The 55,033-nt window shown below is 67.4% G+C and carries 54 protein-coding genes and 14 pseudogenes (1 of these 68 only partly in view); 33 read left to right on the top strand and 35 right to left on the bottom strand.

What is annotated here, in order from left to right:
* Window positions 1–567: 567 nt before the first annotated feature.
* Complete coding sequence (locus ACHMWU_RS27025; protein ID WP_396048608.1) at window positions 568–1,548, bottom strand: NAD-dependent epimerase/dehydratase family protein; 981 nt, start codon at window positions 1,546–1,548, stop codon at window positions 568–570.
* Window positions 1,549–1,628: 80 nt separating this feature from the next.
* Between ACHMWU_RS27025 and ACHMWU_RS27020 the strand changes: the two genes are divergently transcribed.
* The 3 genes from ACHMWU_RS27020 to ACHMWU_RS27010 are packed head-to-tail and all read left to right on the top strand — an operon-like array spanning window position 1,629 to window position 4,825.
* Window positions 1,629–2,483 carry an SDR family oxidoreductase gene (locus tag ACHMWU_RS27020; RefSeq protein WP_396048607.1) on the top strand — a complete coding sequence of 285 codons (855 nt, stop codon included), beginning with the start codon at window positions 1,629–1,631 and terminating at the stop codon, window positions 2,481–2,483.
* On the top strand, window positions 2,473–2,829 hold the full coding sequence (locus ACHMWU_RS27015; RefSeq protein ID WP_396048606.1) for a YbaY family lipoprotein: 357 nt from the start codon (window positions 2,473–2,475) through the stop codon (window positions 2,827–2,829). Before ACHMWU_RS27020 ends, ACHMWU_RS27015 begins: the two co-directional genes overlap by 11 nt.
* Window positions 2,780–4,825, top strand: a complete 2,046-nt coding sequence (locus ACHMWU_RS27010) for an ABC transporter ATP-binding protein (RefSeq protein ID WP_396048605.1) — start codon at window positions 2,780–2,782, stop codon at window positions 4,823–4,825. The genes ACHMWU_RS27015 and ACHMWU_RS27010 overlap by 50 nt, the downstream gene beginning before the upstream one ends.
* On the opposite strand, the gene ACHMWU_RS27005 is transcribed toward ACHMWU_RS27010, so the two are convergent.
* Genes ACHMWU_RS27005 through ACHMWU_RS26995 form a run of 3 tightly spaced genes read right to left on the bottom strand, consistent with a single transcriptional unit; the run spans window position 4,786 to window position 6,724 of the window.
* A complete protein-coding gene (locus tag ACHMWU_RS27005; RefSeq protein WP_396048604.1) occupies window positions 4,786–5,340 on the bottom strand; it encodes a hypothetical protein in 555 nt (184 codons plus the stop codon). The two genes, ACHMWU_RS27010 and ACHMWU_RS27005, sit on opposite strands and share 40 nt — an antisense overlap.
* A 38-nt stretch (window positions 5,341–5,378) precedes the next feature.
* Window positions 5,379–6,164 (bottom strand): hypothetical protein, encoded by a 786-nt coding sequence (locus tag ACHMWU_RS27000; RefSeq protein ID WP_396048603.1) that lies wholly within the window; start codon window positions 6,162–6,164, stop codon window positions 5,379–5,381.
* Window positions 6,161–6,724 (bottom strand): DedA family protein, encoded by a 564-nt coding sequence (locus ACHMWU_RS26995; protein WP_396048602.1) that lies wholly within the window; start codon window positions 6,722–6,724, stop codon window positions 6,161–6,163. The genes ACHMWU_RS27000 and ACHMWU_RS26995 overlap by 4 nt, the downstream gene beginning before the upstream one ends.
* Before the next feature lie 104 nt (window positions 6,725–6,828).
* Between ACHMWU_RS26995 and ACHMWU_RS26990 the strand changes: the two genes are divergently transcribed.
* The 6 genes from ACHMWU_RS26990 (at window position 6,829) to ACHMWU_RS26965 (ending at window position 10,392) form a co-directional block, all read left to right on the top strand.
* On the top strand, window positions 6,829–7,815 hold the full coding sequence (locus tag ACHMWU_RS26990; protein WP_396048601.1) for a hypothetical protein: 987 nt from the start codon (window positions 6,829–6,831) through the stop codon (window positions 7,813–7,815).
* On the top strand, window positions 7,790–8,326 hold the full coding sequence (locus tag ACHMWU_RS26985; protein ID WP_396048600.1) for a hypothetical protein: 537 nt from the start codon (window positions 7,790–7,792) through the stop codon (window positions 8,324–8,326). Before ACHMWU_RS26990 ends, ACHMWU_RS26985 begins: the two co-directional genes overlap by 26 nt.
* A gap of 48 nt (window positions 8,327–8,374) precedes the next feature.
* Window positions 8,375–8,995 carry an MFS transporter gene (locus ACHMWU_RS26980; protein WP_396048599.1) on the top strand — a complete coding sequence of 207 codons (621 nt, stop codon included), beginning with the start codon at window positions 8,375–8,377 and terminating at the stop codon, window positions 8,993–8,995.
* 26 nt (window positions 8,996–9,021) lie between these two features.
* Window positions 9,022–9,594, top strand: a complete 573-nt coding sequence (locus ACHMWU_RS26975) for an MFS transporter (protein ID WP_396048597.1) — start codon at window positions 9,022–9,024, stop codon at window positions 9,592–9,594.
* A gap of 18 nt (window positions 9,595–9,612) precedes the next feature.
* Complete coding sequence (locus ACHMWU_RS26970; RefSeq protein ID WP_396048596.1) at window positions 9,613–10,029, top strand: MerR family transcriptional regulator; 417 nt, start codon at window positions 9,613–9,615, stop codon at window positions 10,027–10,029.
* Between the two features lie 63 nt (window positions 10,030–10,092).
* On the top strand, window positions 10,093–10,392 hold the full coding sequence (locus ACHMWU_RS26965; protein ID WP_396048595.1) for a hypothetical protein: 300 nt from the start codon (window positions 10,093–10,095) through the stop codon (window positions 10,390–10,392).
* Between the two features lie 14 nt (window positions 10,393–10,406).
* Here the strand turns inward: ACHMWU_RS26965 and dnaB are convergent.
* A pseudogene (gene dnaB, locus ACHMWU_RS26960) lies at window positions 10,407–11,747 on the bottom strand (replicative DNA helicase).
* A 441-nt stretch (window positions 11,748–12,188) separates the two neighbouring features.
* Between dnaB and ACHMWU_RS26955 the strand changes: the two are divergent.
* Window positions 12,189–13,547, top strand: coding sequence for an MATE family efflux transporter (locus ACHMWU_RS26955; protein WP_396048594.1), 1,359 nt, complete (start codon window positions 12,189–12,191; stop codon window positions 13,545–13,547).
* 4 nt (window positions 13,548–13,551) lie between these two features.
* Window positions 13,552–14,250, top strand: coding sequence for an alpha/beta hydrolase (locus tag ACHMWU_RS26950; RefSeq protein ID WP_396048593.1), 699 nt, complete (start codon window positions 13,552–13,554; stop codon window positions 14,248–14,250).
* On the opposite strand, the gene ACHMWU_RS26945 is transcribed toward ACHMWU_RS26950, so the two are convergent.
* From ACHMWU_RS26945 to ACHMWU_RS26870, 16 genes and pseudogenes are all read right to left on the bottom strand, one after another.
* Window positions 14,231–15,940 carry an ABC transporter family substrate-binding protein gene (locus ACHMWU_RS26945; RefSeq protein WP_396048592.1) on the bottom strand — a complete coding sequence of 570 codons (1,710 nt, stop codon included), beginning with the start codon at window positions 15,938–15,940 and terminating at the stop codon, window positions 14,231–14,233. The two genes, ACHMWU_RS26950 and ACHMWU_RS26945, sit on opposite strands and share 20 nt — an antisense overlap.
* Before the next feature lie 51 nt (window positions 15,941–15,991).
* The gene (rplI, locus tag ACHMWU_RS26940; RefSeq protein ID WP_396048591.1) at window positions 15,992–16,462 is read right to left on the bottom strand and encodes a 50S ribosomal protein L9; all 471 of its coding nucleotides are present in this window, start codon (window positions 16,460–16,462) and stop codon (window positions 15,992–15,994) included.
* 11 nt (window positions 16,463–16,473) lie between these two features.
* On the bottom strand, window positions 16,474–16,710 hold the full coding sequence (gene rpsR / locus ACHMWU_RS26935; protein WP_108580638.1) for a 30S ribosomal protein S18: 237 nt from the start codon (window positions 16,708–16,710) through the stop codon (window positions 16,474–16,476).
* A gap of 34 nt (window positions 16,711–16,744) precedes the next feature.
* A pseudogene (locus ACHMWU_RS26930) lies at window positions 16,745–17,309 on the bottom strand (single-stranded DNA-binding protein).
* A gap of 93 nt (window positions 17,310–17,402) precedes the next feature.
* Window positions 17,403–17,693 carry a 30S ribosomal protein S6 gene (gene rpsF / locus ACHMWU_RS26925; protein ID WP_396049243.1) on the bottom strand — a complete coding sequence of 97 codons (291 nt, stop codon included), beginning with the start codon at window positions 17,691–17,693 and terminating at the stop codon, window positions 17,403–17,405.
* An 82-nt stretch (window positions 17,694–17,775) separates the two neighbouring features.
* Window positions 17,776–18,897, bottom strand: a complete 1,122-nt coding sequence (locus tag ACHMWU_RS26920) for a hypothetical protein (protein WP_396048590.1) — start codon at window positions 18,895–18,897, stop codon at window positions 17,776–17,778.
* 167 nt (window positions 18,898–19,064) lie between these two features.
* Complete coding sequence (locus ACHMWU_RS26915) at window positions 19,065–20,282, bottom strand: IS30 family transposase (RefSeq protein WP_396048589.1); 1,218 nt, start codon at window positions 20,280–20,282, stop codon at window positions 19,065–19,067.
* 104 nt (window positions 20,283–20,386) lie between these two features.
* Window positions 20,387–21,487 (bottom strand): ATP-dependent helicase C-terminal domain-containing protein, encoded by a 1,101-nt coding sequence (locus ACHMWU_RS26910; protein ID WP_396048588.1) that lies wholly within the window; start codon window positions 21,485–21,487, stop codon window positions 20,387–20,389.
* Window positions 21,480–22,949 carry a helicase-related protein gene (locus ACHMWU_RS26905; protein ID WP_396048587.1) on the bottom strand — a complete coding sequence of 490 codons (1,470 nt, stop codon included), beginning with the start codon at window positions 22,947–22,949 and terminating at the stop codon, window positions 21,480–21,482. The genes ACHMWU_RS26910 and ACHMWU_RS26905 overlap by 8 nt, the downstream gene beginning before the upstream one ends.
* Window positions 22,870–23,940: pseudogene (locus tag ACHMWU_RS26900) on the bottom strand (aldo/keto reductase). The gene ACHMWU_RS26905 and the pseudogene ACHMWU_RS26900 overlap by 80 nt, the downstream one beginning before the upstream one ends.
* Before the next feature lie 355 nt (window positions 23,941–24,295).
* Window positions 24,296–24,532 (bottom strand): annotated as a pseudogene (locus ACHMWU_RS26895) (hypothetical protein); the annotation flags it as partial.
* Window positions 24,533–24,627: 95 nt separating this feature from the next.
* On the bottom strand, window positions 24,628–25,119 hold the full coding sequence (gene tpx / locus ACHMWU_RS26890) for a thiol peroxidase (protein ID WP_396048586.1): 492 nt from the start codon (window positions 25,117–25,119) through the stop codon (window positions 24,628–24,630).
* A 111-nt stretch (window positions 25,120–25,230) separates the two neighbouring features.
* Entirely contained in the window at window positions 25,231–26,067 is an 837-nt protein-coding gene (locus ACHMWU_RS26885) for a transglutaminase N-terminal domain-containing protein (protein ID WP_396049242.1), read from the bottom strand.
* A gap of 35 nt (window positions 26,068–26,102) precedes the next feature.
* Window positions 26,103–26,915 carry an alpha-E domain-containing protein gene (locus ACHMWU_RS26880; RefSeq protein WP_396048585.1) on the bottom strand — a complete coding sequence of 271 codons (813 nt, stop codon included), beginning with the start codon at window positions 26,913–26,915 and terminating at the stop codon, window positions 26,103–26,105.
* Entirely contained in the window at window positions 26,834–27,028 is a 195-nt protein-coding gene (locus tag ACHMWU_RS26875) for an alpha-E domain-containing protein (protein ID WP_396048583.1), read from the bottom strand. The genes ACHMWU_RS26880 and ACHMWU_RS26875 overlap by 82 nt, the downstream gene beginning before the upstream one ends.
* Window positions 27,022–28,586: pseudogene (locus ACHMWU_RS26870) on the bottom strand (circularly permuted type 2 ATP-grasp protein). The gene ACHMWU_RS26875 and the pseudogene ACHMWU_RS26870 overlap by 7 nt, the downstream one beginning before the upstream one ends.
* A gap of 206 nt (window positions 28,587–28,792) precedes the next feature.
* On the opposite strand from ACHMWU_RS26870, the gene ACHMWU_RS26865 reads away from it, so the two are divergent.
* A complete protein-coding gene (locus ACHMWU_RS26865) occupies window positions 28,793–29,230 on the top strand; it encodes an HNH endonuclease (RefSeq protein WP_396048581.1) in 438 nt (145 codons plus the stop codon).
* Window positions 29,231–29,308: 78 nt separating this feature from the next.
* Here the strand turns inward: ACHMWU_RS26865 and ACHMWU_RS26860 are convergent, their stop codons facing one another.
* Window positions 29,309–29,761 (bottom strand): siderophore-interacting protein, encoded by a 453-nt coding sequence (locus tag ACHMWU_RS26860; RefSeq protein ID WP_396048580.1) that lies wholly within the window; start codon window positions 29,759–29,761, stop codon window positions 29,309–29,311.
* A complete protein-coding gene (locus tag ACHMWU_RS26855) occupies window positions 29,701–30,189 on the bottom strand; it encodes a siderophore-interacting protein (protein ID WP_396048579.1) in 489 nt (162 codons plus the stop codon). Before ACHMWU_RS26855 ends, ACHMWU_RS26860 begins: the two co-directional genes overlap by 61 nt.
* An 87-nt stretch (window positions 30,190–30,276) precedes the next feature.
* Here ACHMWU_RS26855 and ACHMWU_RS26850 point away from each other — a divergent pair.
* Together ACHMWU_RS26850 and ACHMWU_RS26845 are read left to right on the top strand one after the other, a co-directional pair.
* Window positions 30,277–31,424: pseudogene (locus ACHMWU_RS26850) on the top strand (lipid II:glycine glycyltransferase FemX).
* 2 nt (window positions 31,425–31,426) lie between these two features.
* Window positions 31,427–32,458 carry an alanine racemase gene (locus ACHMWU_RS26845; protein WP_396048578.1) on the top strand — a complete coding sequence of 344 codons (1,032 nt, stop codon included), beginning with the start codon at window positions 31,427–31,429 and terminating at the stop codon, window positions 32,456–32,458.
* Here the strand turns inward: ACHMWU_RS26845 and ACHMWU_RS26840 are convergent.
* Complete coding sequence (locus tag ACHMWU_RS26840; RefSeq protein ID WP_396048577.1) at window positions 32,455–33,882, bottom strand: transglycosylase domain-containing protein; 1,428 nt, start codon at window positions 33,880–33,882, stop codon at window positions 32,455–32,457. The two genes, ACHMWU_RS26845 and ACHMWU_RS26840, sit on opposite strands and share 4 nt — an antisense overlap.
* Window positions 33,883–33,949: 67 nt before the next feature.
* Window positions 33,950–34,564 carry a transglycosylase domain-containing protein gene (locus tag ACHMWU_RS26835; RefSeq protein WP_396048575.1) on the bottom strand — a complete coding sequence of 205 codons (615 nt, stop codon included), beginning with the start codon at window positions 34,562–34,564 and terminating at the stop codon, window positions 33,950–33,952.
* A gap of 304 nt (window positions 34,565–34,868) precedes the next feature.
* Between ACHMWU_RS26835 and ACHMWU_RS26830 the strand changes: the two genes are divergently transcribed.
* Window positions 34,869–35,453: a PadR family transcriptional regulator gene (locus tag ACHMWU_RS26830; protein WP_396048573.1), complete on the top strand. Its 585-nt coding sequence runs from the start codon at window positions 34,869–34,871 to the stop codon at window positions 35,451–35,453.
* A gap of 19 nt (window positions 35,454–35,472) precedes the next feature.
* Window positions 35,473–36,566, top strand: a pseudogene (locus ACHMWU_RS26825) (inositol-3-phosphate synthase).
* An 86-nt stretch (window positions 36,567–36,652) separates the two neighbouring features.
* Here ACHMWU_RS26825 and ACHMWU_RS26820 read toward each other — a convergent pair.
* Window positions 36,653–37,524: pseudogene (locus ACHMWU_RS26820) on the bottom strand (DUF808 domain-containing protein).
* Window positions 37,525–37,608: 84 nt separating this feature from the next.
* Window positions 37,609–38,232, bottom strand: coding sequence for a TetR/AcrR family transcriptional regulator (locus ACHMWU_RS26815; protein ID WP_396048572.1), 624 nt, complete (start codon window positions 38,230–38,232; stop codon window positions 37,609–37,611).
* Between the two features lie 112 nt (window positions 38,233–38,344).
* Here ACHMWU_RS26815 and ACHMWU_RS26810 point away from each other — a divergent pair, with 112 nt between their 5' ends.
* The 10 genes and pseudogenes from ACHMWU_RS26810 (at window position 38,345) to ACHMWU_RS26765 (ending at window position 43,151) form a co-directional block, all read left to right on the top strand.
* Window positions 38,345–38,941, top strand: coding sequence for an ATP-binding cassette domain-containing protein (locus tag ACHMWU_RS26810; RefSeq protein ID WP_396048571.1), 597 nt, complete (start codon window positions 38,345–38,347; stop codon window positions 38,939–38,941).
* Window positions 38,938–39,159: a hypothetical protein gene (locus ACHMWU_RS26805; RefSeq protein WP_396048570.1), complete on the top strand. Its 222-nt coding sequence runs from the start codon at window positions 38,938–38,940 to the stop codon at window positions 39,157–39,159. The genes ACHMWU_RS26810 and ACHMWU_RS26805 overlap by 4 nt, the downstream gene beginning before the upstream one ends.
* Window positions 39,159–39,458 (top strand): annotated as a pseudogene (locus tag ACHMWU_RS26800) (ATP-binding cassette domain-containing protein); the annotation flags it as partial. The gene ACHMWU_RS26805 and the pseudogene ACHMWU_RS26800, both read left to right, overlap by 1 nt.
* Before the next feature lie 77 nt (window positions 39,459–39,535).
* Window positions 39,536–39,607, top strand: a pseudogene (locus tag ACHMWU_RS26795) (hypothetical protein); the annotation flags it as partial.
* A 90-nt stretch (window positions 39,608–39,697) separates the two neighbouring features.
* Entirely contained in the window at window positions 39,698–39,886 is a 189-nt protein-coding gene (locus ACHMWU_RS26790; protein ID WP_396048569.1) for a hypothetical protein, read from the top strand.
* A 3-nt stretch (window positions 39,887–39,889) separates the two neighbouring features.
* Entirely contained in the window at window positions 39,890–40,768 is an 879-nt protein-coding gene (locus tag ACHMWU_RS26785; RefSeq protein ID WP_396048568.1) for a branched-chain amino acid ABC transporter permease, read from the top strand.
* 2 nt (window positions 40,769–40,770) lie between these two features.
* Entirely contained in the window at window positions 40,771–40,926 is a 156-nt protein-coding gene (locus ACHMWU_RS26780) for a hypothetical protein (protein WP_396048567.1), read from the top strand.
* 2 nt (window positions 40,927–40,928) lie between these two features.
* The gene (locus ACHMWU_RS26775) at window positions 40,929–41,348 is read left to right on the top strand and encodes a hypothetical protein (RefSeq protein WP_396048566.1); all 420 of its coding nucleotides are present in this window, start codon (window positions 40,929–40,931) and stop codon (window positions 41,346–41,348) included.
* The gene (locus ACHMWU_RS26770) at window positions 41,324–41,878 is read left to right on the top strand and encodes a branched-chain amino acid ABC transporter permease (protein WP_396048565.1); all 555 of its coding nucleotides are present in this window, start codon (window positions 41,324–41,326) and stop codon (window positions 41,876–41,878) included. The genes ACHMWU_RS26775 and ACHMWU_RS26770 overlap by 25 nt, the downstream gene beginning before the upstream one ends.
* Window positions 41,871–43,151, top strand: coding sequence for an ABC transporter substrate-binding protein (locus ACHMWU_RS26765; protein ID WP_396048564.1), 1,281 nt, complete (start codon window positions 41,871–41,873; stop codon window positions 43,149–43,151). The genes ACHMWU_RS26770 and ACHMWU_RS26765 overlap by 8 nt, the downstream gene beginning before the upstream one ends.
* 61 nt (window positions 43,152–43,212) lie before the next feature.
* Here the strand turns inward: ACHMWU_RS26765 and ACHMWU_RS26760 are convergent.
* From ACHMWU_RS26760 to ACHMWU_RS26750, 3 genes and pseudogenes are all read right to left on the bottom strand, one after another.
* Window positions 43,213–44,640 (bottom strand): annotated as a pseudogene (locus ACHMWU_RS26760) (CCA tRNA nucleotidyltransferase).
* A gap of 60 nt (window positions 44,641–44,700) precedes the next feature.
* The gene (locus ACHMWU_RS26755) at window positions 44,701–44,919 is read right to left on the bottom strand and encodes a hypothetical protein (protein ID WP_396048563.1); all 219 of its coding nucleotides are present in this window, start codon (window positions 44,917–44,919) and stop codon (window positions 44,701–44,703) included.
* 922 nt (window positions 44,920–45,841) lie between these two features.
* The gene (locus tag ACHMWU_RS26750) at window positions 45,842–46,060 is read right to left on the bottom strand and encodes a hypothetical protein (RefSeq protein WP_396048562.1); all 219 of its coding nucleotides are present in this window, start codon (window positions 46,058–46,060) and stop codon (window positions 45,842–45,844) included.
* 7 nt (window positions 46,061–46,067) lie between these two features.
* Between ACHMWU_RS26750 and ACHMWU_RS26745 the strand changes: the two genes are divergently transcribed.
* From ACHMWU_RS26745 to ACHMWU_RS26715, 7 genes and pseudogenes are all read left to right on the top strand, one after another.
* Window positions 46,068–46,775 (top strand): DUF6049 family protein, encoded by a 708-nt coding sequence (locus ACHMWU_RS26745; RefSeq protein WP_396048561.1) that lies wholly within the window; start codon window positions 46,068–46,070, stop codon window positions 46,773–46,775.
* On the top strand, window positions 46,768–48,405 hold the full coding sequence (gene murJ, locus ACHMWU_RS26740) for a murein biosynthesis integral membrane protein MurJ (RefSeq protein ID WP_396048559.1): 1,638 nt from the start codon (window positions 46,768–46,770) through the stop codon (window positions 48,403–48,405). The genes ACHMWU_RS26745 and murJ overlap by 8 nt, the downstream gene beginning before the upstream one ends.
* Before the next feature lie 70 nt (window positions 48,406–48,475).
* Complete coding sequence (locus tag ACHMWU_RS26735; protein ID WP_396048558.1) at window positions 48,476–48,712, top strand: hypothetical protein; 237 nt, start codon at window positions 48,476–48,478, stop codon at window positions 48,710–48,712.
* A complete protein-coding gene (locus ACHMWU_RS26730) occupies window positions 48,700–49,296 on the top strand; it encodes a protein kinase (RefSeq protein WP_396048557.1) in 597 nt (198 codons plus the stop codon). The genes ACHMWU_RS26735 and ACHMWU_RS26730 overlap by 13 nt, the downstream gene beginning before the upstream one ends.
* Window positions 49,215–50,045 carry a discoidin domain-containing protein gene (locus ACHMWU_RS26725; protein WP_396048556.1) on the top strand — a complete coding sequence of 277 codons (831 nt, stop codon included), beginning with the start codon at window positions 49,215–49,217 and terminating at the stop codon, window positions 50,043–50,045. Before ACHMWU_RS26730 ends, ACHMWU_RS26725 begins: the two co-directional genes overlap by 82 nt.
* Before the next feature lie 73 nt (window positions 50,046–50,118).
* Window positions 50,119–51,092 (top strand): annotated as a pseudogene (gene trxB, locus ACHMWU_RS26720) (thioredoxin-disulfide reductase).
* A gap of 116 nt (window positions 51,093–51,208) precedes the next feature.
* Window positions 51,209–51,565, top strand: a complete 357-nt coding sequence (locus ACHMWU_RS26715; RefSeq protein ID WP_396048555.1) for a thioredoxin family protein — start codon at window positions 51,209–51,211, stop codon at window positions 51,563–51,565.
* Window positions 51,566–51,622: 57 nt separating this feature from the next.
* Here ACHMWU_RS26715 and ACHMWU_RS26710 read toward each other — a convergent pair.
* The 5 genes and pseudogenes from ACHMWU_RS26710 to yidC all read right to left on the bottom strand — a co-directional run.
* A pseudogene (locus tag ACHMWU_RS26710) lies at window positions 51,623–52,516 on the bottom strand (ParB/RepB/Spo0J family partition protein).
* A complete protein-coding gene (locus ACHMWU_RS26705; protein ID WP_396048554.1) occupies window positions 52,513–53,295 on the bottom strand; it encodes a ParA family protein in 783 nt (260 codons plus the stop codon). The pseudogene ACHMWU_RS26710 and the gene ACHMWU_RS26705 overlap by 4 nt, the downstream one beginning before the upstream one ends.
* A 189-nt stretch (window positions 53,296–53,484) precedes the next feature.
* The gene (gene rsmG, locus ACHMWU_RS26700; protein ID WP_396048553.1) at window positions 53,485–54,099 is read right to left on the bottom strand and encodes a 16S rRNA (guanine(527)-N(7))-methyltransferase RsmG; all 615 of its coding nucleotides are present in this window, start codon (window positions 54,097–54,099) and stop codon (window positions 53,485–53,487) included.
* A 63-nt stretch (window positions 54,100–54,162) separates the two neighbouring features.
* Window positions 54,163–54,633 (bottom strand): annotated as a pseudogene (locus tag ACHMWU_RS26695) (protein jag).
* Window positions 54,634–55,033 carry the final stretch of a membrane protein insertase YidC gene (yidC, locus tag ACHMWU_RS26690; RefSeq protein ID WP_396048552.1) on the bottom strand. Its footprint extends 560 nt past the window's final position, so 400 of the gene's 960 nt are visible here — the last part of the coding sequence; the start codon falls outside the window, past its right edge; the stop codon is at window positions 54,634–54,636. It abuts the pseudogene before it with no gap.

Genomic DNA, 55,033 nt, shown 5'->3' with positions numbered 1-55,033 from the left:
GTCGCCGACCGCGGCACCCGTGCCCGATCCTGTGCCCGAGCTGCCGGTTCGACCCGAACCCGTCCCGGTGGTCCCGCCAGCCGCGCCCGCTCCGCAAGCCGAGCCGCCGTCTGAACCAGAGTCGAAGCCGCCGCCGCGGCCCAGCCCGGAGCCGACACCAGAACCATCGCCGGAACCAGAGCCCGAACCGGAACCCGAGCCCACGGGCACGACGTACGACCTCGCCGTCGGCCTGGCCAATCTCGCCGAAGGCGTTGACTGGACGACGTTCGACCTCGTGGTGTCCTCCCCCGACGGGCCGTCGACGCTCGTCATCGACGTCACCTCGGCCGGCGGCTGGAACTTCGGCTCAGCCCCGCCCGTCGGCGCCGACTGCACCGCACCATCGGGCGACACACCAGTCCAGATCACCTGCACGTTCGCCGATGCCTTCGACGGAACGCTCAGCTTCATGCTGCTCGACCAGGTGGCAGGCTCTGCCTTCACCGCCTCGATCAGCGCGGCGGACAACACCGATCCCACGCCGGGCGACGCGACGGTCTCGTACACTCGTGACACGCGGCTCGCTCACGTCCGAAGATCGGCCAGCAGCTTCAGCTCGTCCGCCCTGGTCAGACCTGCGCGACGTGGACGGTCGAGTCCTCGAGTGCGCTCGTCGACGAGGACATCGCGCAGGGTCGAGTCGACGGGCCGGCGCGCCAGGCCGAGGTCGAGCGCCCGGCGGTCGTCCATCATCCCCATCCCGCGGTGGCTGAACGGCAGCCACAGTGGCAGCGACCGTGGACCCATCCACTCCTCGACGCGGTGCGACCGCAACCAGCCCGGATCGGCCTCGACGCAGCGTCCGGTGAATCCCGCGGCCTCGGCCGACCTCCGCACGAGCTCGCCGACCGTGGTCTGCTCGCCCACACCGTGCACGACTCCGGTCGCGCCGGACTCAGCGGCGTGCAGGACGAAGGCGGCGAGATCACGCACGTCGACGACCTGCATGGGCTGGGCGACGTCGCCAGGCACGAGCACCGGATCGGCACCGGCCGACGCGAACCTCGACACGTAGTAGCCCAACCGGTCGGACGGATCGCCCGGACCGCCGATCAAGCCGGCACGGACGATCAGGTGATGCCGCAGCGCACTGACTGCCTGCTCGCACGCGACCTTGGCCTCGCCGTAGTGCTCGGGGTCGGCGTCGTCGTGCGGGTGCGGCGCCAGCACGGGTGACTCCTCGGTCAACGCAACACTCTGATCGGCGTACACCGATCCGGTCGACACGAACGTCCAGTGCGACGACACACCGCCGAGCGCCTCGACGGCCGACCGCACGTGCCCCGGCTGCCGGGACACGTCGATGACCAGGTCCCAACGCCGGTCGAGGACATCGTCATAGGCACCGCGCCTGGACCGGTCAGCCTCCACGAACGTCACGTTCGCTGGCGCGTGACCAGACTCGCCTCTCGCCAGGCACGTGACGTCATGTCCGCGGACGACAGCGTCATGCGCGATCAAGCCTCCCAACCAGGAGGTCCCACCCAGCACCAGAACCGAAGCCATAGGCCCAATCAACCACGATGTCGTCGATCGCGCGTCCCGACGACCGACATAAAACCGTCGGCGCGGTTGTTGACCACGTCATGACGATTGCATTGACCGGTTCCACCGGCACCGTCGGAGGCATTGCCGCCCATCTGCTCGACGACGCGCAGGTGCCCGTGCGACTCCTCGTGCGCGATCCGTCCCGGGCTCCTCGCCTGGCTCACGCAGACGTGCGGTCCGCCTCGTACGGCGACCCCGCCTGTGTCGAGGCGCTGTCCGGTGTCGACACGGTGTTCATGGTGTCGGCGCACGAGAGCGCCGACCGCCTCGACCAGCACCGCTCATTCATCGACGCCGCCGTCGCTGCCGGGGTGCGCCACGTCGTGTACCTGTCGTTCGTGGGAGCCTCTGCGACCTCCGGCTTCACCCTGGCCCGCGACCACGGGGCCACCGAGGACTACCTGCGCGCATCCGGTCTCGACTGGACCTTCTTGCGCGACAACTTCTACGCCGAGGTCCTCGTGCAGTTCGCCGACGAGCAGGGCGTCATCCGCGGACCGGCCGGCACCGGCCGCGTCGCCGCAGTGTCACAGCGAGACGTCGGCGCGGTCATCGCCCACGTGCTGGCTGAATCGCGCGAGCACATCTTCCAGACCTACGACCTGACCGGACCCGAGGCTCTGACCCTGTCGGACGTCGCCGCCATCGCGCACCGGATCACCGGACGCCCGTTCTTCTTCGTCGACGAGACGATCGACGAGGCCCGGGCCAGCCGCGCCCACTACGGTGCACCCGACTGGCAGGTGGACGCGTGGATCAGCACCTACACAGCCATCCGCGACGGCGAGCTCCAGCACGTCGACGGTGACATCAGTCGCCTGCTCGGGCGGCCCGCCACCTCGTTTCGACGAAGCTGTCGCCGAACAGGCATAGGGTTGGTCCATGTCTTCTGAGCTGCTCACCCTCACCGGCGCCGTCACGATCCGCGAGCGGATCGCCCTGCCGCCGGGCGCCATCGCCACGATCAAGCTCGTCGACGCCGAGGGCGAGGTGCTTGCCGGCACGGCCGTCGACGTCACGGGCATCCCCACCGAGTTCACGGTGAGCGCCGACCCCGAGTTCATCGCCGATCCCGACGGCTGTTCATCTGGGCCGCGCTGCGCTCCGAGGTCGGGGTCTGGGGCACCACCGATCTCGTGCCCGTCGATGGCGACTCGGTCGAGGTGCTCCTCACCAAGATCGAGGACTGATGCCCCGGGGCGATCGCGGACCCAGCGTCACGCATCTCACCGACGCTGAGATCAGCGCCGGAGGTGCCCCGATCCTGGGCCGCATCGCTCACATGCTGAGGCCCTACCGCACCAAGATGATCTTCGTGGCGGTCGCCGTCGTGGCGTCCGCGATCCTCACCTCGGTCGTCCCGTTCCTGACCAAGGCCGCCTTCGACAAGGCCCTGTTCCCGCCCGGCGGCGGGGTCGACCTGCCCCTGCTGGCCTGGCTCGTCGCCGGCATGTGCGTCATCCCGATCGTGACAGCCCTGATCGGCATCGGCCAGAACTGGTTGACGTCCACGATCGGCAACTCGGCGATGGCCGATCTTCGCAGCGACCTGTTCGCCCACCTGCAGAAGATGGAGCTCGCCTTCTTCACGGCGACCAAGACCGGAGCGATCCAGTCCCGTCTGGCCAATGACGTCGCAGGGGTCCGCACGGTGCTCACCGACACCGCGACCTCGATCCTGCAGAACAGCGTCACGGTCGCTGCGGCCTTCGTGTCGATGCTGATCCTGTCGTGGCAGCTGACCCTGCTGACGCTCGTCGTGATGCCGCTGTTCGTGTACATCCAGCTGCAGGTCGGCAAGCGCCGCCAGCGGCTCGCCCGCAAGACCCAGGAGTCGCTGTCAGAGATGACCGCGATCACCGAGGAGGCGCTCAGCGTCTCGGGCATCCTGCTGTCCAAGGTGTTCAACCGCGCCGACTCCGAAGTCGCCCGCTACCGCGAGGCCAACCGCAACCAGACCCGTCTGCAGGTCGAGCAGGCCATGACCGGTCGGGCCTTCTTCGCCACGGTGCAGACCTTCTTCGCCATCACGCCAGCGATCATCTACCTGGTCGCCGGGTACATGATCGACGGCGGCACGGGGCTGACCGCCGGAACCCTCGTCGCCTTCACGACGCTGCAAGCCCGGTTGCAGATGCCGCTGCTGCAGCTCATGCGGGTCACGCTCGACGTCCAGACCTCCCTGGCGCTGTTCCGTCGGCTGTTCGAGTACCTCGACCTCAAGCCGGCGATCACCGAACGGCCGGGGGCGGTCGCCCTCGACACCGAGAACGTGCGCGGCGAGATCGAGTTCCGCAACGTGTTCTTCCGGTATCCCGAGCCCCGTGCCCTCAGCGGCACCGTCAACCACGACCGGTTCGGCGACTCAGGCGTACGGATCGACCGAGTCAGTCCGGCCCCCGAGCCGAGCTGGGCGCTCGAGAACATCTCGCTGACCGTCAAGCCCGGCCAGCTCGCGGCAATCGTCGGGCCATCGGGTTCTGGCAAGACCACCATGACGTACCTCGTGCCCCGCTTCTACGACGTCAACGAGGGCAGCGTGCTGATCGACGGCACCGACGTCCGTGACCTCACGATGGGCTCGCTCGCCGAGGCCGTCGGCATGGTGACGCAGGAGCCGTACCTCTTCCACGGCTCGATCCGCGACAACATCGCCTACGCCAAGCCCGATGCCACCGCCGACGAGATCGAGCAGGCGGCGCGCGATGCCAACATCCACGACCGCATCCTGTCGTTCGCCGAAGGCTACGAGACCATCACGGGCGAGCGGGGCTACCGGCTCAGCGGCGGTGAGAAGCAGCGTCTGGCAATCGCACGGGTGCTGCTGATGGACCCGCGGATCCTGATCCTCGACGAGGCCACCTCGGCTCTCGACACCGAGACCGAGCGGCTCGTGCAGGATGCGTTGGAGCGCGCCACCCACAACCGCACGACCATCGCGATCGCGCACCGCCTGTCGACGATCCACAACGCCGACGTCATCTTCGGCCTCGAGGACGGTCACCTGGTCGAGCAGGGCACGCACGACGAGCTGCTCGAGCCTCGGTGGGCTCTACTCGCGGCTGTACGTCGAGCAGTTCGGCGCCGGCCAGATCGAGGCCAGGTTCACCGACGGGGTGCGGTTCGTCAACGGGTCCACGTTCTGCGACCGGCCCCGCGACGACGAGCGACGCGCCGACGTCTCGCTCTAGCGGGTCAGTCGACGTCGCTGGTGCCCTGGACGGCCGCCTCGTGAGCGAGGTCGAGCGCTGTCAGGGCGGCATCCTGCTCAGCGGGCGACCCGGCGACGTCGGGCCCGCTCAGCACCACCGACGTCACGCGTTGGTCCGTGCAGGTCTGAGCGCTGACGGCCGAGACGCCCGGCGACACCTCGACCACGCTGACCACCCGCGACGCGTCGTCGGTCGCTCCATTGGCGGCCGCGACGTTGACGAAGATGTCGCAGGCGATCGCCGGATCGACGTCGGTGCCGTCGCCCACCAGACGCAGCGCGGCGTCGAGCTTGTCCTTCTGGGTCGTGGCCAACGGGTTGCCACTGCTGCGCAGCTGGTCGATCAACTTCGGCACCTCGCTCGCCCAGCGTTCGGCGGGCAGTGACTGCACCTGCACGAGCGGCCCCCGTGCCAGGTTGGGCTCGGTGCCGAACCGGCACGAGTAGTCTGCCGTGGCACCCTCGACGTCCACCCGGGTGTTGACCGTGGTGCCGGCAAGATCGCGCCGCGCCGGCTCTGTCGAGCAGCTTGCAGACATCGACGCCTGCCGCGGCAGTGCTGGAGCTGCCCGTGTTGTCAGAGTCCGATCCTCCGCACGCAGCGGTCGTCACCGCGACGAGCACGGCGATACTGGCAAGGCGACGACGCATGTGGGCCTCCCGAGTCCGTCCTGCAACGACGGGGCCAGCCTACTGCCGAGCGACTGCTCGCGCGTGTGCGGCTTTGAGTGCTGCGGCCACTTTTCGCTCGTACGCCTTCGACTCCTTGCAGCTTCGGCGTCGAGAACACCAACGAGGTCAACCGACCGCTCGAACAGGTCTGGGCCGAGATGCCGACGGCCTCCTCGCTGATCGGCAGGTACGACAGGGTCGTGGTGGTCCCGGGCTTGTCGCCACCGATCTCGGCCAGCGTCGTGAACGCCTCGCAAGCCTGCTTGCCCGTGAACGAGTCAGCCCCTGAGAGGAGCTTCTTGGCCTTCGCCAGCTGGGCCTTGCCATCAGCGTCCTGCACCTCGGCCGACTGCTCCATCTGGGCGACGATCTCGGGCAAGGTCTTGGCCCAGGCCTCAGCGGCCAGGTCGGTGACCTGGATCAGGCCCTTGTCGCTGGCCCAACGGCACTGGACGGCACCTTCGCGGGCGTCCGCCGCCGCCACGGCATTCAAGTTGCTGCCCAGCAGCGCAGCGCGATCGTCAGCATCTAGCAGCTCGCAGCCGGCGTTCTCGTCCAACGACTCGTCGACGACCTCGTCGGTGGCGGTCGGCGTCGGGTCGGCCTTCGGCTCGTCGTCCGACGACGTGCACCCCACCACGGTCAGCAGCGCAGTCACCGCGAGGGCCGTGGCCTTCCAGCGGACGCTCATACGGCACCAGGGCGGCGCAGCTCGCGCACGCGCACGACGACGAAGACCGCGATGACCAGCAGCACGGCCACGATCACGAGCTTTTGGAACACGTCGGCGTACGGCTCGACCTTGTCCCAGTTCTCGCCGAGCCGGTAGCCAGCGATGACGAAGATCGAGTTCCATATCAGGCTGCCGAGCGTCGTCAGCGCGAAGAACAGCGCGAAGTTCATCTTCTCCACCCCGGCCGGCAACGAGATCAGGCTCCGGAAGATCGGCACCATGCGGCCGAAGAACACCGCCTTGCCGCCGTGCTTGGCGAACCACGCCTCGGTCTTCTCCAAGTCGCTGACCTTGAGCAGCGGCACCTTCTCGAAGACCAGGACCGCCCGATCGCGACCGAAGATCGCACCGAGCCAGTACAGGAGCACGGCGCCTGCGACTGAGCCGACCGTCGTCGCGATCAGCGCGCCGGTCAGGCTGAACGTTCCTTGACTCGCAGCGAAACCGGCCAACGGCAGGATGATCTCGCTGGGGATCGGCGGGAAAGATGTTGTCCATGCCGACCGCCAGCGCGGCACCGACCAGACCGAGCTTGTCCATCAGGTCGACGACCCAGCCCGCAAGCCCCGAGTCGGGGGCGTTGGCGGCTTGAGCTGTGAGGGTGGTCAGTAAGGTCACGGGAGTGAGCGTATCCGCCAGGATCAATCCGTTCGTCGCCGTCGGCTGTCTGGGGGCTGTGACCCTCGTTGCGGTCCTCGCACTGGCCGGTCGCGACGACGAGACGATCGTCGACCGCGCTGCAGAAGCGCCCGCAGCGCGCACCCCGGCCAAGGCGGTCGACGTGATCGACTCGACGACCCCGGCACGGTCCGCGTCGGCCATCTCGGAACGGCTCTTCCCGACCTCGCCCGTCGCGGTGCTGGTCGACCGACGCGGAGGTGTCGCGCAGAGCATCGCCATCGAGTCCGCCAAGACGCTGCGCGTGCCCGTGCTGGTCGACGACGCATCGGCACCCGCGGAGCTGCGCCGGCTCAAGGCGACGACCGTGCTGGCCTTCGGTCGAACTCGCGCCGTGGCGGGCGCACGGGCAGTTCCCCTCGAACCTGACCGCGCCGCCGCCGAGGTAGCGACGCTGACGCCCGGACCGGCCGTCCAGCCCGCCGACCTCATCGTCGTGACCCGATCGCTCAAGGCCAATGCCGCAGCCGTCGCGACGGCGACGAACGCGGGGGCGACCGTGATCGAAATACCCGATGCGGATCCCCGAACCTCCCCCGCCGTGGCGCGGCAGCTGCGAGACCGGGCCACCACGCCCGTCATCGCGCTGGGCCGACCATTCGTCCAGGGGTTCGCCTACTCCCTCGACATCGTCCGTCGCCAGATCGAGCAACCGACCGGCGGCCTCCTGGCCTTGCCCGGCAAGCACTACACCGCGATGTACGGCCATCCCGGTGCGCCGCAGCTCGGAGTGCTCGGCGAGCAGGGGGTGCGCGCTTCGATCAAGCGAGTCGAACGCCTCGCCGCCAAGTACCGCCGGGTCAGCAAGCCCGAGTTCGTCCCCGACGTTCGAGATCATCGCGACGGTCGCCTCCGCGGGAGCGGGCAAGGACAAGAACTACTCGACCGAGGCGTCCGTCAAGACCTTGAAGCCGCTGGTCGATGCCGCTGAGAAGGCTGGCGTGTACGTGATCCTCGACCTGCAGCCGGGTCGAACGGACTTCCTCACCCAGGCCAAGCTCTACCGCTCGCTGCTCGCCCGGCCACACGTCGGACTCGCTCTCGATCCAGAGTGGCGACTCAAGCCGAAGCAGAAGCACCTGCGACAGATCGGCTCGGTCAAGGCCTCGGAGATCAACCGCACCGCGTCCTGGCTGGCGGCCCTGACCCGTACCAAGCACCTTCCCCAAAAGCTGTTCGTGGTGCACCAGTTCTCGACATCGATGATCAAGGACCGCAAGCGGCTCGACACCGGCCACGCCGAGCTGGCGACCGTGATCCACGTCGACGGCTCCGGGCCCCAAGGGGCCAAGCAGGGCACCTGGTCGGTGCTGCGGAAGAACGCACCGCCCGTCGACGGCTGGGGGTGGAAGAACTTCGTCGACGAGGACGAGCCGATGCTGTCGGTGCCGCAGACCTGGCGCCAGGTCCGACCGCGCCCCGACCTGATCACGTATCAGTGACATCGCGGGCTTGACCTTGACGCATGGTCAAGGTTGCACGATGTTTCCATGTCTCGCTCGTCCTCTGCCGTCCCGCTCTACATCGGCGGTGCCTCGCTCTCCCTGTTCGGCAACTCGGCCATCGGGATCGTGCTGCCCTGGCTGGTCCTGACGACGACCGGCAGCCTGTCGTCGGCGGGGGTCATCGCCGCCGTGGCGGGTCTCGCAGCGGTGCCGGCAACGTTCGCCGGCGGCCGCCTCATCGACCGGTTCGGCGCCCGCAACGTTGCTGTGGTGGCCGACGTCGGCAGCGCGACCGCGGTGCTGGGGCTCGTCGTGGTCCACTACACCGTGGGGCTGTCCGTCCCGTGGTTCATGGTGCTCGGTGCCGCTGGCGCAGTCTTCGACGTTCCCGGCATGACGGCTCGCCAAGCCATGCTCGCCGGGGTCTCGTCGGTGTCGGGCACCTCGGTCGAGAAGGTCGCCGGGCTGTTCCAGGCCGGGTTCTCGCTCGCCTTTCTCGCCGGGCCGGGCATCGCGGGCGTCCTGCTGAGCGTCATGGACCCGATCGACGTCGTGTGGGTCACTGCTGCCTGTTCGGGCGGCGCTGCTCTGGCCACGGCGCTCGTCCCGGTCATGGGCCAGTCGTTCGACCACGGGCCGCCAACTCCGGGCGGCAGCCTCGGCTGATCCGTCGCACGCCCGCTCTTCGTGCGATGCTCGTCATCGCCTTCGCCGCCAGCCTGGTGACACTGCCCATGATCAGCCTGCTCATGCCTGGTCATTTCAACCTGATCGGCGAGCCCGACCAGTTCGGTCTGACGATGTCCGGGTTCGCGGTGGGCACCCTCGTCGGATCGGTGCTCTTCGCCGTGCTGGCCAAGCGGTCGCGTCGCACCGCGTACGTCGCGGGCATCCTCGCGATGTCGGGTGGCATGTGGCTGTTCGCTCCCTTGGGCAGCTTCTGGCTCATCCTGACCGGGATGGTCGTGATGGGGACAGGGTCCGGCCTGTTCGGACCCATCTGGAACGTGTATGTCGCCGACCAGGTGCCCGATGACGTGCGAGGCCGGGTGCTCGGGTGGCTCAACGCTGGAAGCCTCGTCGCCGGTCCGCTGGGACTCGGCCTCATGTCGCTGGTGCTGCTCGGCGGTAATCTCGGTCTTGGCGCAGTGCTGGTCGCTGCGGGATGGTCGGCCGTCGCGGTGTTCGCGATCGCCAGTCGCGGGGCCCGAGAACTCACGGCGCCGGTGCCGCCGGTTGCGGAGTCGCTCACAGTTCCGGAGTGATCCGGCACGATGGTGGGCATGCTGCGGATCGGAGAGCTCGCGTCCTACGTCGGCGTGTCGACCCGGACCGTGCGGTTCTACCACCAGCGCGGCCTGCTGCCAGAGCCTGAGCGGACTCCCGCCGGCTATCGCTTGTACGACGCTGACGCGATCTTGCGCCTGTCGCGCATCGTCGCCCTGGCGTCTGCCGGGGTTCCCCTGGCCCGCATCCACGACCTGCTCGAGGCATCTGAGGACGACTTCGCCGCCGCATTGACGCAGATCGACACAGATCTCGGTCACCGCATCCGCCAGCTGAAAGATGATCGGGCCCGGCTGAAGCGGCTGCGCGCCGGAGATGCGCTGACTCTGCCCGACGTCATCGTGCGATTCATCGAGCAGCTTCGTCGACTCGGGCTCGACCCAGTCGTCGTGGACCACTACCGGGACTCGTGAATCCTGTCGCATGCGCTGTACACCGCACCGATCGAGGCCTGGCTGGACAAGCTCGGCGACTCCATGTTCGGTGACCCGGAGTACCTCGACCTCATGGTGCGGATGTTCCAGCACGTCGACGCCGATCCTGAGTCGCCCGAGATCTCCCGCCTGGCCGATGACACCGTCGACTGGATGGCCTCGCGGTGGGACTCGACCCTTGATGCCTGGTACTTCGACCAAGGTCTGGACGATCCCGCCGCCAATGCCCTGCTCGACGCCCAGTGGGACCACAAGCCGGCCTGGATCAGGCTGAGCGAGCTGATCCTGGACCGTCTGCGCGATCGCGGGCTGCACCACCCCGCGATGGAGCCCGAGCAGTAGCCTGCTCGCAGTCGTCAGCCGAAGAAGTCGCCGGCCGCGGGAGCGCCCGGAGGTGGCTCGGCGTCGCGAGCCATCGGCGTGAAGCGCGAGTAGTGGCCCTGGAAGCTGACCGCGATCTTGTTGGTGGGTCCAGAACGGTTCTTGGCGATGATGATGTCGGCCTCACCGGGACGTTCGGACTCACCTGCGCCCGTCGCATCGGGACGGTTGAGCAGCAGCACGATGTCGGCATCCTGCTCGATCGAACCGGATTCACGCAGATCGGAGATCTGCGGCGTCTTGTCGGTGCGCTGCTCCGAACCACGGTTGAGCTGGCTGATCGCCACCACCGGGACTTCGAGCTCTTTGGCCAGCAGCTTGATGTTTCGGGAGAACTCCGAGACCTCGACCTGGCGGCTCTCGACCCGCTTGCCCGACGTCATCGGCTGCAGGTAGTCGAGGACCACGAAGCCCAGACCGTGCTGCTTCTTGATGCGCCGCGCCTTCGAGCGGATCTCGGGCATCGTCATGTTGGGGCTGTCGTCGATGATGATCGGCGCGCTGTTGACGCGAGGCATCGCCTTGGTGATGGCATCCCAGTCACGCTGGTGCATGCCGCCGCCACGCATGTGGCCGATGCTGACCCGGGCTTCGGCCGAGAGCATGCGCATCGCGATCTCGGCGCCGGTCATCTCGAGCGAGAAGATCGCGCACGGGATCTGGTGGCGGATCGCGGCGGACCGGACGAAGTCGAGGCCCAGGGTCGACTTGCCGACACCCGGCCTGGCCGCGACGACGATCATCTGACCGGCCTTGAAGCCCGTCGTGAACTTGTCGAGGTCGGGGGAAGCCGGACGGGACACCCGACATGCTGCCGTCACGGCCCTGGATCTCTTCGATCTCGTCGATCGTGAGTGGCATCAGCTCGGAGACCAGGCGGTAGTCATCGGCCTGGCTCGTGCCGTCGACGTCGAGCACCTCGGCCTGGGCCCGGTCGACGATCTCAGCGACCTCGCCCTCACCGGCCTGGCCGAGCTGCGCGATGCGCTGGCCGACCTCGACGAGGCGACGCAAGATGGCCTTCTCGCGGACGATCTCGGCGTAGAAGTCGACATTGGACGCGATCGGAACAGCCTGGACCAGATCGTGCAGGTAGGGCGCCCCGCCGATGCGTCCGATCTCACCGCGCCGGGTCAGCCGGCCGCGACGGTGATGGCATCGGCCGGTTCACCGCGGTTGGCCAGATCGGTGATCATGTCGAAGATCAGCTCGTGGGCAGGCCGGTAGAAGTCACGCCCCTGCACGATGTCGGCCGCGGGGTCGATCGCATTCTTGCTGATCAGCATCGCGCCGAGAACGCTCTGCTCAGCTGCCATGTCTTGTGGCGGAACTCGTCCCGAGCTGGGATCGTCACCGGGCCCGGGGCCCGACTCGTAGAGGTCCGTCACACTCACAGATGAGCCCCTTCTGTCGTCACGATTCACCTTAGACATCGGCGCTGACACAACTGCCGACCCGTCACCTTAGGCCTCCTGAACCTGAGGTGAAAGCCGGGCTACCCACAGGGGCTGTGCGCAACTGCCCGGCACCTGTGGAAAACGCCGCCAGCGGTGTGCACAGCCAGTGGATGAACTTGTGGACAAGAAGTTTCTTTTGCCAGCAAGTGGTGTCTGACCTGCTGAAATACAAGTTTTTTCGTGTGGAGACAAAGTTTCTTCGGCCGCCCACCTATCCACGGGTGCCTGTTCATAGACTTGTCGACAAAACCCGTCACTTTGTTCCCACGTCACCCAATAGTCACTTTCCGGAAGGCCTCGATGGCACTGTTCAAGGCACTTCGCACGAGGCTTTGCACGACGCTCCAGAGCCCGTTCGACCGCCAGATCCTCGCCGTCGCAGTGCCGGCCTTCTTCGCCCTCATCACCGAGCCGCTGATGCTGCTCGCGGACACCGCGATCATCGGCCATCTCGGCACCCCCGAGCTCGGCGGTCTCGCGGCGGCATCGGTCGTCCTGTCGACCGTCGTGGGACTGTGCGTGTTCCTGGCCTACGGAAGCACCGCGTCCGTCGCGCGGCACCACGGGGCCGGTGACAGTCGAGGCGCCTACGCCCTCGCCATCAGCAGCCTGTGGCTCGCGACCGGGCTCGGCATCCTGCTCGGACTGCTGCTGGCGGTGAGCAGCGGATCCCTGGCACAGGCGCTGTCGAGCTCGACACCCGTCGCAGGATTCGCCCGCGACTACCTCCTGGTGTCCACGCTCGCGATACCGGCCATGCTCGTGATCCTCGCCGCAACCGGTGCGCTGCGCGGAAGCCTCGACCTCCGCACGCCGCTGCACGCCATGATCGTGGCCAACATCGCGAACGTCGTTCTCAACGTCCTGTTCGTCTACGGCTTCGACTGGGGAGTGCGTGGGGCCGCAGCCGGGACGGTCGTCGCGCAGTGGTGGGCGGCGATCTGGCTCGCCACCGTGATCGTGCGTCGTTCGCGACAGGCCCGTGCGTCGACACGACCGCGGATCGGTGAGATCCTCGACGCCGCTCGTCAAGGCGTCCCGCTCCTGGTCCGCACGGCCACGCTGCGGGCGTCGATCATTCTCGGCACCCTGGTCGCCGCCGACCTGGGAGACGCGTCGTTGGCAGCCCACCAGGTGGCCGGGACGATCGTGCTGTTCCTCGCCTTCGCGCTCGACGCCATCGCGATCGCCGGCCAGACCCTCACCGGCCATGCCCTCGGCGCAGGTGACGCCACCACGACGCGTGCACTCACCCGCCGGATGATCTGGTGGGGGCTGTGGACCGGGCTGCTCGCCGGTGCGGCTCTCGCCGCCGTATCCCCCTGGGTCTCGCACCTGTTCACGACTGATCCTGCCGTGCGGGACGCGCTGGTCCCCGCCCTCGTGGTCGTGGCCGCGATCCAGCCCCTGTCCGGCATCGTGTTCGTGCTCGACGGCGTGCTGATCGGTGCCGGCGACGGCGTCTACCTCGCGGTTGCCGGACTCTTCGTGCTCGCCGCCTATGCGCCGCTCGCACTAGCCGTCGGCTGGACTCACGCCGGATTCACCTGGTTGTGGGTCGCGTACGGAGGATTCATCGCGGCCAGGCTGGCCACCCTGTGGCACCGCCAGCGCGGGGATGCCTGGATGGTCCTCGGCGCGACCAGCACGTCAGACTGAGATCATGGCGATCCACGAGTACGCGCCCGGGCGGCACCTCCAGGCGTTCGGGCAGCCCGACCAGGCCGTCACTCTGCTGTGGCACGGACGGGGCGTCGACCACGGCTCCTCGATGACCTCGCTGGGTCGGCGCATCGCGCAGCACGGCGTGCTCGCCCTGTGCGTCGACTGGAACTCCGAGTCCGCAGACGGCGGACGTACCGACTTGCTGACGTCGGTGCGCTTCGCCCGCGATCTCGCCACCGAGCACGACCTCGATCCCGATCGACTCGTCGTGGCCGGATGGTCCCTAGGAGGCAGCGCCGCCCTCAGCCTCGCCACGCACGCCAAACGCCTCGGCATCGGTCTCGGAGGCGTCGTCATGATCGCCCCCGGCGACGGTGAACGAGTCGTCGAGCCGATCACTGCCGCCGCGCTGCCCGCTGTGTTCCCGCCGGGTACTGGCCGCTGCCGCATCGATCTCGTCTACGGCGAGCGCGATCCGCTCGCGACGCCCGACCTGGTGGCCGGGCTCGAGCTGCGGCTGAGGGCGTCAGACTGGAGGACGTCGATGCACTCGGTCGACGCCGATCACGCCGGTGTCGTCGGAACCCGGTTCGAGCCGCGCACCGAGCGGTACCTGCCGTCACGGGCTGCCGACGCTACCCGTGCGGCCGACACCGTCGCCGAGCTGGTCGTCGCGGCTACTCGTCCTTCTTCGTGAGGTAGCCGACCGTCGTCCAGTCGGGCTGCTCGAACTGGGCTGCGCCGTAGTTGACCAGTCGGTCACCCACAGCCGTCGCCAGAGGCGTCACCGCCAACGGGACGACGGCAACCTCGTCGAACAGCCATTCGTCGAGCTTGGCGATTCGCTTCAACCGCAGCTCGTCGTCGAGGGTTCCGATCACGGTGTCGAATCCTTGACCGATCCGTGCCGGCCCCAGACCGGTGAAGTTCTGCGCCGAGTCGAGAGGGAAGAACCGCGGAGCCGCCGACGTGAGCGGGAACGGCGACGCCCGCCTGACGAAGGTCACCAAGTCGAAGTCGAGCGGCACGACGACCTGGTTGTAGAAGTCGACCCCCGTGGGTGCGTCGCGGACCTCGACGGTGATGCCGACCTTCGCGAGGTCGGCCACGATGAGCTTGGCGCGCGCCGCATTGGTCGGAGTCTCACGGGGCACCGGCAGGCGCAGCGTCAGTGGCTTGCCCTTGCGCTCGAGCAGCCCGCTCGCGTTCTTGGTGTATCCGGCCTTGGCCAGCAGCTTCTCCGCCGCGGCCGGGTCGTAGGCGATCGAGGCCGAGGAGTCGCGGTAACCCTTCTGGCCCGGGACGAGAAGCAGGCTGCCCAGCGGTGCAGCGGGTGCCTTGAGACCGGCCGCGGCCTGCTGGGCGATCGGCTGCCGGTTGATCGCCATCGCGACCGCGCGACGAACATCCTCGTCGGCCAACGGTCCGCGACCGCCGTTGAGCGTGATCTGCGACCACTCCGCGCCGGCCGCCTTCTGCACCGTGCCGACGTCCTTGACGGCGCTGACCGCGTCGGGCGTCGTGGCGTCGAGGTCGACCGCGTCGAGCTCACCGTTCGCGAAGGCCTTGGCCTGCAACGCAGAGTCGGCGATGTTCCAGGTGATCTTGGCCAGCTTGGGCGGCGCGCCCCACCACCGTGGGTTGCGGGTCAGGGTGATGACGCCCTTGCGGGTGTCGATCGACCGCACGATGTACGGTCCGTTCGACGAGATGGCACGCTTGCGGAATCCGGTGTTGAACAGCTTGGCCGATGACGACGCGTTCGCCGCGAGACGCGGGTAGATGTACTGGGGCCAGTCGGCCGTGGGCTTCTTGAAGGTGACCGTGTAGGTGAACTTGCTCTTGCTCGGCGTCACTGCCGAGATCGCGTCATAGCCTGCCGTCGAGGTGACCTCGTAGGCGTCGTCGCTGCCGTTCTGCGCCTTCCAGAAAGCCACCATGTCGGCGGCCGTGATGGACGTCCCGCCCTGCCAGACAGCGTCGCGGTTGAGCCGGACCTCGATCGTCAGAGGGTCCTCGTCGACGACCTTGACCGATCGGGCGTAGTCTGGGTCGACCGTCCACCCGCCGTCCGCCGTGATGCGCACCGCACCACCGGTGGTCGGTGCGAGGATCCGCGCGGCATCGGAGTTGGCCGAGTCTGCCTGCAGCGGATTGAAGTTGGTGGGCAGCATCGTGGCCGCCAACCGCAAGGTGCCGCCCTGCGCGACATCCGCAGCAGGGGCCGGGCTCCAGGCGGTGCTGGGCAGTGCCGTGCTCACGGGCTTGGTCGAGCTGGGCGTCGGATCTGGGGCGGCGTCATCGCTTCCGGACAGGAGCGAGCAGCCGGAAAGCGCCAGGCTCCCGGCCAGGAGGAAGGACGCGGCCGCTGTGACGTGGAAACGCATGACCATGAGAGTGTGCCACCGACAACGGGCCGACACCCTGGCCGTGAAGGCTCAGCGGTGTCGGCCCGTCAGTGGACTACTTGGCGGCGACCACGTTGGCTTGACCTGCGCGCTCACTTCGGGGTGCACGCGCACGGAGACCGTGTGGGCTCCGAGCGACTTGATCGGGTTACCGACCTCGATGCGACGCTTGTCGACCTTGGCGCCGGAAGCAACCAGGGCCTCGGCGATGTCGGCGACAGTGACGGCACCGAAGAGACGACCGCCCGCACCGGCGCGAACCGGGACGTTGATCGGCGAAGCCTCAAGGTTGCCCTTGATGCTCTTGGCCTCTTCGAGGTCGTGGATCGCGTGTGCGGCACGAGCTGCCTTGATCGACTCGACCTGCTTGGCAGCGCCCTTCGACCAACGGATGGCGAAGTTGCGCGGCAGCAGGAAGTTACGGCCGTAGCCGTCCTTGACCTCGACGATGTCGCCGGGGGATCCGAGGTTCGTGACCTCGTTCGTCAGGATGAGCTTCATCTCAATACCCCTTAACGGCCGGTGGTCGTGTAGGGAAGCAGCGCCATCTCACGGGCGTTCTTGATCGCCTTGGCGATCAGACGCTGCTCCTGAACGGTGACACCTGTGACCCGGCGGGCGCGGATCTTGCCGCGGTCCGAGATGAACTTGCGCAGCAGCGCGGTGTCCTTGTAGTTGATTTCGGTGACCTTGGCCGCAGCGAGCGGGTTGCTCTTCTTCTTCGGCTTGCGGACGACTGGCTTAGCCATGTTGCTCCTGGTTTTCTATGTCTGACGTGAGTGGTTAGAAAGGTGGCTCTTCGGGCATTCCCGAGTTGCCGCCCCAGCCAGATCCACCCTGCGCTCCACCCTGCTGGGGCTGCGTCGACCATGGGTCGTTGCCGCCCTGCTGGGGTGCGTTGCCGCCGGAGTTGCCTCCGCCGAAACCGCCGCCACCTGAGTTGCCACCACCGCCGCCGAAGCCTCCGCCTCCACCGCCGGAGCGGTTGGCGCGGGTGACCTTGGCCGTGGCGAAGCGCAGCGAGGGACCGATCTCGTCGACGTTGAGCTCGACGCTCGTGCCGCGGGATCCGTCCTGACGCTCGTAGTTGCGGACCTTGAGGGCACCGGTGACGATGACCTGCTGACCCTTCTGCAACGACTCTGCGACGTTCTCGGGCGAGCTGACGCCATGCGGCACAGCGAATGAACAGCGCGTCGCCGTCCTTCCACTCGTTCGTCTGACGATCAAACGTACGAGGCGTGGAAGCGACGGTGAAGTTGGCAACTGCCGCGCCCGACGGAGTGAACTTGAGCTCCGGGTCGTCGGTGAGGTTGCCAATCAGCGTGATGTTTGTTTCGCCTGCCATGACTCAGCCTTTCAGGTGTGTGGGTGTCTGACTCGAGTGTTCCTCAGCCGGGTGACAACTCGAGGAGTTGTCCACAGCGGGAACGGATCAGGCCTACTTCACGTCGGGACGTGTGACCTTGGTACGCACGACGGACTCGTTGAGTCCGAGCTGGCGATCGAGCTCCTTGACCGTGGCCGGCTCCGCCTGGAGCTGGACGACGGCGTAGATGCCCTCGGTCTTCTTGTTGATTTCGTAGGCAAGACGACGCTTGCCCCACACGTCGACGTTGTCGACGGAGCCGCCGTCCTGGCGCACGACGTTGAGGTACGTGTCCAGGCTGGGGGCGACGGTACGTTCTTCGAGATCACCGTCGAGGATGATCATGACTTCATACGGACGCAAAGACATTCAGTCTCCTTCGGACTAAACGGCTACAGGATCCCTGTAGCAGGAGAAAACGTTGCCAAACAGCAACCGGTGAAGTCTACGGGACACCACCCACCGGAGGGAAATCCTTCCCCACCCCCATCGTTACCGCGAGTGGTGCGGTTTGGTCGTTCTGGGACGGCGTGTCTGGCCAAGGCGCACCACTCGGCGCACTACTAGCACCACTCGCGCTCCTCGGTTCGTTTCCCCGACGAGATCGGCGTGATGCTGGCTGCTCCATCCGGCGGAGTCGTCGCATGAGGGCCGCCCGTCCTGCGGCGGTGACGCTGGCCAGATTCGCCTCGGCCACCCAGAGGTCGGCCCGCCCCTGAAGATGAGCCACGCCAAGCGCGTCCTCCGCATCGCGGACGATCTGGCGAGGAGAGTGGATGATCTCGGTCGCGATGTATCCGTACCGCTCCAGACCTTGCCGGTTCAGCGCCTTCTCACGGCGAAGATCGTCCTGGTGCCGAACCCGGTCACGATGGTCACTCCCGTCGTACTCGGCAACGCGCGTACTCCCCCGGATGCGCAGATCGACGCGCGCAACCTCGACGCCCGCCGCATTGACCACGTGCTCCTGCGGATCGACGGCGACTCCCGAGAGGACGTGCACGAGACGCAGCATCGTCTCCCACCACGACTCGCTGCGTTCGTCCACGAGGTCGAGCGCGCGCCGAAGAACCCGAACGCCGCGCCGACCTTTGCGCATCGTCGAACGGATCGCGGTCACCGTGGTGTGTCCCAGGTGGACCGCACCGTCGATCACGGCGACGAGATCCAGCAGAGCCAGATGCTCGGCCAGCTCGACGATCGTCCACTCCGGCGACGCCACCGCGATGTCACCCAGTCGGTGTCGATGACCCGGCGGGATGTCACACCGTCGGACATAGACCCCGCGACGGTCATGATGTGTCGTCTCGCCGGACGTGCAGGCAACGATCGGATAGGCGTCGGCCATGGGCATCCACCACCCACGAAGGAGTGCGCTCGTCACATGCGTGAACACCGCGTCGGCCGGCAGGACCACCGCGATGGCACGGCAGGTCGAGGCCAGGTCGTCGGCGCTCGCGGCGAGCTGGGCCACACCAGCGACGGGGTGGACGAAGTGTGGTGACCGACGGAGCATCCTGGAGGTGAAGCCGTGCGCCTCGGCCTCTCGATGAACGATGGGATCCATCCGTCCACGCTGAGCACTGGCGGATCCCGCCGAAAGGTGGATCTGATCGCCTGTGGACGGAAGGTCGCTGTCCACAGCCCCGCGAGTGGTGCAAACACCGCCCCGAGTGGTGCACCTTGGCCAGACACGCCGTGGCAAAGTCAATGGGTGGTGGCAACGGGTTGGTTTCACGCGGCCTCTTTGAGGAGCGTGTTCAGCGCTTGGGCTGGGGTCTTGAGGTTCAGCGTCGGGCGGGGACGGCGGTTCAGGATCGCTGCGACGCGGGCGAGGTCCTCAGCGCTATGGACGGACAGGTCGCTTCCCTTCTCGAACCAGAACCGCAGCAGACGGTTGGTGTTCTCGTTCGTGCCGCGCTGCCAGGGCGAGTGCGGGTCACAGAAGAACAACTTCGTGTCCAACGCGAGCTGGATGTCTTCATAGGCCGCGAGCTCGGACCCGCGGTCCCAGGTGATCGACTGCCGCAAATGTTTGGGCAGGTCACGCATCGCGTCGATCATCGCCGCCGCGACGGTCTGCGAGTCATGGCGATCTGGCAGGTACAGCAAGATCGTGAACCGGGTTGTGCGCTCGACCAACGTCCCGATCGCGGACTTCGAAGCCGGTCCAACGATCAGGTCACCTTCCCAATGACCCGGAACAGCACGGTCGTCGACCTCAGCGGGCCGGTCGCTGATCGTGAAGGCCTCCTTGTAGGGACTGCTGGCCTTGCGATCACGGGTCTGTGGTCGCCGGTTCGCGCGTTTCAGGCTGAGGTTGCGGTGCAGGTCAGCGCGCAGCTCGCCACGGGTCTGGACGTAGAGGGCCTGATAGATCGTCTCGTGGGACACCCTCCAAGTGTGATCGTCACCGAACGTCTTCGTGAGCATCCCGGCGATCAAGCCCGGCGACCAGCCCTCGTCCATCGCGGCCTCGATGAACCGGCACAACGGCCCGTTCGTAGCGAGCTTGAAGGCCTTGGGCCGGCGCCGCAGCTCGGCTGCCAACCGGTGAGCGACCGACGCGTAATAGACCCCGTCCGGGCTCGACGACCGGTTGACCTCACGCCAGACCACCGACTTGTCCCGGCCGATGAAGATCCCGATCTGCGCGTACGACATCTGCAAACACCGACCGGCCTGAATCAACGACCTATCCATCATCGACAACGATCGACGGCAAGACGATGAGGGCTTTCCTGGCAATGACGGTGGGATCGGGGCCACCAGACCGCCGCCATCTTTGCGACCGACAACGAGAGCAAGTTCCATCCGCCCAGACTGGCGCCACCAACGCGTCGCGGATCCAACCGACGCGCCGACACTCTGAGCCGCCGCCAGCAGCGACATCCCGCCACACACCGAATCAACGAAACGCTCACGCGTCCCAGGTTCGAACAACTTCACCATGACAACACTCCAATTCAACAAGCGTTGTCACGACCATATGAATCTGCCACGGCGTGTTCGTCCAGACCGCACCACTCGCGGAAAAGAGAGGGGGGAAGGTGGGGTCAGGGGGTCGTGGGGTCCTCCGGCCACGCGTGCTTGGGGTACCGGCCGCGCAGCTCGGCGCGCACCTGGCGGTAGGGCCCGGCCCAGAAGGACTCGAGGTCGGCTGTGACCGCGGCGGGCCGACGGGCCGGGGTCAACAGGTGCAGCAGCAGCGGGACCCGGCCATCGGCGATCCGCGGTGCGGCCGACCAGCCGAAGGCGTCCTGAAGACGGAGCGCCAGCACGGGCTGCTCGTCGCCGGAGGGCCCGTACTCGACGCGCACCGCCTGCCCCTTCGGGGTGGTCACCCGTTCCGGGGCAAGCTCGTCGAGCCGACCCGCAGCCGGCCAGGGCAGCAGCCGGCGCAACGCTCCGAGCACATCGAGCCGAGCGAGGTCACGGCTGCCGCGCACCCGCGACAGGTCGGACCCGAGCCAGCCATCGATGCCGGTCAGCAAGGCTTCGTCGCTGACATCAGGCCACGGATCGCCCAGGGCGTGGTGCAGGAAGGCCAGCCGACGGCGAAATGCGCTGGCCGCCTCGCTCCACGGCAGTGCCGCGAGGCCATCACACGACAGGCCCTCGGCCACCGCCGCCGCAACCGCCGCCGGCGCCGGATCGGGCAACGTGACGGCAGACAGCTCGATCGCCCCGAGCCGGGTGACCCGGCGGGCCACGATCCGGCCATCTGCCCAGACGACCTCGTCGGCCTCGTGCCACGAGCCCGAGGCGGCATCGAGCGCGATGTCCTCGTCGACGGGCGCTGCCGCGCGGATCGTGGCATCACGCGCGCCCGAGCGTCGCTCGGCATCAGCGATCGCGATCCACGGCAGACCCGCCAGAGCCGGATCGGCGGCGCGGAACGACGCACCGGTGCCCGACACCATCAGGTAGGACGTACCGCTCGACCGCCGCCGCGCGATGCGTCCCGGATGGGCCAGGGCCACGACGGCACCCACGGCGAGGTCATCGGTCAGGGCCGTCCGGGGCGGGCGGGACGGCAGCAACGACTCCAGCCTGGCGACGCTGTCCGACCACGACCGGGTGGCCGGGCCGCCCCGTCGCATCTCACGCAGCGCCGCGACCAGGTCACCGCCGGGCGCTCGGACGTCGTCATCCATCAGTGCCACGACTTCGGCTGCACGCCGAGCGCCCACGGTCGCGGCACCGTCGAGCAGAGCCCGAGCGAGCCGCGGATCGGCCGGCACCTGCGCCATCGCCCGACCCCGACCCGTGATCGCACCGGTGTCGTCGATCGCCGAGCTCGACGAGCGTCTGCCGGGCCGTCTCGACAGCGGCCGGAGGCGGTCGATCGAGGAGGGCCAGGTTGGTGCCGTCGACGGCACCCCACGCAGCCAGCTCGAGGCAGAAGCCGGTCAGGTCGGCGACCGCGATCTCTGGGGCCGGATGAGCGGCGAGATGGACATGATCGACACGGGCCCAGCACCGGTACACCGCGCCGACCGCCTCACGGCCCGCACGTCCGGCCCGTTGCTCCGCCGCCGAACGACTGACCCGCACCGTGACGAGGGAGGGAAGGCCGCGAGCCTGGTCGGTGCGCGGCTCGCGGGACAGTCCCGCGTCGACCACGATCCGCACGCCCGGAACGGTCAAGGACGACTCGGCAACCGCCGTCGACACCACGACGCGACGCCGCAGTCCTCGGGAGAGGGCAAGATCCTGCTCCCGCGCAGGAAGCCGGCCGTGCAGCGCCAGCACGTCGACGCCAGCGAGTCCGGACAACCGGCGCATCACGCCGTCGACCTCACCGACGCCGGGCACGAACACCAGTACATCGCCGGGATCGGCCGCGAGGGCCTGGCGCACCGTGGCAGCGACATGGTCGAGGAACCGCGGCGGCACCCCGCGCTCGTCGGTCGGCAGCACCCCGGGTGGAGGGGGCGCCCAGTGCTGCGTCACCGGATGCAGCGCACCGGGCACGTCGATGACCGGCGCCTCGACCGCGGCCGCAACTCCCAGTGTCGCAGCGGTGCGCTCGGCCTCGACCGTCGCCGACATCGCGACGAGCAGCAGATCGTCACGCACTGTCGCGCGCACGTCGACCAAGAAGGCCAACGTCAGGTCGGCGTCGGCTGACGCTCGTGCACCTCGTCGAGGACGACCGCCGCAGCCCGGGCAGCTAGGATCGCGTTGGAGCCGTCGCAGCAGAACGCCCGTGGTCACGAACTCGATGCGGGTGCCAGGCCCGACGCGCCGATCACCGCGCACCGTGTGGCCGACAGTCTCGCCGACGCGCTCGCCCAGCAGATCAGCGAGACGCCGGGCTGCCGCCCTGGCAGCGATACGTCGCGGCTGGGTCACCACGACCACACCGTCCCCGGCGACCAACGACGCCACGGCCGGCGGCACCAGCGTCGTCTTGCCGGTGCCGGGGGGAGCCAGCATCACGGCCATTCCACGCTCCCGCAGCGCTGTGGTCAGCGCCGACAGCCCGCCCAGGACCGGAAGGTCAGGCGGGCTGTCGAGCAGCGTGCGGATCGGATCAGAGATCAGCCGAGACCTTCCACAGGTCGACGCCCTCGGTGTCGCCCGCGAGACGGTCGATTGCTGCGAGCTCGTCATCGGTGAAGTCGGTGTTGGCCGCCGCAGCGAGGTTCTCGTCGAGCCTGCTCGGTCGATGATGCGCCGATCAGCGCGGACGTCACACCGCCCGGTCGCAGGATCCACGAGATGGCGAGCTGCGCCAGCGACTGGCCGCGCTGCTGTGCGATGTCGGCCAGCCCCTTGAGCCGCTCGACGTTCTCCTTCGTCAGGACGCCTTCGTCGAGGCTGCCACGGTCGCCCTGGCGCTCGACCGGCTCGTCACCGAGGTAACGATCGGTGAGCAAGCCCTGCGCCAGGGGCGAGAAGCCGATCGAGCCGAGACCGTGCTCACCGAGCACCGTCAGCAGGCCGCGCTCGACCCAGCGGTTGAGCATCGAGTACGACGGCTGGTGGATGATCAGCGGGGTGCCCAGGTCGCGGGCGATCGCGATCGCCTCGGCAGTCTTCTCCGGCGAGTACGACGAGATGCCCGCATACAGCGCCTTGCCTTGGCCGACCGCGGTGTCGAGCGCCATGATCGTCTCTTCCAGCGGCGTTCCGGGGTCGACCCGGTGCGAGTAGAAGATGTCGACGTAGTCGACGCTCATCCGCTCCAATGAGGCATCGAGGCTCGACAGCAGGTACTTGCGCGAACCGAGCTTGCCGTACGGTCCGGGCCACATGTCCCAGCCAGCCTTGCTCGAGAGGATCAGCCGTCACGGTAGGGCTTGAAGTCAGTCCGCATCATGCGGCCGAAGTTCTCCTCAGCCGATCCGTACGGCGGGCCGTAGTTGTTGGCCAGGTCGAAGTGGGTGATGCCCCTGTCGAAGGCATGGCGCAGCACCTCACGCTGGGTGTCGAACGGCCGGTTGTCGCCGAAGTTCCACCACAAGCCCAGCGAGATCGGCGGGAGCAGCAGCCCCGACGTGCCTACCCGGCGGTAGTCGAGATGCTGGTAGCGATCCTCGGCGGCGACGTACGGACGATGGGTCTCGGGCACTCGGTCGGCGTAGAAGCGTTCTTCGGTCATGCCTCCACGCTAGCCGCACCGTCCAGTCAGCGCGCAGCGGCCGAGCAGCACCGGATCGCTCTGACCGTCCCACGTGCCGGTGAGGGTGTCGCCGGTGATCGCCCACGACTCTCCGACGATGCGCCAGCACCTCGATGTCGGCGACCGACGTCGCCACGATCGTCGCGGCATCGACGTCGCGGACGTCGACGAGGCCGACCGAGCCCACGTCGGCGGTGGACCCGCTGCCGGTGACGCGCACGCTCGGCTCGACCGGCGATCGCACGCCGTCGGCCTCGCGTTCGAGCGGCGCCTCGCTGCCGCCGCCGAGGATCGTGGTCGCCAACGCCGCAGCGTAGACCGGGTCGCCGCAGGCGTCGTACACCCACCGCTGGCCCAGGACCGTGTGCTCCATCGTGGTGATGAGCCACTCGTCGGCACCGGCCAGCGGTGCGCCTCGGTAGGTCAACGGGATCTGCAGGATCGGGCCGCCCTCGGCCCGGACCAGGATCGTCTCGATGCCGACCTCGCCGTCCGGGTCGTCGAATCGGTAGGCACCGATGGCCTCGAGCCCGTCGGCGTCCCGACGAACCAGGGTTGGGTCGGTGCCCATGACCGGATCAGCTCGATCTTGGACGGGCGGATGTCAGCGGCGTGCAGGAGTGCCATCTGTCCACACTAACCCTGCCGCCGCCGACCCTGCTGGGCTCAGCTCAGTGACGCGACGGCGGAGTCGTAGTCAGGCTCCTGGCCGATCTCGGGGACGAGTGCCGAGTGCAGCACCGAACCATCGCGGTCGAGGACGACGACCAAGCGGGCCAGCAGTCCGGAGAAGGCGCCTTCGGCGAGCGTCACGCCGTAGTCCTGGCCGAAGCTCGACCGGAACGCCGAGCCGACCTTGGCGTTCTCGATGCCCTCGGCGCCGCAGAACCGCGCCATCGCGAACGGGAGGTCGACCGAGACGTTGATGACGTCGGTCTCGTCGAGTCCGGCGGCCAGCTCGTTGAACTTGCGCACGCTCGCGGCGCACACCCCGGTGTCGACGCTGGGGAAGATGTTCAGGACGGTGCGGCGTCCATCGGTGCGCTCGAGGTCGCTGAGGTCGGGTGCTGTGAGGGTGAAGGCAGGAGCAGCCGAGCCGACCGTGGGCAGGTCACCGGACAGAGCAACGGGCGTGCCGCCGAATGCAGTTGAAGTCATGTCCCATTCCTAGCAGCCGAGTGGTGCGAACCGTGCTCCGAGTGGTGCAAGTCGGTACGACTCGCCGTCCCGGAACGTCCAAACCGCACCGCTCGCGGAAGTTGGCGGGGGTCAGCGGAGACGGGTGATCTCGACCTCGACGAACAGCTCGGATCCGCCTGACGTCGAGAAGATGCCCCGCAACGGCGGACTGTCGGCATAGTCACGGCCCTTCGCGACCACGACGTGCCGTGGCCCCGGGGCGATCGCATTGGTCGGGTCCCAGCCGACCCACTCGCCGTCCCACCACTCGATCCACGCGTGCGACTCCCCCGCCACGGGTTCACCGACGACCGGATCGATCGACGGGTGCAGATAGCCCGAGACGTACCGCGCCGGAACTCCCGCTGCGCGCAAGGCGCCCAACGTGAGGTGCGCGAAGTCCTGGCACACGCCCGTGCGGGCCTCCCACGCATCGGCGGCTGTCGTCGTCACCTCGGTGCTGCCGGGGACGTACGCGACCTGCTCGTGGATGAACCCCATGACGGCCGATGCGTAGTCACGCGGGTTGACGGACTGCGCTCGCATGCGGTCGAGCTCACCTTCGAGCGTCGGCGACGGCGCTACCCAGCTGCCGAGGGTCAGGTACTCGCACCACTCGTCGCGCACGTCGTCGGTCAGCTCGTCCCACGCGATCGCGTGCGCCTTCTCGGCACCTTCTTGCGTGTCGACGATCGACGTGGCGACGACGGTCAGGTCGACGTGCGGCTCCTGCACCTCGAACGACGTGACGGTCGTGCCCCAGTAGTCGCGGTACTCGTACGACCACGGCGTCGGCGTGATGTCGAGCTTCGAGCGCAGGACGTACTGCTCCGACGTCGTCATCGGCGTCATCCGGGCCTCGTTGAACGACGCCATCGCGCCCTTCTCGTAGTGGTAGCCCGTGGTGTGCCTGATCCGCATCTGCATCTCGGTCACGGTTCGGTCGTCCACAGCTCGCTCGCTCACAGCAGCACCCCTCCGCGCCAGGTGTGGAACTCCGACTCGGCGAAGTAGCGGGCCGAGACCGCATCGCTCGCCGCCGCGCAGCTTCGCTGGAGTCGCTCCATCTCGGTCGGCAGGTCGAACACGATGTCGGTGAGCGGACGGTACTCCAGCTCGGTGCGGGCCCGGCCCAGCAACCGTTGCGCCTCATCGCTGAACCCTGACCGTTGACCCGAGGACTGCAGGTGGCCCAGCGCCCGTTCGGCCTCGGCCAACGACGACACGATCGAGCGCGGGAACCACCGGTCGAGCAGCAAGAACTCTGCGGCCTGCCGGTCGGCCTCGATACCGCGGTAGGCCCGGATGAAGCTCTCGTACGCACCGCACGCCCGCAACGTCGTCGGCCACGCCACCTGGGGTCCCGACGCCAGGGCGGCGGTCGAGAGCAGGCGCGCCGTCATGTCGACGCGTTCGATGCTGCGGCCCAGGATGTAGAAGTGCCAGCCGTCGTCCCGCGACATCGTGGAGTCGGCGATGCCCGAGATCATGGCCGTGCGGTTGCGGACCCAGTTGAACATGTCGGGCGGACGCATCGCGCGGGCCGATCCGAGACCCCGCCACGTCGTGTTGATGGCGGCCCAGATGTCGGTCGACAAGGTCTCGCGCGCCCGGCGGGCGCTCTCGCGGGCCGCACCGATCGCGGCGGCGATCGACGTCGGCGAGTCGTGGTTGTGCGCCAGCAGGTCGAGCATCATCCACCGGTTGGGCTGGCCCGTGTAGTGCTCGACGCCCATGACGGACAGCAGCTGCTCGCACGACGTGCGCTCGTCCATGCCGGGTCCTCGACCAGCACCTGCATCTGGACGTCGAGGATGCGCGCGGTGTCGTCGGCCCGTTCGAGGTAGCGGCCGATCCAGAACAGCGACTGCGCGATGCGGCTCAGCATGTGCTTTCTCCCCCGGTAGACCCACTGCTTGAGCTTGTCGAAAAAGCTCCTTGCTGCTGCTCCTGCTCCTGGACGTGCAGGTCAGGGGTGTCGCCGTCGAGCGCGGGTCCGGCCGACTGCGCGATACCGCCGACCAACGTCGCCGTCGGGGCGATCTCGCCCTCGTCCTCGGGGTCGCTGGGTCGGGCCAGCACCCAGGTGTCCTTGGAGCCTCCGCCACGGCTGGAGTTCACGATCAGCTCACCTTCCGGCAGGGCGACACGTGTCAGGCCACCCGGCAGCACGAAGACGTCGTCGCCGTCGTGCACCGCGAACGGCCGCAGGTCGACGTGTCGGGGCCTGATGCCGTCCTCCACGAGCGTGGGGACGGTCGACAGCGACACGACCGGCTGGGCGATCCAGGCGCGCGGGTCGATCAGGATCTTGGCCCGCAGCTCGTCGAGCCGGGACGGACGCGGCCGGTCCGATCACGATGCCCTTGCCGCCGGAGCCGTCGACCGGCTTGAGGACGAGCTCGTCGAGCCGGTCGAGCACCTCCTCGCGCTGATCGGCCTCACCCATGCGCCAGGTGTCGACGTTGCGCAGGATCGGCTCCTCCGACAGGTAGTAGCGGATCAGGTCGGGAACGTAGGTGTAGAGCAAGCTTGTCGTCCGCGACGCCGTTGCCGACCGCGTTGGCGATCGTCACGTGACCGGCGCGGGCCGCATTGATGATGCCCGGCACACCGAGCGCAGAGTCGGGGCGAAACTGCACCGGGTCGAGGAACTCGTCGTCGATGCGCCGGTAGATCACGTGCACGGGTTCGAGACCCTGGGTCGTGCGCATCATGACCCGGCCCGATCGGCACACCAGGTCGCGGCCCTCGACGAGCTCGACGCCCATCGTGCGCGCCAGCAGGGTGTGCTCGAAGTAGGCCGAGTTGTAGACGCCGGGCGTGAGCACCACGACCGTCGGATCGCTCACGCCGGCCGGTGCTGCCTTGCGCAGTGCTGCCAGCAGGTGCTGCGAGTAGTGGCCCACCGGGCGGATCCGGTGGTCGGCGAACACCTCGGGCAGAGCCGCCGACAGCGCTCGCCGGTTGGTCATGACGTACGAGACTCCTGAAGGAACCCGGACGTTGTCCTCGAGCACCCGGAAGTCGCCGTTGCCGTCACGGATCAGGTCGACGCCGGCGACGTGCACCCGGACGCCGTTCGCGGGTTCGAGACCCGCCACGACCCGGTGGTAGTGCGGGGACGTGACGACGGTCGAGCGGGGCACGACGCCGTCGGCGAACAGCTCGCCCGGACCGTAGGCATCGGCGAGGAACGCCTCGAGCGCCAAGACGCGTTGACGCACACCCGTCTCGACGTGGTCCCAGTCCTCGGCCTCGATCAGTCGCGGCGCGATGTCGAGCGGGAAGGGTCTTTCTTCGCCCTCGACGCCGAACGTGACGCCCTGCTCCAGGTAGGACGAGGCGAGTGACTCCGAGCGCAGGCGAACCTCGTCGGCGCCCATCTTCTCGAACGACTCGTGCACCCGGCTGTAGCTGTCGCGAACCTCGGCCCCGTCGAACATCTCGTCAAACCCGGAAACCGGGCCGTAGCCGTCGAAGAGGTCTGAGGTGTCCACGTGCCCACCGTAGGACAGATTTGCTAACTGCATGTTTCGAGCGATGGGGCGCACGAACCGTTCGCGCGGTATTTGCCTGACTTTCAGGGCGAACTGCCGCCGCAGGGACTACGCTCTGCCACAAGGCTCTCCCTCACAGAAGGCGGCCCGCGATGTCGGATTCGTACGTCCTCGTGCTCAACGCGAGCTACGTGCCCCTGCAACGCGTCTCGATGAGGCACGCGATCAAGATGTTGGTCCGCGAGGTCGCGGTGATCGAGGAAGAAGCCGACGGCACCTTTGGTCCGTTCCCGGTGCCGAAGGTGCTGCGCCTGGTCCGCTACGTCGTGACCCGGTGGATGCACCGGCGTGCGAAGGTCTGCACGAAGTCGGCGATCAAGGCCCGCGACAAGATGTGCGCCTACTGCGGTGGGCTCGCCGAGACGGTCGACCACATCATTCCCCGCAGCCGCGGTGGTGGGCTGACCTGGGAGAACGCAGTCGCCGCGTGCGTCCGGTGCAATCACCGCAAGGCCGATCGCACGCCAGCCGAGGCCGGCATGCTGCTGCTGATCACACCGCGTCAGCCGACCTTCAGCGTCGTGGCCTGAGATCGTCTCGGGGCGGCAACCGCCTCGTCAGAGGGCAGCAACCACCCCGTCACGGGGCGACAAGTGCCTCGTCAGCGGCTAGAGGCCGACGGACTCGTAGATGTCGTCGAGCGCGTCGAGGTAGGCGCCTTCGTCCTCACCGATCTGCTGCTGCGCCTCGGTGGACTTCTGCATCACCACGTCGGCGACCTCTTCGTAGCGGGCATTCCACTTCTCGGCCTCGATCTGCCAGTAGCCGCACGTGTAGAAGTCGCTCTGGGGCCACTTCAGCTCGCGCCGCAGGTGCCGGCGGACCGCGCGGCTGGCCCGGGCCTCGCCGGCCAGCCAGACGTAACGGTCCGACGTCGGCAGCTCGCGGGACGTGACAGCCTCGGACATCGCATCGCAGATGTCGGTGTCCTTGGCCACGACCTGCCACGTGATGTCGACGTCGGCGGCGCTCGGCAGGACGATCTTGTCGCCCTCGTCGGTCAGCACCATGTGGACCACGGCACGCTGTCCCGGCGACAGCTCGCGCAGGATGCGGGCCACCGCGGGAAGACCGGTGATGTCGGCGACCAACAGCCGCCAGCCACGTCGTCGGGAGCCGCGTAGAGACCGTGCGGCTCGATGAGCCCGACCTGGTCGCCAGGCTGGCACCGCTTGGCCCAGTCTGAACCGACGCCCTCGTCGTGCAGTGCGATGTCGAGGTCGATCTGGGTGTCGCCCTCGACGATGCGGTGGTCGGAGATCGTGTACACCCGGAAGTCGGGCTCGACCGCCCCCTCGGGATAGGTGATGGTCCACTTGTCGTCGATCTGCGGCAGCGCCAGATCAGCACCGACCGGCGGGATCAGGACGCGGATGTACTCGTCGGGGATACGGGTGGACGCGTAGTGACCGTCCACCTGCAGCGTCACTCGGACGAGGTGGGCTGAGATCTTGATGCGGCCAAGCACTTGTGCGGCGTACGCCTTCACGGTCGAGCCCCTACAGGTAGATGACTTAGGCAAGCCTAACTCATGACGGAAGCCGGGATCCTCGTGCTCAGTTGGTAGCGTGGTGCGGTGACGCCAGCGACCTCTCCTCGACGACTCAGTGTCCGGACCATCAGCGACGTCGAGCATCTCGACTTCGTGCGCACCCGCTCGTCCGTCAGCTTCTTGCAGACGCCCGCCTGGGCCAAGGTCAAGAACGACTGGCGCGGCGAGTCGATCGGCTGGTTCGACGACACCGATCCTGATGCATCCGTGATCGTCGGTGCGGCCCTCGTGCTCTACCGCAAGGTGCCCAGCTTAAGCGCTACCTCGCCTATCTGCCCGAAGGTCCCGACATCGAGTGGCGCGACGCCGACCTGGCCGCCTGGCTGAACCCCATGGTCGGCCACCTCAAGAAGCAGGGCGCCTTCGGCATCCGGATGGGTCCGCCCGTCGTGACCCGTCGCTGGCACGCCAGCACCATCAAGCAGGCCATCGCCGACCCGGTGCTCGGCACCCTCTCGGCCGTACCCGCCGACGTCAGCGACGACTCCGCGCTCGCCGTGGCGTCTGCGCTGACCGAGCTGGGCTGGAAGGAGATCCCGACCGAGAACGGATTCTCTGCCGGGCAGCCCAAGTTCAACTTCCAGATCCCGTTGGCCGGCCGCAGCACCGACGACCTGCTCGCCGGGATGAACCAGCTGTGGCGTCGCAACATCAAGAAGGCCGCCAAGGCTGGGGTCGAGGTCACGACGGGCACCCGTGCCGACCTGGCCGCCTTCCATGAGGTCTACGCCGAGACCGCCGAACGCGATCACTTCACCCCGCGACCCTTGTCGTACTTCGAGCGCATGTGGGACGCCCTCGCAGCCGAAGAGGCCGACCGCCTGGTGCTCTACCTGGCCCGCCACGAGGGCGATCTCGTCGCTGCGACCACGATGGTCCGGGTCGGCGAGCACGCCTGGTACTCCTACGGCGCGTCGACGACCGCCAAGCGCGACGTGCGTGGCTCCAACGCGATCCAGTGGCAGATGATCCAGGACGCCCACGCAGCAGGCGCTGCGACATATGACATGCGCGGCATCACCGAGACGCTCGACCCGAGCGACTCTCACGTCGGCCTGATCCAGTTCAAGGTCGGCACCGGCGGTGAAGCCGTCGAGTACCTCGGCGAGTGGGACCTGCCGCTCAACCGCGCCCTCCACCTCGGCTTCACCCACTACATGAAGAGGCGATGATCATGAGCTTCGAGCTGCAGGTCCACGCCGCCCGTTGGCGCGCGGGTCTGGCCACTGTCGTCGAGGCGACGCCCGGCATCGTGCCGGTCATCAAGGGCAATGGCTACGGTCTCGGCCGCAACCTGCTGGCCCGCGAGTCCACGTCGTTGGGTGCCGACACGATCGCGGTCGGCACCTACGCCGAGGTTCCTGAGGCACTTGCGACGTTCCCCGGTGACGTCATGGTGCTCACCCCGTGGCGGCCGTTCTTCACCGACGTCACCCTCGACCCCCGGGTCATCCACACGCTCGGCCGCGTCGACGACATCGCCGACCTGGCCCGACGCACCCCCACCGCCCGCATCGTCCTCGAGGGCGAGACCTCGATGGCCCGACACGGACTCGACCGGCACGCAGCCGCGGCCGCCGTCGCGGCACTCGGCGAGCTCACGGTCGAAGGATTCGCGATCCACCTGCCGATGGCTGGCGGCAACTTCGCCGAGGCCCAGCTCTGGGCGGCGGCGCTGGAAGCCTCCCAGGTCGAGACGTCGACGCTGTACGTCTCGCACCTCACCCCCGCCGAGCTCGTCGCGCTGCGCACGCACCGACCGAATCTCGACGTCCGACCCCGCATCGGCACCTCCCTGTGGCTCGGTGACCTCGGTGCCCTCTCGGTGAAGGCGACCGTCCTCGACTCGCACCTGGTCAGCCGTGGCGAGCGGGTCGGCTACCGTCAGCGGCCGATGCCTCGCGACGGCTCGTTGCTCATCATCGCCGGCGGAACCAGCCACGGCATCGGTCTCGAGGCGCCCAAGGCGAGCTCAGGTGTCGTGCAGCGCGGCAAGTCACTGGCCAAGGGCGGCCTCGAAGCCGCTGGCTTCTCGTTGTCGCCGTTCACGATCGACGGCAAGCAGCGCTGGTTCGCCGAACCGCCGCACATGCAGGCCAGCATGATCTTCATGCCGACGTCGGCCGAGGTGCCGGCGGTCGGCGACGCCGTCGACGTCGCGGTGCGCTACACCACCGCGACGTTCGACGACATCGTCCTGCTCTAGTCGGCCGTCTCGCCGTCCGGGCACGGCGGTCCGAGCGGATCCGGGGTGCAGACCGGTGTGGTCGGCTCCGGAGGCGCAGGAGTCGTCGGAGCCGGCGTGGTCGGCGCGGGAGTCGTCGGAGCTGGCCGGGTCGTGCGCGTCGGCTTGGGGGTCGGCTTCTTCGTCTTCTTCGGCTTCGGCTTGGGCGCGACGTACACCGTGCCCTTGTCACCCTTGATGTTGGCTGCCGGAGGGAACGTTCCGCAGTCGCTCGGGTCGAGGGAGGCATTCATGTAGGCCTGGAACGTCTTGGCCGGGATCTGACCGCCGAAGAATGCCGGCAACATGTAGCCCTCAAGGTCGGCATTGCCGTTCTTGCCGCGGTTGTACATCACCGCTGTTGCGGCCTTGGGCGTGAAGCCTGCGAACCACGACGACGACACGTGCTGAGTCTTGGTCTCGCCGGCAGTAGCCGTGCCCGTTTTGCCAGCAGTCGCCGAGCACACTGTTCGTGCATTGGTGCCTGAACCAGTACGAATCACGGTCTGCATCGCGGCAATGGTGTCGGCCGCGACGTCCTCAGGGATAGCCTGCTTGGTCCTGACCTTATGTTTGTACTGCGTCGCGCCTTGGCGGTCGGTGACCTTCTGGATGACGTACCAGTCGGCCCGTTTTCCCTCAGCGGCGATCGTCGCGTAGGCATTGGCCATGTCGACCGGCGCAACCTTGACGTACCCCAACGGAGTGACGAGCGGCAGTCCGTCAGCCTTGATCTCGTTGAGAGGACCATTCGGCACGCCCGCCTGACGCGCCGCATCCAGGACCTTCTGCGGTCCGTCATCCATCTGCTGGACCAGATCGACGAAGGCCGTGTTGATCGACTTCTCCGTCGCCTTCGTCAAGGAGACATTGCCAAATGACGCGCCACCACTGTCGCCTTGATTCGTGGTCAGCATCTTGCCGCTGTCGTCATACAGTGGCGAGTTGCCGTTGAGCTTGGTGTTCAGGCTGTAACCATTCTCCAACGCTGCGATCACTGCGAACGGCTTGAACGTCGACCCCGGCTGGGTGCCGTTCGTCGCCCAGTTGAACTGATTCTTCAGGTAGTCACGCCCGGCATACATTGCGCGGACCGCGCCGGTGCCCGGCTCGACCGAAACAAGTGACTGGTTGAGTTCCTTGGCGCCTTCTGGCCGGAACTGCTTGATCGCCGCGATGGCGTCCATCTGGTCGTCGTAGTCGAAGGTCGTGACGATGCGCAGACCGCCGCCATCGATCTCGCTCGGGTCGAACTTCAGCTCGCTGACCATCTTGTCCTTGACGAGCTGCAGCAGGTAGCCCTTCGAGCCGCTGAAGCGGTTGATGTTCTTCTTGTCGACGACCTTGGGCAGCCGGTCGGCGAACTTCGCGGCCTCGTCGGCGGTGATCGCGCCAGCCTTGGCCATGCCGGCCAGGACGTAGTTGAAGCGCGGCTGGATGCGGTCGCGCGCGCCCTCGGCGTACGGATCGTCGTCAGCTGGGGCTGTTGATGATGGTGGCCAGCAACGCCGACTGGGCGTAGTTCAGCTTGGACGCCGGCTTGTTGAAGTAGGTCTGCGCGGCGACCTCGACACCGTAGGCGCCGTTGCCGAAGTAGATCGTGTTGAGGTAGCCCTCGAGGATCTCCGACTTGGTCAGCTGGTTGTGGATCTTGATCGACAAGATCGCTTCCTTGACCTTGCGCGTGTAGGAGCGCTCCTGGGTCAGGTAGAGGATCTTGACGTACTGCTGGGTGATCGTCGAGCCACCGCCCTGGATCGATCCGGACGTCGTGTTGTCGCGCACGGCGCGCAGGATGCCCTTGAAGTCGAGTCCACGGTTCGTGTAGAACGACCGGTCCTCCGCCGCGATCGCCGCAGCCTGCATCGAGGCCGGGATGTCGTCGAGCGGGATGCTCTCGCGATCTTGCGTCGCGAACTCGCCGGCTTGTGCTTGCCGTCGGAGTAGAAGACCTGCGTCGTCTGGGTCTGGAACTCCGCATTCGCGTCGGGGATCGCGATCGCGCGATAGAGGATGAAGAACGTCAGCGCCAGCATCAAGATGCCCGCGACTCCGAGGAAGGCGAACCACCGGATCGTGCGGACCCACCAGCGTCCACGACCACCGATCTTGCGACCGAGAGTCTTGAATCCGTTGCCGAGCTTGGAACCTCCACGTGCCGTCGACTTCTTCGTGCTCGTGCTCTTTCGCTGTGCTGCCAAGGGTCCGTCTACCTCCGTCGGGATCCCTGAGGCGGACCCACCGTCGATCAAGTGTGCCGAACCTACCTGAAAGAACGGTAATCGCGTGCCCACTCTGTGGGCTGCTTCACATCGAGTCGCTGGTTTGCACACGTCGCGAATCGATGTATCGTCTCGATATAACAAATGACACACTTTGTCTGGACGGATCAATGACACGACGCGGCGCGGCACTCGAGGTGGCAGTTCTCGGACTGCTCCACGATGCCCCGATGCACGGGTACGAGCTGCGCAAGCAGGTCAACGCCCTGCTGGGCTGGGGTCGGATCTTGTCCTACGGCACGCTCTACCCCGCCTTGAAGGCTCTCGGAAAGTCCGGCTACATCGTGGCCGACGAAACCGTGGATCCCGAGAGCCGGAGCCGACGCGCCCGCATCGTCTACAAGCTCACCGCCGAGGGCAAGGACTACTTCGCCCAGGCACTCGAGGACTCCGGTCCATCGACGTGGGACGACGAAGCGTTCGGTGTGCGGTTCGCCTTCTTCTCACGCACCGACGCCGCTTCGAGGGTTCGCATCCTCGAAGGTCGCCGCAGCCGACTGGAAGAGCGACTGGAGAACGTCCGCAAGTCCGGGCAACGCAAGCGTGACCGCGTCGACTCCTACACCTTGGAGCTGCAGCGACACGGCCTGGAATCGGTCGAACGTGAAGTGAAGTGGCTGACCGACCTGATCGACCGTGAACGTTCGGGCGGATATCCCGCCGCGGACGCCACAGACAACAAACCAACCGAGTAATGAACACGAAGGAGAACCCATGGGTTCGGTACGCGTAGCAATTGTGGGTGTGGGCAACTGCGCCACGTCCCTGATTCAAGGCGTCGAGTACTACAAGGACGCTGACCCCGCGGGAACCGTCCCGGGGCTCATGCACGTCAAGTTCGGCGAGTACCACGTCAGCGACATCGAGTTCGTCGCCGCGTTCGACGTCGACGCCAAGAAGGTCGGCTTCGATCTTTCGGAGGCCACGCAGGCCAGCGAGAACAACACGATCAAGATCATCGACGTGCCGCCGACCGGCATCATCGTCCAGAAGGGCAACACCCTCGACGGCCTCGGCAAGTACTACCGCCAGACCATCGAAGAGTCCGACGCTCCTGCCGTCGACGTCGTGCAGGTCCTGAAGGACACCAAGGCCGACGTGCTCGTGTCGTACCTGCCGGTCGGTTCCGAAGAGGCTGACAAGTTCTTGACGCCCAGTGCGCGATCGACGCCAAGGTGGCCTTCGTCAACGCACTGCCCGTGTTCATCGCCTCCGACCCCGAGTGGGCCAAGAAGTTCGAGGACGCCGGCGTCGCGATCATCGGCGACGACATCAAGAGCCAGGTCGGCGCGACCATCACGCACCGCGTCATGGCCAAGCTGTTCGAAGACCGTGGCGTCACGCTGGACCGCACCTACCAGCTCAACGTCGGCGGCAACATGGACTTCAAGAACATGCTCGAGCGCGAGCGCCTGGAGAGCAAGAAGGTCTCCAAGACGCAGGCCGTGACGTCGAACCTGACGGGCCCGCTGGCTGGTCTGATCGACAGCAAGAACGTCCACATCGGCCCCAGCGACTACGTCGCCTGGCTCGACGACCGCAAGTGGGCGTACGTCCGCCTCGAAGGTCGCGCCTTCGGTGACGTTCCGCTGAACCTCGAGTACAAGCTCGAGGTCTGGGACTCGCCGAACTCCGCCGGCATCATCATCGACGCGATCCGTGCGGCGAAGATCGCCAAGGACCGCGGCGTCGGTGGCGCACTGCTGTCGGCCTCGTCCTACCTGATGAAGTCGCCGCCCGAGCAGCGTCCCGACGACCTCGGTCGCCTGAAGCTCGAGGCGTTCATCAGCGGCGAAGAAGAGCGCTGAGCCAGAGCCACAAGACTGCGGCCCCGAAGATCCGACTGGATCTTCGGGGCCGCGGTCTTTGCCCACGCTCCGGTTTCCCGGCGAGGCTAGTGCTTCTTGGCCTTGCGGGGAATCAGGTGCATCACCGTGACGACGACCGCGCCGACCAAGGTGCCGATCACGGCGGAGAAGCCGGTGTTGACGAACCAACCGGCCGCACCACCGCCGACCTGCTCCTCGAGGTGGTGGACCTTCTCGTACGGCCAGTGCCAGCCCAGCTCGTCGATGCCGACCAGCAAGATGTGGCCGCCGACCCAGAGCATCGCCACGATGCCGACCGAGGCGAGGACACGCAGGAAGATCGGCATCGCCACGACCAGGCCGCGACCGACCTTCTGCGAGATCGTCGACTTCTGCTTGGCCAGGTGCAGGCCGATGTCGTCCATCTTGACGATCAGGCCGACGGCACCGTAGACGAGCGCCGTGATCGCGACGGCGACGACCGCAAGGATTGCGGCGCGGGAGAAGAACGGCTCCTCGGAGACCTCGTTCAGGGCGATGACCATGATCTCGGCCGACAAGATGAAGTCGGTGCGGATCGCGCTGGCGACCATGGTCTTCTCGTGATCGGCGCCGACCTCGGTGGCCACGGGGGCCTGCTCGTGGTGCTCACCGGGTCCGAACTTCTCCCACAGCTTCTCCGCACCCTCGAAGCACAGGTACGTTCCGCCGAGCATCAGGATCGGCGTCAGCAGCCACGGCACGAACTGGCTCAGCAGCAGCGCTGCAGGCAGGATGAAGACGAGCTTGTTGCGCAGCGAGCCGACCGCGATCCGCTTGATGACCGAGAGCCACGCGCCGGATCGAAGCCCTGCACGTAGCGAGGTGTCACGGCCGCATCGTCGACGACGACACCGGCGGCCTTGGTGGCTGCTCGGCCCGAGGCCGCAGCGATGTCGTCGACAGAGGCGGCAGCCATCTTGGCCAAGGCCGCGACGTCGTCGAGGAGGGCGACCAGTCCGCCGGCCATCAGCGCCGGCCCAGCACGTGTGCGTTCACGGCATCAGCGTAGATGCTGACCGCAATCCCTGTGACGATCAGCCCCGCAGCAGGCGCAGCAAAGACTCACGCATCGTGGCCCTCGCGGCTTCCACGTCGAGACCGAGGTCATCGCGCAGTGACGACCAGGTGGGCCAGCTCGACGCGATGAACAGCGCTGGGGCGAGGACGGTGCGCAGATCGCCGGCCGCCGCGAGCCAGGCGCGAACACTGCTTCGAGATCGTGCTGCACCCGCTCGACGTGCTGGCGGCGACTGTCCTGCAGCGCCACGGAGAACGGCTCACCCAGGGCCGCGGACCGGGCCGCCGGGGCCAGGTGCTCGAGCCGGCGCACACGCATGTCGAGGTACTGCTCGATCCGGGCCTCGAGGGAAAGCGTCGCATCGACGTCGACCCGCAGGGCTGCGTCGGCTTCGAGCCAGTAGGCCGTCGTGGCGGCCAGGAGCGTCTCGGTGTCCTTGTAGTTGAGCCACAGCGTTCGCAGCGAGACACCTGCGCGTTCGGCGACGACCTTGCCGGTCGGCTTGAGGACTCCCTCCCGCAACAGCGCTGCGTGAGCCTCGACGATCGCGTCACGTGTGCGCTGCCCGCGGGCGACCCTGCCGTCGGTGTGACGCTGTCCGGCCATGTTGTGTCGTTCTTTTCTGCCAAGGTCTCGGCCGCTCACGATACGCCTCGACATCCGGTGGAGGGTTGACGCCCACCAGAGAAACATACACTCTGTGTGCATGAACATTGAGATGCCCATCACACCCGATGAGTCGCGGGATGGCCCGCCCAGCTCGGGCGCGCACCTCCTGGTCGAAGGCGTCACCGTGCGCTTCGGGGGCCTGACCGCCCTGTCGGACGTAGGGTTCGAGGCGCCCGAAGGTCAGATCCTCGGGGTGATCGGCCCCAACGGCGCAGGCAAGACCACCCTGTTCAACGTGATCTGCGGATTCACCCGTTCGACGGGCGGACGCATGAGCCTCGACGGCGCCCCCTACCGGCCACGCCCACACCTGCTGACCCGCATGGGAGTCTCGCGCAGCCTGCAAGGACTCGGCCTCTTCCCGGGCCTCAGCGTCCTGGAGAACATCACGGCCGGCGCCGGCCACCTGTCACGCTCGGGCTTCCTGTCGGGGCTGCTGGCGCTCCCCCGGTCCAGGAAGGAGCGAGCCGAGCCTGCGCGACCGAGCGACCGAGTTGATCGACGAGCTCGGGCTCGGTGCCTATGCCTACGCCCCACCGGCGACCTTGCCCTACGCCATCAGCAAGCGGGTCGCCCTCGCCCGCACCCTGGTCAGCGAACCACGGCTCGTCCTGCTCGACGAACCGGCGGGCGGTCTCGGCCGTGAGGACGTCGAGGAGTCGCCGAGCCGTCATCAGCCTTCCCCGGCGCGGCAACGGCTGCTCGGTGATGCTCGTCGAGCATCACGTCGATCTCGTCATGCAGGTGTGCGACTCGCTCGTCGTCCTCGACTTCGGCAAGGTCATCGCCCACGGCACGCCGACCGAGATCCGGGACGATCCGGCCGTCGCCGAGGCCTACCTCGGCGCGCAGGTCGTGGCCTGATGACCTCGGCGACCACCGGCACGCTCTCGATCCAGAGGCTGACTGCCGGATACGGAGCGGCGCCCGTGCTGCACTCGGTCGACCTGGAGGTCCGTTCCGGCACGATCGTCGCCGTCGTCGGCGCGAACGGCGCCGGCAAGACGACCCTGCTGCGCGCCCTCTCCGGCATCGTCGCACCGAGCGCCGGGAGCATCCTCTGGGACGGCGTCGAGCTGCGCGGCACGCGCATCGAGGACCTGGTCCGCCGCGGCATCGCCCACGTGCCCGAAGGGCGTGGCGTCATCACCGAGCTGACGGTCGAGGAGAACCTGCGACTCGGACATGTCTGGCGCCGGGACAAGTCTGACGCTCGTCGAGCCACCACCGAGGTCTACGGCTGTTCGAGCCCCTGGCACGACGACGCAAGAGCCACGGCCATCAGCTGTCGGGCGGTGAACGGCAGATGCTGGCCATCGGTCGGGCCCTGGTCGGACGTCCCCGCCTCCTGCTGCTCGATGAACCGTCCCTCGGCCTGGCGCCGAAGGTCACGGCGCAGATCATGGCGCTGCTGCGACGCCTGACCGATCAGACGGGCCTGACGGTCCTGCTCGCCGAGCAGAACGTCCGCAGCGCGATGTCGGTCGCCGACCGCGGAGTCGTCCTGTCGGTCGGACATGTCGTGGCCGACGACGACGCGCGACGCATCAACGCCGACGACGACCTTCGACACGCCTACCTGGGGTTCTGAGACATGGATCGATTCATCTTCCTGACCATCGACGGCGTGACCCGCGGCGCCGTGTTCGCCGCCTTCGCGCTGGCACTGGTGCTGATCTGGCGGGGCGCACGCCTCATCAACTTCTCGCAAGGCGCCATGGCCGCCGCGACGACCTACCTGGCCTACAGCGTCACGGTGGCGAGTGGCTCCTACTGGCTGGGACTCGTCGCCGCGATCCTCGGCGGACTCACGATCGGCGCCCTGGCCGAACGTCTGGTGATCCGGTTCGTCGACACGACCCAGCCCCTCAACACCGTGATCGTGGCTCTTGGACTCGTCCTGGTCATCCAGGCCGTGCTGGGCATCATCTACGGCAGCGAGTACCGGCCCATGAAGGTGCCGTTCAGCCGCAGCCCCCTGTCGGTCGGCGGCCAGCCGCTGCTGTCGCCGTACGACGTGTTCGTGTTCTCAGCGGTCGTCGCGGTCATGGTGGGACTCGGCTTCTTGTTCACCCGGACCGACATCGGCCTGAAGATGCGCGCCGCCGCCTTCGCTCCTGACATGGCCAGGCTGCTGGGCGTCAACGTCTCACGCATGCTGACCCTGAGCTGGGCGCTAGCCGGTGCCGTGGGCGCTCTCGCCGCGCTGCTCGTCGTGCCGACCGAGCTCGGAGCCCACCCCCACGCCACCGACCTGGTCTTCGTCTATGCCTTCACCGCAGCCGTCGTCGGGGGGCTCGACAGCCCGGCCGGTGCTGTCGTCGGCGGCTTGGGGGTCGGACTCGTCCTGTCGTACGTCAGCGGCTACTCCGGCAGCGACATCTCGGCGGTCGTGATCCTCGGACTGCTGACCGGGGTGCTCCTGATCAGACCTTCCGGCCTGTTCAGCCGACGGTCGGCACGGGTGGTGTGACGATGACCGGCTTCCTGGCACGTCACACGCTCGGTCGAGAACTGCTGCTCCTCGCCGCAGCCGCAGCGGCGCTCGTCGCCCTGACGTATGCCCTCTCGCCCTACCGCAACTACCAGCCGCCACCGTCGCGGCCTATGCCTGCGCGACGGCTGGGCTGACGGTGCTCGTCGGCCTCTCAGGTCAGCTGTCGTTGGGACATGGTGCGTTGATGGCCACCGGCGCCTACGCCTGCGCGCTGATGTCCGCCGAGCTCGGCGACCGCGGCACGACCGGCCCGTTGCTGCTGGTGCTGCCCCTGGTCACCTCGGTCGTCGCCGCCGGAGTCGTCGGCGGCATCATCGGGCTCGCGGGAGCACGCCTGCACGGCCCGTACCTCGCCGGCCTCACGCTGACGTTGACGATCGTCGTCCCGGCGATCACCACGACGTTCGCCGGTCAGCCGGCGGCGACCAAGGTCTCTCGGTGCTGGTCGAGCCCCCACCAGTCGGCCTCGGTGTCACGTTCCCGATCGAGCGCTGGCAGGCGTGGATCGCCTGCGGGTGCGCGCTCATCACCGTGTTCCTGCTGGGCAACCTGGTGAACAGCCGGTTCGGCCGCGAGCTGCGGGCCGTCCGCGACGACGAGGTGGCCGCCAAGCTGGCCGGCATCAACATCGCGCGCACCAAGGTCGTGGTCTTCGTCGTCAGCGCGGCATCGGCCGGTCTCGGTGGCGGAGTGCTCGCGATCTTGACCCAGTCGGTGTCGCCCGGAGCCTTCTCCCTCGCCTTCAGCCTGTTCCTGCTCATGGCGGTCGTGATCGGCGGCATCGGTCATCTCGCGGGTGCGTTGTGGGGCGCGATCCTGCTCGTGGCACTGCCCGAGCTCACGGGGACCCTGGCCGACAACGTCGGCGCATCACCCCAGCTCGCCGAACGGCTGGACGGCAACCTCGCGCTCGCGGTCTTCGGGATCGTCCTGATCCTGGTCACGATCATGCTGCCGCACGGACTGCACGGCATCCTCCGGTCGGTCGGGAGACGACTCACGCCGACCCGCGCAGCTCCCTCCCATCCACGTCCTCCCAGCGCCGAACATCAACCCACCACCAGTACGGAGTCTGCTCATGTCTAGCTCACTGCCATCCCTTCGACGATCCGTCACCGCGGTCGCCTCGCTCAGCCTGATCGGCGCCCTCGCGGCCTGCGGCGGTGGCGATGATGCCTCCGGCACGAGCCCCGGGGTCACGAAAGACTCGATCCTGATCGGCACTCATCATCCGCTGACCGGGCCGGCCGCGGCTGGCTACTCGACGATCTCTCCGGCGACCAAGGCGTACTTCGACTACGTCAACGCACAAGGGGGCGTCCACGGCCGCACGATCACCTACAAGGTCGAGGACGACGGCTACAACCCCGCCAACACCCAGACCGTGGTGCGTGAGCTCGTCCTGAAGGACAAGGTGTTCGCGATCGTCAACGGCCTCGGCACCCCGACTCATACCGGCGTGCTCGACTTCCTGAAGACCAACAAGGTGCCCGACTTGTTCGTCGCTTCGGGCAGTCGCTGGAACCAGCCCGAGAAGTACCCCACGACGTTCGGTTTCCAGGCCGACTACACGACCGAGACGAAGGTGCAGGCCACCTACATCAAGGAGAACCTGGCCGAGAAGAAGGTGTGCTTCCTGGGTCAGGACGACGACTTCGGCGAGGACGCCCTCAAGGGCCTGACCCAGGTGCTCGGCGAGGAGGGCGTAGCCGAACGACAGAAGTACGTCACGAGCAACACCAATGTCGCCCCGCAGATCGGCAAGCTGAAGGCCGCCGGGTGCGAGGTCGTCTCGCTGGCCACCGTCCCGGGCTTCACGGCGCTGGCGGTCGGCACCGCCGCCCGACTGAAGTTCGCACCGCAGTGGATCAGCACCTCGGTCGGGGCCGACTACACGACGGTCGCCGGTGCGTTGGGAGATGCGGCACCGTTGCTCGAAGGATTCTTGAGCACCAACTACCTGCCGTCGCAGTTCGATGACGAGAACCCGTGGATCCAGCTGTTCAAGAAGATCAATGCCGAGCACAACGACGACGCACCGTTTACCGGCAACACGGTCTACGGGATGACGGTGGGCTACCTGTTCGTGCAGGCGCTCGAGCAGAGCGGCGAAGACCTGACGCGCGAGTCGCTGCTGGAGACCATGACCAGCGGCAACCTCGACGGTCCGGGTCTCACCGGTCTGCGATTCTCGAAGGACGACCATTCGGGCTACGGCGGCGCGCAGATGGCGAAGGTCACCGGTGGGACGCAGGACTACTTCGGCCCGGTCTACGCGACCGACGACACCGACTCCCCCGTCGAGGAGTACACCGAGGCGGCGACGGTGCCTCCGACCGGCGGGATCCCGACCGAGTAGCCGTCATGTCCGGCGTGGGTCCAGGGCGAACGGCCCTGCGACCCGCGCCGGAGCACGGGCGTCAGTCGCGCGCTGCCCAGAAGGACTTCAGTGCCTCGGTAGCGTCGGCCTCGCTGAGCGGCCCGCGGTCCATGCGCAGGTCGAGCAGGAACCGGTACGCCTCGCCGACCAACGGGCCTGGCTCGAGCCCGAGGATCGACATGATCTGTGCACCGTCGAGATCGGGCCGGATCGAGCCGAGCTCTTCCTGCTCGGCGAGCACGGCGATGCGCTGCTCGAGCTCGTCGTAGGTGCGCTGCAGCCGCAAGGCCTTCTTGTGGTTGCGGGTCGTGCAGTCAGCGCGCGTCAAGATGTGCAGGCGTTCGAGCTGGTCACCGGCGTTCGCGGACGTAGCGCCGCACCGCCGAGTCGGTCCACTCCCCTGACCCGTAGCCGTGGAAGCGCAGGTGCAGCTCGACGAGCGAGGCGACGTCGTTGATCGTCTCGTTGCTGTACCGCAGGGCGCGCATCCGCTTGCGGGACGGCTTGGCGCCGACGACGTCGTGGTGGTGGAACGTCACCGTGCCGCCCTCGACGAACCGGCGCGTCTTGGGCTTGCCGATGTCGTGGAGCAGTGCGGCCAGACGGATCGTCAGATCAGGCACCTGGTCGAGACGGTCCTCGAGCGCGATGGCCTGTTCCAGCACCGTGAGCGAGTGCTCGTAGACGTCCTTGTGGCGGTGGTGCTCGTCGCGCTCCAGCATCAGCGCCGGAAGCTCGGGCAGCACCAGCGCGGCCAGACCAGTGTCGACCAGGACCCGCAGGCCGTCGACCGGGTGCTGGCTGATGAGCAGCTTGTTGAGCCGTCGCGCACCCGCTCGGCCGACACGATCTCGATGCGGTCAGCCATCGACGTCATCGCCGCCACGACGTCGGGCGCGGCGGTGAATCCGAGCTGGGCGACGAACCGTGCCGCCCGCATCATCCGCAACGGATCGTCGCTGAAGGACTGCTCGGGGGTGACGGGGGTGCGGATCAGCCGGTTGTCGATGTCGTCGAGCCCACCGAACAGGTCGATGAACTCTAGCGAGGGCAGCCGGATCGCCATCGCGTTGACTGCGAAGTCGCGACGCGCGAGGTCGCCTTCGATCGAGTCGCCGAACTGCACCTCTGGCTTGCGGGACGTCGCGTCGTACTCGTCGCTGCGGTAGGTCGTGATCTCCAGCTGGTGATCGCCCTTGCGCAGACCGATCGTGCCGAACTCACGTCCGACGTCCCAGATCGCGTCGGCCCAGCCCTTCGCGATGCGTTCGATGTCGTCGGGTCGCGCGGACGTCGTGAAGTCCCAGTCATTGCCCGGACGCCCCAGCACCGCGTCGCGCACCGGACCGCCGACGATCGCGAGCCCGTGGCCGGCTTCGTCGAACAGCACGCCGAGCTCGGCCAGGAACGGATTCGCGGCAAGCTCGGTATCGATCCTGGCCCGGCGGTCGGGGGTCAACGAGGACATAGGCACGGGGACATAGTCTATCCGCCAGACCGGCGTCCCCTGTCGCTGCCGACCGGACGTCTAGCATGTTCGGGTGAGCAGCCGCCGTCGAACGATCGTGATGATGCTGCTCGCGACGGTTCTGGGTGCCTTGCTGCTGCCCGTCCCTTCGGCGTCGGCGGCTGATGAGGCCGACGTACAGGTGTCGATCTCGTCCGTGAGCCCGAGCCTGTTGAGCACCGGTTCGACCGTCCGGCTCCGAGGGGTGGTCGTCAACCGCAACGACCATGCCTGGTCCAACGTCCAGGCCTACCTGGTGATCCCGGCCTCGCCGTTCAGGACTCGTGCCCAGGTCGACGAGGCCGTCGACAACCCCCGGGCGTACACCGGTGACCGGGTCGTCGAGGTCGGGGCGTTCGACGAGCTGGGCGATCTGGCCCCGGGCGAACGGCGACGTTTCCAGCTGTCCGTGCCCTACGACAAGCTCGGCATCACCGGCGAAGAGGGCGTGTACCCCGTCGGCGTGCAGATCCTGGCGACCGATGTCGACGGAACTCGCAGCGTCGATGCCATTGCTCGGGCGACGACGTTCCTGCCGCTGGTCTCGGATGACGCGACCGCCGTGCCGACCTCGGTCGTGTGGCCGTTCATCATGCCCGACGACCGGGGCGTCGACGGCACCTACCAGGCACCCGACGAGCTCATGGCCTCGGTGAGCACGGGCGGACAGCTGCGAAATCTGCTCGACCTGGCAGCAGGGTCGTCCACGGTCGGCGGCACCGCGCTCATCGACCCCGCCCTGCTCGTCGGCGTCGACGACCTTGCCAAGCAGCGTCACCTGCCGAAGGACATGACGTTCACCGCAGACCAGGTCGAGCAGGCCGAACGATTCTTGTCCGACCTGCTGGTGTTCGCGCGGGGACACAGCCCGTGGATCCTCGACTTCGACCGTCCCGATGATCTCGCGCTCTCCCAGAATCCCGACCTGCGGCGGCCCCTGCAAGAAGCTGTCGACACGGCGACCGAAGCCGTCCTGACGACCTTCCAGCTCAGCGGCCGGCGCATCTCCTGGCCGACCCGCGAGGGGGTGACCAAGAGCTTGCTCAGCGACCTGCGCGACACCGGCGACAGTCCCGTCGTGGTCAGCCCGGTCGCGGTGCCCGACTGGGAGTCCCGCCTCGGCTCACTCGTGCAGTACAACTCGTCGACCGGTCCGGTGCCCCTACTGGTCAACACGATGCAGCAGATCCGCGGCGGCGGTCAGGACACCGTCGTCGCGCTGCGACAAAGGGTGCTGACCGACGCCGCCCTGGCGGTGCTCGAGCGGGGCCTCGATCCGGCATCGCGCGCTGACGCCGTCGTCATGGTCGATCCCCAGTGGAATCCCGGCACCAGCCTGGGCCGCCGCCCAGCTCTCGTCGGTCTTCAGCGCGCCGTTCACCCGGGGGGTGAGCCTCGACTCGATCCTCACCCGCCCGTTGGCGGTGTACGACGGCACCGTGCCGAGCAGCGCCAAGGCAACCGCGCTCTCCCGCAAGCAGCTGTCGACGGCATCCGAGATCGTGGCTCAAGGCAAGATCCTCAGCTCCGTCGTCTCGCAGTCCGCCGAGGTCGACGCCGAGCTGGCCCAGACCGTCGCCGGTGTCCTGGGCGTGCGGTGGCGCTCCGAGCGAGCCACGGGCCAGGCCGTCGCCGAGGCTCGGTTGCGCGAGACGACCAAGCAGCTCGACAAGATCTCGATCGAGGCGCCTCCGTCGGTGACCCTGTCGAGCTCGAAGGGCGGCTTCCCGTTGACGGTCCTGAACGACACCGAGGCGGCCATCACGATCGGCGTCGATCTCGACTCGAGCAATCCTGCTCTCTCGGTCCCGGCGGTCGAGCCCATCACGGTCGGCGCAGGTGAACGCCGCACCCTCACGGTGACGGTCGACCTGGGTGGCCAGCGCACCGCGTACCTGACGGCGCACCTCGTCACGGCCGACGGACACGACGTCGGACAGCCCGCGACGTTCCAGGTGAGGTCGAGCAGCATCGGCGTCGTGCTGTGGGTCGCGATGGGCCTGGCCGGCGGCTTGGTGCTCCTGGCACTGGCCCGCCGCTTCCACCGGCGCCGCAAGGGCATGAGCGCCGACCAGCTGCCGGATGACGATGACTGACCAGTCGGTGGCGCGCGCCAGCGCCTGGATGGCGCTCGGCACGATCGTGTCGCGCGCGACGGGCTTCCTGCGCGCCGGCCTGCTGGCCATGGTGATCGGCACCTCGCTGAACGCCGACCTGTTCGACGTCGCCAACACGATTCCCAACACGCTCTACATCCTGGTGGCCGGCGGCATCTTCAACGTCGTGCTCGTCCCGCAGCTGGTCAGAGCCATGAAGAACGATGCGGACGGGGGTGACGCGTACGCCAACCGGATCGTGACACTCGGCCTGCTGGTGCTCGGCGTCGGCACGATCCTGCTGATGTTCGCCGTGCCATGGCTGCTGCACATCGTCTTCGACGGCGACATCTTCCTCGACACCAACGCAGATATCCGCTCATCCGCGACGCTGCTGATGCTGCTGTGCATGCCACAGGTGTTCTTCTACGGCGCGTTCGTGCTGGTCGGCCAGATCTTGAACGCCCGGCGACGGTTCGGGCCCATGATGTGGGCACCTATCGTCAACAACGTCGTGGCCTGCCTCGTGATCATCGTGTACTTCTTGATCTTCGGGGCCAGCAATGGCGTCGGCGGATTCGATACCGACGAGGCGGTGTTGCTGGGTCTCGGCTCGACCATCGCGATCGCCCTGCAGGCACTCGTGCTGGTGCCCTATCTGCGTCAGGCAGGATTCTCCTACCGTCCACGCTTCGACTTCCGCGGTGTCGGTCTGCGCAAGACCCTGAAGCTCGGTGCCTGGACGTTCTTGTTCATCATCGTCAACCAGATCGCCTTCGTCGTCATCACGCGCATCGCCACAGGTGCCACCTTCGACGGTGCCAGGGATGCCAAGGCCGCCGCAGGATCGACCGTCTACGGTCTGGGCTACCTCGTCAGTCAGCTGCCGCACAGCGTCGTGACGGTCTCGTTGGCCACCGCGATCATCCCGACGTTGGCTGCTCTGGCAGCCGATCGCAACTACACCCGGTTCCGGCTCGAGCTCGCCCGGACCGTCCGCATCGCGCTGGTGCTCGTCGTGCCCATCGCCGTCGCCCTGCTGTGCCTGGGGCAGCCGCTGACCGCGATCGCCGGCGGCCTTGGATCGCTGGGCGGCAGCACTTCCGTGATCGGGCACACGGTGCAAGCGTTCTCGCTGGCCATGGTGACGTTCACGATCCACTACCTGATGCTGCGTGGCTTCTACGCCAACGAGGACAACCGCTCGCCGTTCTTCATCCAGATCGTCATCGCGGCAGTCAACATCGGTCTGGCACTGACGCTGACCCAGCTCGTCGACCCGGCCGGTGTCGCCGCGATGCTCGCGCTGTCGTACGGCATCGCCTACCTGGTCGGCTCGATCATCTCGATCACCTGGCTGTCGCGCTCGATCGGGCCGATCATCGACCGCGAGATGATCCTGTTCGCGATCAGGCTGGTGTACGCCACGGGACTGGCTGCCTTCGTGGCGCTCGGCGTGGCCCACGGTCTCGACGCAGCCGGTCTCGAGCCGGCGCGTGCCGTGGGCGGGCTGATCACGACGACTGTCGCGGGCACCGCCGCCGTGGTCACGTACGTCGCAGCGGCCAAGGTCGTCGGCCTGACCCAGCTGACGTATCTCGTGGACGCGGTGCTCCGCCGGGCACGTTGAGCTCGTCGCCGCCCAGCTGCGGTCTAGCATTGGCTCAAGGTTCGCAACAGGTTCAGACAAGGGGCGTGGAATGAGCGGCAGGCGGTCTCTGGCCTCCGGCGACGTGCTCAGCAACCGCTATGAGCTGCAGGACCTCGTCAGCGAGAAGCTCGGGCGAGCACGTGGCGGGCCCACGACCGGATCCTCAACCGCAATGTCGGCATCGAGCTGCTCAGCAGCACCGACCCCCGTGCCGACCACTACCTGGCGGCAGCACGCGAGTCGACTGCCGTCACCGATCCGCGGTTCCTGCGCGTGCTCGACCTGATCGAGTTCGAGCAGGGATACCACCTGGTGGTGCGGGAGTGGGCCAGAGCCTTCCCGCTCGATCAGCTGCTTGCCCAGTCATCGTTGCCGAACCGTCGGGCCGCGACCGTCGTCGCCGAGGTCGCCGAGGCGCTCGCCCACGCCCACGAGCACGGCGTCTACCACCGCCGCCTGAGTCCCCACCAGGTGCTGCTCAAGCAGTCGGGTGCCGTGCGCGTCGTCGGCCTCGGGGTGGCGACGGCTCTCGCCCCTGTCGGTCGTCAAGACACCATCGCCGATCTGCAGCACTACGAGCAGGTCGACGTGCAGGCGCTCGGCAAGCTTGCTGTACGCGTGCTTGACCAGCAGATGGCCCGGAGCCGACGTCGACGGCTTGCAAGCAGCTCCCCACCGAGCACGGCCGTCTGCTGCGTCCGCGACAGGTTCGGGCTGGTGTCGCGCGCGACGTCGACACGATCGCCGACCGCATCCTGGGTCGCCCACCCCGCAACCATGAGCGTCCCTTGCGCAATGCAGCCGAGATTGCCCGCACGCTGCGACTCTCGGGCGAGGACGACGATCTCGTCGACGACCAACCGAGCCTGATGGGCGTCTCGTCGCCTGACCTGCTCCGCCTCGACCCGGTCATCGTGCCTGACGGGCCTCCCCCGGGGCTCGAGCCCCCTCGACGTCGTCCGAAGGCCTTCGAACCGGCACCTCCGACGACCTTCGAACGGGGTCGCGCGCGGGCCCGGCGCGCAGCACGCGGCGACCGCGGCTTGGTGCTGATCGGTGTCGTAGGCGCGCTCGTGCTCGTCTCGCTCATCGGCTTCCTGGTCAGTCGATCGGGCCGGCACACCGTCGACCGCGTCGACGAGACATCGGCTGTGCGCGTGCTGCCCATCCAACGGGCGTTCGACTTCGATCCGCAGGGCGAGGATCGCGAGGAGAACCCCAAGCTCGTGGCCAAGGCCATCGACGGCAAGACCGGAACAGGGTGGCTCACAGCGACGTACTTCGGGTCTCCCGAGCTGGGCGGGCTGAAGGAAGGTGTCGGGCTGGTCCTCGACCTCGGTGGCGTCCGCGAGGTCGACTCCCTGCGGATCAAGCTGCACGGTTCTCCCACCGATCTCGAGATCTACTCCTCGCCCGAGACATCGTCCGACCCTCCCGAGGACGTCACCGAGCTGACCCAGGTCGCTTCGCTGGGCGGTTCGGGCGTCGACGCCAGCCTGTCCCTGCCCAGCGGGGTCGAGACCCGGTACGTCGTGATCTGGCTGACCTCGTTGCCGCGCATCGCCGACGGCTCGTTCCGTGGAGAGATTCGCGAAGTCGTCATCCGTGGACGCTCGTGAGCGTCGTCGTGCTGTTCGGGAATTCCGACCGCCTAGAATTCGTTGACACCGGCAACACGATCAAAGGGACCTCATGAGCGAGACCGTTCGCAACCTCATCATCATCGGATCGGGCCCGTCGGGCTACACGTCCGCGATCTATGCAGCCCGGGCCAACCTGGAGCCTCTCGTCTTCGAAGGCGCCGTCACTGCCGGTGGCGCGCTGATGAACACGACCGACGTCGAGAACTTCCCCGGTTACCCCGACGGCATCATGGGCCCCGACCTGATGGACAAGCTGCGGGCACAGGCTGAGCGCTTCGGCGCCAGCTCGTCACCGACGACGTCACCGAGGTCGACCTGACCGGCGACATCAAGGTCGTCACGGCCAGCGACGGCACGGTTCACCGCGCCAAGGCAGTCGTCCTGGCGATGGGCTCGGGCTACCGCAAACTGGGCGTCGAAGGCGAAGATCGCCTGTCCGGACACGGCGTGGGCCGGTGCGCGACCTGCGACGGCTTCTTCTTCCGCGAGCAGAACATCCTCGTGGTGGGCGGCGGCGACTCCGCCCTCGAGGAGGCGACGTTCCTGACCCGCTTCGCGAGCAAGGTGACGCTCGTGCACCGTCGCGATCAGCTGCGCGGCTCCAAGATCATGCAGGACCGCGCGCTGGCGAACGAGAAGATCGACATCGCGTGGAACAGTGAGATCGCCGAGATCATCGGTGACGACAAGCTCGAGGCGGTGACGCTGCGTGACACGGTCACCGGCGAGACCCGTCGTCTCGACGCAACCGGCCTGTTCATCGCGATCGGCCACGATCCTCGCTCCGAGCTGCTGACCGGCCAGGTCGACCTCGATGACGAGGGCTACGTCCTGGTCAAGCCGGGCTCCACTGCCACCAACCTCACCGGCGTCTTCGCTGCCGGCGACCTCGTCGACCACACCTACCGTCAGGCGATCACCGCTGCCGGCACCGGCTGCGCGGCAGCTCTCGACGCCGAGCGCTACCTGGCCGACATCGAGGCCGCGGGCGAGCCGGCCCCGGCCGCCGCACTGGTCGACTGATTCCCCCTCCCACATCCCGCGACACTGAACCTGAAGGAGATAACCATGGCTGAATCCACACTTGGTGCCGTCACCGACGCCGACTTCCAGCAGCCGTCCTCGACGCCGAGGGTCCTGTGCTGGTCGACTTCTGGGCCAGCTGGTGCGCACCGTGCCGGCCGCTCGCTCCCATTCTCGAGGAGATCGCTCAGGAGAAGGGCGAGAAGCTGACGATCCTGAAGATGGATGCTGATGCCAACCCCTCGACGCCGGCTCAGTACCGCGTCACGGGCCTGCCGACCATGAACCTGTACTACAAGGGCGAGGTCGTCCGGTCGATCGTCGGCGTCCGTCCCAAGAGCGCCATCCTCAAGGAGCCGAGGAGCACACCGTCTAGGCACCATCTAGACGCTGAGGAGGCTGTTACGGCCCCTCGACGAGTCCTGCGAAACCCGAACTTTCGGGCCAGCGCAAGGCTTGTCGAGGGGCCGTAACTGCCTCTTCGGCCTATGTAGCATCGTGGGAGATATAGCAATAAGTCGACTTATCGACTAATCACTTCTCAGTGGGATCCATAGCTCGATGATCCGCTCGAGATCCTCGACCGTCGCGAACTCGATCGTGACCTTGCCCTTGGTCCTACCGAGGTCGACCTTGACCCGCGTGTCGTAGCGTTCAGACAACCGGGCGGCCAGATCGGCCAGCCGAGGAGCTGACACCTTGGCCGACTGCTTGGCGGCTGGCCGCTTGGCACCTTCGGGTCCGACCGTGACGATCTCCTCGAGGGCACGGACCGACAGTCCCTCGGCCACCACCCGTGTGGCGAGACGATCCTGGATCTCTGGGTTGGCGATACTGACGAGTGCACGAGCATGGCCAGCAGACAAGACACCAGCCGCAACGCGTCGCTGCACCGTGGGCGTCAGCTTGAGCAGTCGCAGCGTGTTACTGATCTGCGGGCGAGACCGACCGATGCGCTCAGCCAGCTCCTCATGGGTGCAGCCGAAGTCGTCGAGGAGCTGCTGGTACGCCGCAGCCTCTTCCAACGGGTTGAGCGCGAACGATGCAAGTTCTCCAGCAGGGCATCACGCAGGAGGTCTTCGTCAGAGGTGTCCCGGACGATCGCACCGATCGTGGCGAGGCCCGCCTTGCCCGTCGCGCGCCAACGGCGCTCGCCCATGATTAGCTCATAGCGATCCTTGCCGACCTCCCGGACGACGACCGGCTGGAGCAGGCCCACTTCCTTGATGGAGTGGACCAGCTCTGCCATGTGATCCTCGTCGAACACATGACGAGGCTGTCGGGGGTTGGGAAACGATCTGCTCGAGCGGGATCTCGGCGAATCGTGCACCCTCGATCTCCTGCAGTCCACTCGCCTTCGCATCAGCAGGGCTGGAGGGGATCAACGACTCCAGACCGCGTCCGAGTCCGCGACGTGTGCTCATCGTGCCTTCATTCCGGCCTGGGCGATCTCCCGCGCGGCCTCGAGATAGGACAGGGCGCCAGAAGACGTCCCGTCGTACGTGATGACTGACTGCTGATAGCTGGGCGCCTCGGAGATGCGCACCGATCGCGGGATCGGCGTGGGCAGCACCTTCTCGGCGAAGTGGCCCCGCACCTCTTCGGCCACACCCGCTGACAGACGCGTTCGCGCGTCGTACATCGTCAGCAGGATCGTGGTGACCTCGAGCTTCGGGTTCAGGTGCGACCGGATCAGATCGATGTTGCGGATCAGCTGCCCCAAACCCTCAAGGGCGTAGTACTCGCACTGGATCGGGATCAGCACCTCACGTCCGGCGACCATCGCATTGACGGTCAGCAGACCCAGTGACGGCGGGCAGTCGATCAGCACGTAGTCGATGCGATCGCCAGCTGCCGCACTCGCGGCGAGGTAGTTCTGCAGCGCCCGATCGAGTCTGGATTCACGTGCCACCAGCGAGACGAGCTCGATCTCGGCCCCCGCCAGGTCGATCGACGCCGGCAGCACCGTCAGTCCGGGAATGTCTGGGCACGGCTTCACCAGCTCGTCCAGATCCGTCCCGTCGACGATCGCCTCGTACACGCCAGGTGTGCCCTCGGTGTGCGGGATGTTGAGCGCCGTCGACGCATTCCCTTGAGGATCGAGGTCGACGACCAGGACGCGCAGACCACGCAGTGCGAGCGCGGCTGCGATGTTGACCGTCGTCGTCGTCTTGCCGACTCCGCCCTTCTGGTTGGCGACCACGAAGATGCGGGTCTGCAGCGGAGCGGAAAGCGCGTGACCGATCGGGCTCGCTGAAGAAGTGAGACGTGCTCCTCAGCCTCTGCGGCGAGGGGCGTCGAGTCATCACTCGACGGGACGGGACGCTGTAGGTCGATGCGGCAGCCATGGTCGGCGGCCGCAGCCCTCCCGGACCAGGGTCGGGAGACTGGTTCATGCGATCCCTTTCATGGTTTCACGTGAAACACGCTTCACTTGGACACCTCGACGACAGTCGTGGGGACCTCGCCGTTCTCGTACGTCTTCACCACGATAGACGTGGCGCCCGAGACGGTGGAGAGTCGCGGTCGCCGCAGCAATCTCATCGGCAGCGGTGCGTCCCTTCATCGCGAGGAGCACTCCCCCGGGCCTCACCAGAGGCATGCACCAGCGGCCCAGCTTGTCGAGCGCTGCGACGGCGCGAGCGGTCACCACGTCGAAGGTCTGGTTCACCTCTTCGGCCCGTGCGCGGACGACCTCCACGTTGTCGAGCTGGAGATCACGCACCACCTCGTCGAGGAAGCTCGTGCGACGAAGCAGTGGCTCGACGAGGGTCATCTGGATGTCTGGACGGGCGATCGCCGAGACCAGACCAGGCAGGCCTGCGCCTGTGCCGATGTCAGCCACTGTCGCGCCATTAGGGAGGCTCGGCGCCACGACGGCGGAGTTCATCATGTGACGGTCCCAGATGCGCGGGACCTCCCGTGGACCGATCAAGCCACGGACGACGGCATGGGTAGCCAGCCGGTAGGCGAACTCCTCGGCGAGAGGCAGGCGGGAAGCAAACACCCCCCGCCGCGTGCGGCGGGGGTGTTTCACGTGAAACATCGGGGGTCTCCGACATCGCGGCGACTACTCCCCCGCGCCGTGCACGACGACGTACCGGTGCGGCTCCGCACCATCGGACGAGCTGTTTCAGACCCGCAGCTGCCACGGCATCGTGGACGACCTTGCGCTCGAACGGGTTCATCGGATCAAGAGCCACCGAGGTCTCCCCTGCCTGCACCTTGGCAATAGCCACCTGAGCGACGTCGACCAGGGCGAAGCTTGCGCGCCGCTCGGTATCCGGCCACATCGAGCATCAACCGGCTGCGCTCACCCGTTCTCGCGGTAGACCGCCAGTCGAGTCAGCTCCTGCAGGGCGTCCAGCACTTCGCCATCACGCCCGACCAGGTGGTCGAGATTCCCGCCGACCACCTCGACCGCCGCGCGATCTCCTTCGACATCCATGTCGATGTCGCCGTCGAGGTCGGCGATGTCGAGCAGTCCTTCGAGGAAGTCGGCAGCGATGTCACCCTCGTGCTCGAAGCTTGGAAGCGTCAGTCATGAAGTACCGCCCTTCTTTCCGTTGTCGCGCTTGTCGGTCGGACCGGAGCCCGGATCTTGAGCCGTGATGTCAGGCCGCTTCTTGGCCTGCTTGGGGGCCGGCTTCTGCTGCGGCCCGCCCTTGGGAGCCTGCTTCGCAGGCGGGGTCGCCTTCTTGCGCTGGCTGCGTGGCTGGTTCTTCGGCTGCACGCGTGGCGCCGGCTTCGGCGCAAGCTCTTCCTGAACAGCCTTCAGTGGGTCCTCGACCGCAACCTTGCCACGCTTCACATCACGGTCCTGCTTGGCCTTGAAGGCCGGAGTACCGGGAGCGGGGTTGTTACGAATGACGTAGAACTGCTGTCCCATGGTCCAGAAGTTCGAGGTGGTCCAGTAGAAGAGGACACCCAGAGGGAAGGCC

The sequence above is a fragment of the Aeromicrobium sp. UC242_57 genome (assembly GCF_044452305.1).
Classification (GTDB): domain Bacteria; phylum Actinomycetota; class Actinomycetes; order Propionibacteriales; family Nocardioidaceae; genus Aeromicrobium.
The sequence above is the reverse complement of the archived record's forward strand: the minus strand, read 5'-3'. Positions and strand labels throughout refer to the sequence as shown.

Bases quoted from the DNA above. Each gene is read 5' to 3' on its own strand.
- ACHMWU_RS27025 (WP_396048608.1), bottom strand. From the start codon at position 1,548: ATGGCTTCGGTTCTGGTGCTGGGTGGGACCTCCTGGTTGGGAGGCTTG.
- ACHMWU_RS27020 (WP_396048607.1), top strand. From the start codon at position 1,629: ATGACGATTGCATTGACCGGTTCCACCGGCACCGTCGGAGGCATTGCC.
- ACHMWU_RS27015 (WP_396048606.1), top strand. From the start codon at position 2,473: ATGTCTTCTGAGCTGCTCACCCTCACCGGCGCCGTCACGATCCGCGAG.
- ACHMWU_RS27010 (WP_396048605.1), top strand. From the start codon at position 2,780: ATGCCCCGGGGCGATCGCGGACCCAGCGTCACGCATCTCACCGACGCT.
- ACHMWU_RS27005 (WP_396048604.1), bottom strand. From the start codon at position 5,340: ATGTCTGCAAGCTGCTCGACAGAGCCGGCGCGGCGCGATCTTGCCGGC.
- ACHMWU_RS27000 (WP_396048603.1), bottom strand. From the start codon at position 6,164: ATGAGCGTCCGCTGGAAGGCCACGGCCCTCGCGGTGACTGCGCTGCTG.
- ACHMWU_RS26980 (WP_396048599.1), top strand. From the start codon at position 8,375: ATGTCTCGCTCGTCCTCTGCCGTCCCGCTCTACATCGGCGGTGCCTCG.
- ACHMWU_RS26975 (WP_396048597.1), top strand. From the start codon at position 9,022: ATGCTCGTCATCGCCTTCGCCGCCAGCCTGGTGACACTGCCCATGATC.
- ACHMWU_RS26970 (WP_396048596.1), top strand. From the start codon at position 9,613: ATGCTGCGGATCGGAGAGCTCGCGTCCTACGTCGGCGTGTCGACCCGG.
- ACHMWU_RS26965 (WP_396048595.1), top strand. From the start codon at position 10,093: ATGTTCGGTGACCCGGAGTACCTCGACCTCATGGTGCGGATGTTCCAG.
- ACHMWU_RS26955 (WP_396048594.1), top strand. From the start codon at position 12,189: ATGGCACTGTTCAAGGCACTTCGCACGAGGCTTTGCACGACGCTCCAG.
- ACHMWU_RS26950 (WP_396048593.1), top strand. From the start codon at position 13,552: ATGGCGATCCACGAGTACGCGCCCGGGCGGCACCTCCAGGCGTTCGGG.
- ACHMWU_RS26945 (WP_396048592.1), bottom strand. From the start codon at position 15,940: ATGCGTTTCCACGTCACAGCGGCCGCGTCCTTCCTCCTGGCCGGGAGC.
- rplI (WP_396048591.1), bottom strand. From the start codon at position 16,462: ATGAAGCTCATCCTGACGAACGAGGTCACGAACCTCGGATCCCCCGGC.
- rpsR (WP_108580638.1), bottom strand. From the start codon at position 16,710: ATGGCTAAGCCAGTCGTCCGCAAGCCGAAGAAGAAGAGCAACCCGCTC.
- ACHMWU_RS26920 (WP_396048590.1), bottom strand. From the start codon at position 18,897: ATGGATCCCATCGTTCATCGAGAGGCCGAGGCGCACGGCTTCACCTCC.
- ACHMWU_RS26915 (WP_396048589.1), bottom strand. From the start codon at position 20,282: ATGGTGAAGTTGTTCGAACCTGGGACGCGTGAGCGTTTCGTTGATTCG.
- ACHMWU_RS26910 (WP_396048588.1), bottom strand. From the start codon at position 21,487: ATGGATGACGACGTCCGAGCGCCCGGCGGTGACCTGGTCGCGGCGCTG.
- ACHMWU_RS26905 (WP_396048587.1), bottom strand. From the start codon at position 22,949: ATGACGAGCTCGCAGCAATCGACCGTCTCGCGGGCGACACCGAGGGCG.
- tpx (WP_396048586.1), bottom strand. From the start codon at position 25,119: ATGACTTCAACTGCATTCGGCGGCACGCCCGTTGCTCTGTCCGGTGAC.
- ACHMWU_RS26885 (WP_396049242.1), bottom strand. From the start codon at position 26,067: ATGCAGATGCGGATCAGGCACACCACGGGCTACCACTACGAGAAGGGC.
- ACHMWU_RS26880 (WP_396048585.1), bottom strand. From the start codon at position 26,915: ATGGACGAGCGCACGTCGTGCGAGCAGCTGCTGTCCGTCATGGGCGTC.
- ACHMWU_RS26875 (WP_396048583.1), bottom strand. From the start codon at position 27,028: ATGCTGAGCCGCATCGCGCAGTCGCTGTTCTGGATCGGCCGCTACCTC.
- ACHMWU_RS26865 (WP_396048581.1), top strand. From the start codon at position 28,793: ATGTCGGATTCGTACGTCCTCGTGCTCAACGCGAGCTACGTGCCCCTG.
- ACHMWU_RS26845 (WP_396048578.1), top strand. From the start codon at position 31,427: ATGAGCTTCGAGCTGCAGGTCCACGCCGCCCGTTGGCGCGCGGGTCTG.
- ACHMWU_RS26840 (WP_396048577.1), bottom strand. From the start codon at position 33,882: ATGGCCAAGGCTGGCGCGATCACCGCCGACGAGGCCGCGAAGTTCGCC.
- ACHMWU_RS26830 (WP_396048573.1), top strand. From the start codon at position 34,869: ATGACACGACGCGGCGCGGCACTCGAGGTGGCAGTTCTCGGACTGCTC.
- ACHMWU_RS26815 (WP_396048572.1), bottom strand. From the start codon at position 38,232: ATGGCCGGACAGCGTCACACCGACGGCAGGGTCGCCCGCGGGCAGCGC.
- ACHMWU_RS26810 (WP_396048571.1), top strand. From the start codon at position 38,345: ATGCCCATCACACCCGATGAGTCGCGGGATGGCCCGCCCAGCTCGGGC.
- ACHMWU_RS26790 (WP_396048569.1), top strand. From the start codon at position 39,698: ATGGCGCTGCTGCGACGCCTGACCGATCAGACGGGCCTGACGGTCCTG.
- ACHMWU_RS26785 (WP_396048568.1), top strand. From the start codon at position 39,890: ATGGATCGATTCATCTTCCTGACCATCGACGGCGTGACCCGCGGCGCC.
- ACHMWU_RS26780 (WP_396048567.1), top strand. From the start codon at position 40,771: ATGACCGGCTTCCTGGCACGTCACACGCTCGGTCGAGAACTGCTGCTC.
- ACHMWU_RS26765 (WP_396048564.1), top strand. From the start codon at position 41,871: ATGTCTAGCTCACTGCCATCCCTTCGACGATCCGTCACCGCGGTCGCC.
- murJ (WP_396048559.1), top strand. From the start codon at position 46,768: ATGACTGACCAGTCGGTGGCGCGCGCCAGCGCCTGGATGGCGCTCGGC.
- ACHMWU_RS26735 (WP_396048558.1), top strand. From the start codon at position 48,476: ATGAGCGGCAGGCGGTCTCTGGCCTCCGGCGACGTGCTCAGCAACCGC.